The sequence below is a fragment of the Streptomyces sp. NPDC016845 genome (assembly GCF_044332585.1).
Taxonomy (GTDB): Bacteria; Actinomycetota; Actinomycetes; order Streptomycetales; family Streptomycetaceae; genus Streptomyces.
This window is the reverse complement of record NZ_JBIRPI010000005.1, coordinates 1-56,693: the sequence shown is the minus strand read 5'-3', so window position 1 is coordinate 56,693 and position 56,693 is coordinate 1. Positions and strand designations below refer to the sequence as shown.

50 protein-coding genes and 1 rRNA gene (1 of these 51 running past the window's edge) are annotated in these 56,693 nt (G+C 71.9%); 33 read left to right on the top strand and 18 right to left on the bottom strand.

Translation table 11 applies throughout. The annotated features are described in order from the left end of the window. Positions 1-330, top strand: the 3' end of a protein-coding gene (locus ACH4RC_RS16130) for a hypothetical protein (RefSeq protein ID WP_398200673.1). The gene continues 681 nt to the left of window position 1, outside the view; the window shows 330 of its 1,011 coding nt (coding positions 682-1,011); the start codon falls outside the window, past its left edge; its stop codon occupies positions 328-330. Between the two features lie 87 nt (positions 331-417). Here the strand turns inward: ACH4RC_RS16130 and ACH4RC_RS16125 are convergent, their stop codons facing one another. Next, complete coding sequence (locus ACH4RC_RS16125) at positions 418-1,749, bottom strand: PH domain-containing protein (protein WP_398200670.1); 1,332 nt, start codon at positions 1,747-1,749, stop codon at positions 418-420. Further along, positions 1,746-2,288 carry a PH domain-containing protein gene (locus tag ACH4RC_RS16120; protein WP_398200668.1) on the bottom strand — a complete coding sequence of 181 codons (543 nt, stop codon included), beginning with the start codon at positions 2,286-2,288 and terminating at the stop codon, positions 1,746-1,748. The genes ACH4RC_RS16125 and ACH4RC_RS16120 overlap by 4 nt, the downstream gene beginning before the upstream one ends. 31 nt (positions 2,289-2,319) lie before the next feature. Here ACH4RC_RS16120 and ACH4RC_RS16115 point away from each other — a divergent pair, with 31 nt between their 5' ends. Beyond that, complete coding sequence (locus ACH4RC_RS16115; RefSeq protein ID WP_398200665.1) at positions 2,320-3,471, top strand: NADH-quinone oxidoreductase subunit D; 1,152 nt, start codon at positions 2,320-2,322, stop codon at positions 3,469-3,471. On the opposite strand, the gene ACH4RC_RS16110 is transcribed toward ACH4RC_RS16115, so the two are convergent. Next, positions 3,436-4,422 (bottom strand): SAM-dependent methyltransferase, encoded by a 987-nt coding sequence (locus ACH4RC_RS16110; protein WP_398201559.1) that lies wholly within the window; start codon positions 4,420-4,422, stop codon positions 3,436-3,438. The genes ACH4RC_RS16115 and ACH4RC_RS16110 overlap by 36 nt on opposite strands. Before the next feature lie 163 nt (positions 4,423-4,585). Here ACH4RC_RS16110 and ACH4RC_RS16105 point away from each other — a divergent pair, with 163 nt between their 5' ends. After that, entirely contained in the window at positions 4,586-5,788 is a 1,203-nt protein-coding gene (locus ACH4RC_RS16105; RefSeq protein WP_398200662.1) for a sensor histidine kinase, read from the top strand. 55 nt (positions 5,789-5,843) lie between these two features. After that, positions 5,844-6,512, top strand: coding sequence for a response regulator (locus ACH4RC_RS16100; protein WP_398200659.1), 669 nt, complete (start codon positions 5,844-5,846; stop codon positions 6,510-6,512). Positions 6,513-6,524: 12 nt separating this feature from the next. On the opposite strand, the gene ACH4RC_RS16095 is transcribed toward ACH4RC_RS16100, so the two are convergent. Next, a complete protein-coding gene (locus ACH4RC_RS16095; protein ID WP_398200656.1) occupies positions 6,525-7,631 on the bottom strand; it encodes a DUF5937 family protein in 1,107 nt (368 codons plus the stop codon). Between the two features lie 221 nt (positions 7,632-7,852). Here ACH4RC_RS16095 and ACH4RC_RS16090 point away from each other — a divergent pair, with 221 nt between their 5' ends. Next, positions 7,853-8,074, top strand: a complete 222-nt coding sequence (locus ACH4RC_RS16090) for a hypothetical protein (RefSeq protein WP_398200653.1) — start codon at positions 7,853-7,855, stop codon at positions 8,072-8,074. A gap of 7 nt (positions 8,075-8,081) precedes the next feature. Here ACH4RC_RS16090 and ACH4RC_RS16085 read toward each other — a convergent pair whose 3' ends face one another. Then, positions 8,082-9,263: a threonine aldolase family protein gene (locus ACH4RC_RS16085; RefSeq protein ID WP_398200651.1), complete on the bottom strand. Its 1,182-nt coding sequence runs from the start codon at positions 9,261-9,263 to the stop codon at positions 8,082-8,084. A 134-nt stretch (positions 9,264-9,397) separates the two neighbouring features. Between ACH4RC_RS16085 and ACH4RC_RS16080 the strand changes: the two genes are divergently transcribed. The 10 genes from ACH4RC_RS16080 to ACH4RC_RS16035 all read left to right on the top strand — a co-directional run bounded on the left by ACH4RC_RS16080 (position 9,398) and on the right by ACH4RC_RS16035 (position 17,556). Next, a complete protein-coding gene (locus ACH4RC_RS16080; RefSeq protein ID WP_398200648.1) occupies positions 9,398-10,333 on the top strand; it encodes a Rossmann-like and DUF2520 domain-containing protein in 936 nt (311 codons plus the stop codon). After that, positions 10,330-11,316 carry a pantoate--beta-alanine ligase gene (panC, locus tag ACH4RC_RS16075; protein WP_398200645.1) on the top strand — a complete coding sequence of 329 codons (987 nt, stop codon included), beginning with the start codon at positions 10,330-10,332 and terminating at the stop codon, positions 11,314-11,316. Before ACH4RC_RS16080 ends, panC begins: the two co-directional genes overlap by 4 nt. Continuing rightward, entirely contained in the window at positions 11,313-13,031 is a 1,719-nt protein-coding gene (locus ACH4RC_RS16070) for an L-aspartate oxidase (protein ID WP_398200643.1), read from the top strand. The genes panC and ACH4RC_RS16070 overlap by 4 nt, the downstream gene beginning before the upstream one ends. Then, on the top strand, positions 13,028-14,035 hold the full coding sequence (nadC, locus tag ACH4RC_RS16065) for a carboxylating nicotinate-nucleotide diphosphorylase (protein ID WP_398200641.1): 1,008 nt from the start codon (positions 13,028-13,030) through the stop codon (positions 14,033-14,035). Before ACH4RC_RS16070 ends, nadC begins: the two co-directional genes overlap by 4 nt. Further along, positions 14,035-14,832 carry a type III pantothenate kinase gene (locus ACH4RC_RS16060; protein ID WP_398200638.1) on the top strand — a complete coding sequence of 266 codons (798 nt, stop codon included), beginning with the start codon at positions 14,035-14,037 and terminating at the stop codon, positions 14,830-14,832. The genes nadC and ACH4RC_RS16060 overlap by 1 nt, the downstream gene beginning before the upstream one ends. Before the next feature lie 135 nt (positions 14,833-14,967). Beyond that, positions 14,968-15,561 (top strand): hypothetical protein, encoded by a 594-nt coding sequence (locus tag ACH4RC_RS16055; RefSeq protein ID WP_398200635.1) that lies wholly within the window; start codon positions 14,968-14,970, stop codon positions 15,559-15,561. Positions 15,562-15,587: 26 nt separating this feature from the next. After that, complete coding sequence (locus ACH4RC_RS16050; RefSeq protein ID WP_361068483.1) at positions 15,588-15,773, top strand: hypothetical protein; 186 nt, start codon at positions 15,588-15,590, stop codon at positions 15,771-15,773. 128 nt (positions 15,774-15,901) lie between these two features. Then, complete coding sequence (locus ACH4RC_RS16045; RefSeq protein ID WP_398201556.1) at positions 15,902-16,402, top strand: BlaI/MecI/CopY family transcriptional regulator; 501 nt, start codon at positions 15,902-15,904, stop codon at positions 16,400-16,402. A 9-nt stretch (positions 16,403-16,411) separates the two neighbouring features. Beyond that, entirely contained in the window at positions 16,412-16,972 is a 561-nt protein-coding gene (locus ACH4RC_RS16040) for an amino-acid N-acetyltransferase (protein WP_398200631.1), read from the top strand. A 248-nt stretch (positions 16,973-17,220) separates the two neighbouring features. Further along, a complete protein-coding gene (locus ACH4RC_RS16035) occupies positions 17,221-17,556 on the top strand; it encodes an Lsr2 family protein (protein ID WP_394431834.1) in 336 nt (111 codons plus the stop codon). Here the strand turns inward: ACH4RC_RS16035 and ACH4RC_RS16030 are convergent. Next, positions 17,535-18,197, bottom strand: a complete 663-nt coding sequence (locus ACH4RC_RS16030) for an SCO3374 family protein (protein WP_398200628.1) — start codon at positions 18,195-18,197, stop codon at positions 17,535-17,537. The genes ACH4RC_RS16035 and ACH4RC_RS16030 overlap by 22 nt on opposite strands. 441 nt (positions 18,198-18,638) lie before the next feature. Here ACH4RC_RS16030 and ACH4RC_RS16025 point away from each other — a divergent pair, with 441 nt between their 5' ends. Further along, the gene (locus ACH4RC_RS16025) at positions 18,639-21,170 is read left to right on the top strand and encodes an ATP-dependent Clp protease ATP-binding subunit (RefSeq protein WP_398200625.1); all 2,532 of its coding nucleotides are present in this window, start codon (positions 18,639-18,641) and stop codon (positions 21,168-21,170) included. Between the two features lie 85 nt (positions 21,171-21,255). On the opposite strand, the gene ACH4RC_RS16020 is transcribed toward ACH4RC_RS16025, so the two are convergent. Next, a complete protein-coding gene (locus ACH4RC_RS16020; protein WP_398200623.1) occupies positions 21,256-24,264 on the bottom strand; it encodes an NACHT domain-containing protein in 3,009 nt (1,002 codons plus the stop codon). A 484-nt stretch (positions 24,265-24,748) separates the two neighbouring features. On the opposite strand from ACH4RC_RS16020, the gene ACH4RC_RS16015 reads away from it, so the two are divergent. Continuing rightward, positions 24,749-25,423: a M23 family metallopeptidase gene (locus ACH4RC_RS16015; RefSeq protein ID WP_398200621.1), complete on the top strand. Its 675-nt coding sequence runs from the start codon at positions 24,749-24,751 to the stop codon at positions 25,421-25,423. A 16-nt stretch (positions 25,424-25,439) separates the two neighbouring features. Here the strand turns inward: ACH4RC_RS16015 and ACH4RC_RS16010 are convergent, their stop codons facing one another. Next, entirely contained in the window at positions 25,440-26,024 is a 585-nt protein-coding gene (locus tag ACH4RC_RS16010) for a TetR/AcrR family transcriptional regulator (protein WP_398200618.1), read from the bottom strand. 147 nt (positions 26,025-26,171) lie between these two features. Here ACH4RC_RS16010 and ACH4RC_RS16005 point away from each other — a divergent pair, with 147 nt between their 5' ends. Then, positions 26,172-27,875, top strand: coding sequence for an MDR family MFS transporter (locus ACH4RC_RS16005; RefSeq protein WP_398200615.1), 1,704 nt, complete (start codon positions 26,172-26,174; stop codon positions 27,873-27,875). A 416-nt stretch (positions 27,876-28,291) separates the two neighbouring features. On the opposite strand, the gene cseC is transcribed toward ACH4RC_RS16005, so the two are convergent. The 5 genes from cseC to ACH4RC_RS15980 form a co-directional block, all read right to left on the bottom strand. Beyond that, complete coding sequence (gene cseC, locus ACH4RC_RS16000) at positions 28,292-29,674, bottom strand: two-component system sensor histidine kinase CseC (RefSeq protein ID WP_398200613.1); 1,383 nt, start codon at positions 29,672-29,674, stop codon at positions 28,292-28,294. 118 nt (positions 29,675-29,792) lie between these two features. Continuing rightward, positions 29,793-30,521, bottom strand: coding sequence for a two-component system response regulator CseB (cseB, locus tag ACH4RC_RS15995; protein WP_398201553.1), 729 nt, complete (start codon positions 30,519-30,521; stop codon positions 29,793-29,795). Between the two features lie 58 nt (positions 30,522-30,579). Beyond that, positions 30,580-31,308, bottom strand: coding sequence for a hypothetical protein (locus ACH4RC_RS15990; protein WP_398200610.1), 729 nt, complete (start codon positions 31,306-31,308; stop codon positions 30,580-30,582). Further along, positions 31,296-31,838 carry a SigE family RNA polymerase sigma factor gene (locus ACH4RC_RS15985; RefSeq protein WP_361068452.1) on the bottom strand — a complete coding sequence of 181 codons (543 nt, stop codon included), beginning with the start codon at positions 31,836-31,838 and terminating at the stop codon, positions 31,296-31,298. The genes ACH4RC_RS15990 and ACH4RC_RS15985 overlap by 13 nt, the downstream gene beginning before the upstream one ends. Before the next feature lie 212 nt (positions 31,839-32,050). After that, entirely contained in the window at positions 32,051-32,962 is a 912-nt protein-coding gene (locus ACH4RC_RS15980; RefSeq protein ID WP_398200607.1) for an A/G-specific adenine glycosylase, read from the bottom strand. A gap of 866 nt (positions 32,963-33,828) precedes the next feature. Between ACH4RC_RS15980 and ACH4RC_RS15975 the strand changes: the two genes are divergently transcribed. Continuing rightward, positions 33,829-35,451, top strand: coding sequence for a sensor histidine kinase (locus ACH4RC_RS15975; RefSeq protein ID WP_398200604.1), 1,623 nt, complete (start codon positions 33,829-33,831; stop codon positions 35,449-35,451). After that, positions 35,439-36,125, top strand: coding sequence for a response regulator (locus ACH4RC_RS15970; protein WP_398200601.1), 687 nt, complete (start codon positions 35,439-35,441; stop codon positions 36,123-36,125). The genes ACH4RC_RS15975 and ACH4RC_RS15970 overlap by 13 nt, the downstream gene beginning before the upstream one ends. Positions 36,126-36,212: 87 nt before the next feature. On the opposite strand, the gene ACH4RC_RS15965 is transcribed toward ACH4RC_RS15970, so the two are convergent. Next, positions 36,213-36,884, bottom strand: a complete 672-nt coding sequence (locus ACH4RC_RS15965) for a phosphatase PAP2 family protein (protein ID WP_398200598.1) — start codon at positions 36,882-36,884, stop codon at positions 36,213-36,215. Between the two features lie 185 nt (positions 36,885-37,069). Between ACH4RC_RS15965 and ACH4RC_RS15960 the strand changes: the two genes are divergently transcribed. Next, positions 37,070-37,936 carry a hypothetical protein gene (locus tag ACH4RC_RS15960; protein ID WP_398200595.1) on the top strand — a complete coding sequence of 289 codons (867 nt, stop codon included), beginning with the start codon at positions 37,070-37,072 and terminating at the stop codon, positions 37,934-37,936. Positions 37,937-38,081: 145 nt separating this feature from the next. On the opposite strand, the gene disA is transcribed toward ACH4RC_RS15960, so the two are convergent. Together disA and radA are read right to left on the bottom strand one after the other, a co-directional pair. Further along, positions 38,082-39,206 carry a DNA integrity scanning diadenylate cyclase DisA gene (gene disA / locus ACH4RC_RS15955; RefSeq protein ID WP_398200592.1) on the bottom strand — a complete coding sequence of 375 codons (1,125 nt, stop codon included), beginning with the start codon at positions 39,204-39,206 and terminating at the stop codon, positions 38,082-38,084. Between the two features lie 99 nt (positions 39,207-39,305). Continuing rightward, positions 39,306-40,715 (bottom strand): DNA repair protein RadA, encoded by a 1,410-nt coding sequence (gene radA / locus ACH4RC_RS15950; protein WP_398200589.1) that lies wholly within the window; start codon positions 40,713-40,715, stop codon positions 39,306-39,308. 211 nt (positions 40,716-40,926) lie between these two features. Here radA and ACH4RC_RS15945 point away from each other — a divergent pair, with 211 nt between their 5' ends. Beyond that, entirely contained in the window at positions 40,927-42,801 is a 1,875-nt protein-coding gene (locus tag ACH4RC_RS15945) for a hypothetical protein (protein ID WP_398200586.1), read from the top strand. A gap of 26 nt (positions 42,802-42,827) precedes the next feature. Here ACH4RC_RS15945 and ACH4RC_RS15940 read toward each other — a convergent pair whose 3' ends face one another. Continuing rightward, positions 42,828-43,658, bottom strand: a complete 831-nt coding sequence (locus ACH4RC_RS15940; protein WP_398201550.1) for a hypothetical protein — start codon at positions 43,656-43,658, stop codon at positions 42,828-42,830. A gap of 185 nt (positions 43,659-43,843) precedes the next feature. On the opposite strand from ACH4RC_RS15940, the gene ACH4RC_RS15935 reads away from it, so the two are divergent. The 4 genes from ACH4RC_RS15935 to ilvD all read left to right on the top strand — a co-directional run bounded on the left by ACH4RC_RS15935 (position 43,844) and on the right by ilvD (position 48,596). Then, complete coding sequence (locus ACH4RC_RS15935) at positions 43,844-44,773, top strand: Ppx/GppA family phosphatase (RefSeq protein WP_398200584.1); 930 nt, start codon at positions 43,844-43,846, stop codon at positions 44,771-44,773. Positions 44,774-45,150: 377 nt separating this feature from the next. Further along, positions 45,151-45,975, top strand: a complete 825-nt coding sequence (locus tag ACH4RC_RS15930) for a sugar phosphate isomerase/epimerase family protein (protein ID WP_398200581.1) — start codon at positions 45,151-45,153, stop codon at positions 45,973-45,975. Continuing rightward, the gene (locus tag ACH4RC_RS15925; RefSeq protein ID WP_398200578.1) at positions 45,972-46,589 is read left to right on the top strand and encodes a TetR family transcriptional regulator; all 618 of its coding nucleotides are present in this window, start codon (positions 45,972-45,974) and stop codon (positions 46,587-46,589) included. Before ACH4RC_RS15930 ends, ACH4RC_RS15925 begins: the two co-directional genes overlap by 4 nt. 153 nt (positions 46,590-46,742) lie before the next feature. Further along, the gene (ilvD, locus tag ACH4RC_RS15920) at positions 46,743-48,596 is read left to right on the top strand and encodes a dihydroxy-acid dehydratase (RefSeq protein WP_398200575.1); all 1,854 of its coding nucleotides are present in this window, start codon (positions 46,743-46,745) and stop codon (positions 48,594-48,596) included. A gap of 43 nt (positions 48,597-48,639) precedes the next feature. Here ilvD and ACH4RC_RS15915 read toward each other — a convergent pair whose 3' ends face one another. After that, entirely contained in the window at positions 48,640-50,826 is a 2,187-nt protein-coding gene (locus ACH4RC_RS15915; RefSeq protein ID WP_398201547.1) for a PQQ-binding-like beta-propeller repeat protein, read from the bottom strand. 236 nt (positions 50,827-51,062) lie between these two features. Between ACH4RC_RS15915 and ACH4RC_RS15910 the strand changes: the two genes are divergently transcribed. From ACH4RC_RS15910 to ACH4RC_RS15880, 7 genes are all read left to right on the top strand, one after another. Next, positions 51,063-51,398, top strand: a complete 336-nt coding sequence (locus tag ACH4RC_RS15910) for an SH3 domain-containing protein (RefSeq protein WP_398200572.1) — start codon at positions 51,063-51,065, stop codon at positions 51,396-51,398. A gap of 30 nt (positions 51,399-51,428) precedes the next feature. Next, positions 51,429-51,992, top strand: coding sequence for an EamA/RhaT family transporter (locus ACH4RC_RS15905; RefSeq protein WP_398200570.1), 564 nt, complete (start codon positions 51,429-51,431; stop codon positions 51,990-51,992). Positions 51,993-52,463: 471 nt separating this feature from the next. Further along, positions 52,464-53,327 (top strand): class I SAM-dependent methyltransferase, encoded by an 864-nt coding sequence (locus ACH4RC_RS15900; protein ID WP_398200567.1) that lies wholly within the window; start codon positions 52,464-52,466, stop codon positions 53,325-53,327. A gap of 33 nt (positions 53,328-53,360) precedes the next feature. Next, positions 53,361-54,215: an ABC transporter ATP-binding protein gene (locus ACH4RC_RS15895; protein ID WP_398200564.1), complete on the top strand. Its 855-nt coding sequence runs from the start codon at positions 53,361-53,363 to the stop codon at positions 54,213-54,215. Continuing rightward, positions 54,212-54,949, top strand: coding sequence for an ABC transporter permease (locus tag ACH4RC_RS15890; RefSeq protein ID WP_398200557.1), 738 nt, complete (start codon positions 54,212-54,214; stop codon positions 54,947-54,949). Before ACH4RC_RS15895 ends, ACH4RC_RS15890 begins: the two co-directional genes overlap by 4 nt. Before the next feature lie 128 nt (positions 54,950-55,077). Then, positions 55,078-55,920 carry a pyrroline-5-carboxylate reductase gene (proC, locus tag ACH4RC_RS15885; protein WP_398200554.1) on the top strand — a complete coding sequence of 281 codons (843 nt, stop codon included), beginning with the start codon at positions 55,078-55,080 and terminating at the stop codon, positions 55,918-55,920. A 689-nt stretch (positions 55,921-56,609) separates the two neighbouring features. Beyond that, positions 56,610-56,693: ribosomal RNA gene (locus tag ACH4RC_RS15880) — 16S ribosomal RNA — on the top strand; the annotation flags it as partial.

Sequence of the window (56,693 nt, the reverse complement as noted above, 5' to 3'; positions counted from 1 at the left end):
GGCGGCTTCGACTTCTTCGGCACGAGCGGCTCCGCCGGGGAGCGGGACGAGGACCTGGCCGACGTCATCGGTGACGAGGCGCTGGCGGAGCACGAGGCCCTCGCCGAGCAGGAGCAGGAGCAGGAGCAGGAGCAGGAGACGGCGCGGGAGCAGGAGACGGCGCAGGCCCAGCCGCACGAGGCCGCCGAGCACCGGGCCGCGGACAAGGACGGTGCCGACACGGACCGCGTCGGCCAGGACCTCGCCGAGCAGGAGGTCATCGACCTGACCGCTCATGACGAGACCGAGCAGATCGACGTCGGCGACCTGAGGTCAGCGCTGCGGGCGTGAGCCGCGTACTGACCCCAGTACTCGCGATCCCCGTACTCGTGATCCCGCTACGTGTGCACAGGGCGCCCTACTCCTCGTAGGGCGCCCTCACTTCTGGCTCATCCACCGGTCGGGACGCGCCTCCCGGCGCCCCGTACGGGACCGGTCCGCCTGGGCGCGCAACAACTCCGACGCCTCCCGGACGTCCCGCAGGCGGGCCGTCACCGTCTTGTTGGCGCCGGTGTCGAGGTGCAGGTCGGCGACGCGCAGGCACCGTTCCCACGGCCCCTGGGAGAGGCGCACGCTCTGCACCTTGGCGTGCGGGACCAGGGAGACGTGGCGCCGGAGCAGCCCGTGCCGCGCCGCGAACGCCGTCTCCGTGACGGCGACCCCGTACGCCCGCCACCACAGCGGCACGCACCAGCGCCCGCGCCGGGGCGCGGGCGTGAAGTCGCCCGGCTTGGGCACGGCGACGCCCGGCAGGACCCGCGCGATGACGTCCTCGGCGTGCTCGCGCGGGGCGACGGGCACGAGGACGGAGTTGGCGGACCCGGCGACGTGCAGTTCGACGCGGACCCAGCCGCGCCGCCGCCACAGCAGCGGTTCGACGAGGCGGAGGGTCTGCACGCGGCCCGGCGGCACCGTCTCGTGCGCCCGGTCGAGCAGCCCGTGGTCGATGCGGAGCCCGTCCTGGGACTCGCCGACCGTCCAGTCGTACTCCGTGATGAAGCGGCCCGCGCTGTGCGTGAACGCGGCGCCGGCCAGCGGCACCCCGGCCGCGATCACCGTCCACAGGTTGTGGGTCAGGAACCACAGGAAGGTCGGTACGACGATCGCGGCGAGCAGCATCGCCCAGGGCGCGCCCGTCAGGAGCAGCGACACCGCGAGCGTGCGCGGGGGCGTGTGCAGGAGCTGGCGCGCCGGCGCCTCGCCCACTCCGTGCGCCGACTCGGGGGCGAAACCGGCCGCCCTTGCGAGCAGTTCGGCCCGCAGGTCGCGCGCCTCCTTCTCGCCCAGGAAGGAGAGTTCGTCCTTCTTGTCGGCGCCCACCACGTCGAGCTTCAGCTTGGCGACGCCGAGGAGGCGGGCCATGAGCGGCTGGGTGATGTCGACGGCCTGGAGACGGTCGAGCCGGATGTGCGCGGTGCGGCGGAACAGCAGGCCCGTACGGATGCGCAGCTCGGTGTCGGTGACCGCGAAGTGCGTGAACCACCAGGTGAGGAAGCCGTACAGGGCGGCCGCGGGCACCAGTACGGCCAGCCCGATGGTCAGGGTGGCCCCGGTCAGGTGAGCAAGCTGGCGCTGCGCCTGGTCCATGTCGTGCACGGCCCAGCCGAGCAGCACCGCTATCGGCGCCCAGGCCCGCCGGAACGGGGTGACGGGGTGCAGCCGCCGCTCGCTCAGCGGCCGCTCCCCCGAGGGAGCGGTCCCGGTCGTCACAGCCCCGCCGATCGGGCCTCGCCCAGCTCGGTGAGGCGGTCGCGGAGGCGTTCCGCCTCGGCCGGGCTCAGGCCGGGGATGGTCGCGTCGGAGGCGGCGGCCGCGGTGTGCAGCTGCAGGCTGGCCAGGCCGAACTTCCGCTCGAGGGGGCCCGAGGTCACTTCGACGAGCTGCATGCGCCCGTACGGCACGATCGTTTCCTCACGCCACAGGACACCACGGCTGATGAGCAGGTCGTCGGCGCGCTCGGCATAGCGCCACGAGCGCCAGTTGCGGCCGAGCATCGTCCAGCCCCAGGCGAGGACGGCGAGCGGCAGCAACGCGAAGGCCGCCCAGGCCGGGCCCGCGAAGAGCGCGAGCAGCACCCCGAGCGCGATCGTGGGCGGCAGCAGCCACAGCACGAGCAGTAGTCTGCGCAGCTTCAGCAGCCCTGGCGGAAGGCCCCTCCACACCGGCTCGTCGCCGGGCGCCCCGGACCGTGCGGGCCCACCGCCCGAAGGGCCTATGGCGCCCGTGGTCCCCGTAATCCCCGTTTCCATACGTCCACCCTACGTAGGAGAGACTGTCCGCATGACGCCCACGACTCAGGCCACGGTCGGCATCGGTGGTGCCGCGGAGAGCACCGACATGGTGCTCAACATCGGTCCGCAGCACCCCTCCACCCACGGCGTGCTGCGCCTGCGTCTCGTGCTCGACGGCGAGCGCATCCAGCACGCGGAGCCGGTCATCGGCTATATGCACCGCGGTGCGGAGAAACTCTTCGAGGCGCGCGACTACCGGCAGATCGTGATGCTCGCCAACCGCCACGACTGGCTGTCCGCGTTCTCCAACGAGCTGGGCGTCGTGCTCGCCGTCGAGCGGATGCTGGGCATGGAGGTCCCCGAGCGGGCCGTCTGGCTGCGGACCCTGCTCGCCGAGCTGAACCGGGTCCTGAACCATCTGATGTTCCTGGGTTCGTACCCGCTCGAACTGGGCGGAATCACTCCGGTCTTCCACGCCTTCCGGGAGCGCGAGGAGCTCCAGAACGTCATGGAGGAGGTCTCCGGCGGCCGCATGCACTACATGTTCAACCGCGTCGGCGGCCTCAAGGAGGACCTGCCGCTCGGCTGGACGACACGCGCGCGTGCAGCCGTCGCCGACGTGCGCTCCAGGATGGACGTCTACGACCGTCTCGTCCTCGGCAACGAGATCTTCCGGGGCCGCACGCGCGGTGTCGGCGTCCTGTCCGCCGAGGCCGCGCACTCCTACGGGGTCAGCGGCCCGATCGCCCGCGCCTCCGGGGTCGACTTCGACCTGCGCCGCGACGAGCCGTACCTCGCCTACGGGGAGCTCCAGGACACCCTGAAGGTCGTGACGCGGCAGGAGGGCGACTGCCTGGCCCGCTTCGAGTGCCTCCTGGAGCAGTCGCACGTCGCCCTCGACCTCGCCGACGCCTGCCTCGACCGGCTCGCCGAACTGCCGCCGGGCCCGGTCAACCAGCGCCTCCCGAAGGTCCTCAAGGCGCCGGAGGGCCACACGTACGCCTGGACGGAGAACCCGCTCGGCATCAACGGCTACTACCTCGTCAGCAAGGGCGAGAAGACGCCGTACCGGCTCAAGCTGCGCTCGGCCTCGTACAACAACATCCAGGCGCTGGCCGAACTGCTGCCCGGGACACTCGTCGCCGACATGGTGGCGATCCTCGGGTCACTGTTCTTCGTCGTCGGCGACATCGACAAGTAGCTCCGTCACCAGCACCGGGACGTTCACGGGTTCGAGCAGCCAGCCGAAGTCGCCGAGCCCGCCGCGGGCCGTCAGCTCCGCTGCCTCTCCCGCCCGCGTGAGCGCCCGTACGTACGCCGCCGGGTCCTGGGACGCCAGAGCCAGCGGCGGGCGTCCTGAGGCGACGCCGAGGGCGCGCAGGGCGGCACGCTGCGACACGACGCGGGCTCCCGGTGTCACGGCGCACGCGTCGAGGGCCACATGGGCCGTGATGTCGCAGGAGCCGTCCGGAACGGGAGCGGTCTCGCGCCCGTTCCGGAAGCCCGTGAGCGTGCCGAACGGCGGACGTGCCCCGCGCGCGTGGGCGTAGTCCACGGCGACCGCGAGGCCGCGCTCCAGGCTGCGCACGGCCGCCGCCCACGCCTCGTCGCGCGCCTGCCCGACCTCGGCGCGCAGCCCCGGCTCGGCCGGCAGCGGCCACCAGGCGTCCAGCCAGCGCCGCGTGGCGTCGTCCAGGGGCGCGGTGTCGAGGCGCTCCTCGCCGTCCGCCGTTACGCGCACGAGCCGGGCCGTGCCGTCCTCGTCCGTCTCGACGACGTCCAGGGGCACATTGTCGAGCCACTCGTTCGCGAAGAGGAGGCCGGTGATCCCGGCGGGCGGTTCGGGGCGCCACTCGATCCGCTGGTCGAGGTCCGCGGGGCGGCCCGCCTTCTCCACCGCGCAGGCACGCACGCGTGCGGCCACTTTCTCCGGAAGCGCGGCAAGGACGCCGGAAACGAGTTCGCCGCGCCCGGCCGCCATGTCGACGAAGGTGAGGCAGTCCGGTTCGCCGAGCGCCGCGTCGACCCGGCACAGCAGCTCGGCCACCGCGCCCGCGAACAAGGGCGACGCGTGGACCGACGTACGGAAGTGCCCGGCGGGCCCCTCGGGCCTGCGGTAGAAGCCGGTCGGGCCGTACAGCGCCTCGTCCATGGCGGCGCGCCAGCCGCGTCCCGCGCCCTCTTGTGCGTTGCTCACGCCCGAAGGCTATGCGCAGGGGGCGCATGCGCCTCCACCTTGCGGAGTACGCGCGCCCGCTCCGGATCGGCCCTCCGGTTGACCCCGGCACCCCGCGGGCCTGCCTACTCTGGGTTACGTGCAGCGCCTCTACGACTTCCTCCGCGAACACCCGACCTGGGTCGACGGCTTCTGGGCCGTGATCCTGCTCGGGATCTCGGTGGCGAGCGGCACCGCCGCGAACGGCTCACCGCCGCGCGGGAACGAGGCGGTGTCGATCGGCTGCGCCGTCGTCCTCTCCCTGGTCGTGGCGTTGCGCCGGCGCATGCCCGAGAAGATGCTCGTCCTCGCGATCCTCGCGGGGCTCGCCCAGTTGGTGTTCGACGCGCGGACCAACCCGTCCGACTTCGCCATGCTGGTGATCATCTACACGGTCGCCGTGAGCGGCGCCCGCTGGGCGTCCCGGCTCGCCCTGATCGGCGGCCTGTGCGCGGCCCCGCTCGCCGAGCTGCGCTGGCCCACGATGTCCTCCAGCGGCGCCGGGCACATCGCGGTGACCGTCTTCCAGATGGTGCCCTTCGCCCTCGCCTGGGTCCTCGGCGACTCGCTGCGCACCCGCCGCGCCTACCTGGAGCAGCTGGAGGAGCGCGCGGCCCGCCTGGAGAAGGAGCGCGAGGCACAGTCGAAGGTCGCGGTCGCCGCCGAACGGGCCCGGATCGCCCGCGAGTTGCACGACGTCGTCGCGCACAACGTGTCGGTGATGGTGGTGCAGGCCGACGGCGCCGCCTACGTCCTCGACCAGGCGCCCGACCAGGCGAAGAAGGCCCTGGAGACCATCTCGGGCACGGGCCGGCAGGCGCTCGCCGAGATGCGCCGGCTGCTCGGCGTGCTGCGCACCGGCGAGCACGAGGAGGGCGGCGAGTACGTGCCCCAGCCCGACGTCGAACAGATCGAGGACCTCGTCGAGCAGGTGCGCACCTCGGGTCTCCCGGTCGACTTCAAGGTGGAGGGCACGCCGCGCTCGCTGCCCAGCGGTGTCGAGCTGACCGCGTACCGCATCGTGCAGGAAGCGCTCACCAACACCCGCAAGCACGGCGGACCGAACGCGGGCGCGAGCGTCCGCCTCGTCTACTTCGACGACGGCCTCGGCCTGCTCGTGGAGGACGACGGCAAGGGCGCCCCGCACGAGCTGTACGAGGACGGCGGCGCCGACGGCCGCGGCCACGGCCTCATCGGCATGCGCGAGCGCATCGGTATGGTCGGCGGCACGCTGGACGCGGGCCCGCGCCCGGGCGGTGGCTTCCGTATCAGCGCCCTGCTGCCTCTGAAGTCCGCTCATTGACACGTACCAGCAACCCGAACCGCACAAGTCGCCACGAGATGTGAGGACCCGCCCGATGTCGATCAAGGTCATGCTCGTCGACGACCAGGTGCTGCTGCGCACCGGCTTCCGGATGGTGCTCGCCGCGCAGCCGGACATGGAGGTCGTCGCCGAGGCGGGCGACGGCGTCGAGGCTCTGGAGGTGCTGCGCGCCACAGCGGTGGACGTGGTCCTCATGGACGTCCGCATGCCGAAGCTCGACGGCGTGGAGACGACGCGGCGGGTCTGCGCGGACCCGAACCCGCCGAAGGTGCTGATCCTGACCACGTTCGACCTCGACGAGTACGCGTTCTCCGGCCTCAAGGCGGGCGCCTCCGGATTCATGCTCAAGGACGTGCCGCCGGGCGAACTGCTGACCGCGATCCGCTCCGTGCACAGCGGTGACGCGGTCGTCGCCCCGTCGACGACGCGCCGCCTGCTCGACCGGTTCGCGCCGATGCTGCCCAGCGCCACCAAGGAGCCGCAGGCCGCCGAGCTGGAGCGGCTCACCGAGCGCGAGCGCGAGGTCATGATCCTGGTCGCCCAGGGCCTGTCGAACGGCGAGATCGCGGCGCACCTGGTGCTCTCCGAGGCCACGGTGAAGACACACGTCGGCCGCATCCTCACCAAGCTGGGCCTGCGCGACCGCGTCCAGGTCGTCGTCCTCGCGTACGAGACGGGGCTCGTCCGCGCGGGCGGCCGCTGACCTCTCGGAGCCTCAGCGCAGGACGCCCTCGATGAAGTCGCCGCCGAGGCGCGAGACCACGCCCAGATCCAACTGGTGCTGCACGTAGCGCCCCTGACGGCGCGTCGTTATGAGGCCCGCCTTCTTGAGCACCGTCAGGTGCCGGGATATCTCCGGCGCCGACATCCCGTGCGCGTCGGCCAGTTCGCTCGTCGTGTACGAGCCGCGCGCGAGGTGGCGGCACAGGCGCATCCGCACCGGGTGGGCGAGGGCGGACATGCGCAGCGTCAGCTGCTCGACGGAGGGCGGCGCCGTGAGCCCCGGTGACGAGACCGGGTAGGTGATCACCGGCTGCCAGCCCGCGCGGTGCAGCACCCACAGGTGCGGCCAGCCCAGGCTCGTCGGTATCAGGACGAGGTCGCCGTCCCCGACCGTCGCGACCCCGACGCTGATCTTGTCCACGACGAGGTTGCGGCCCGTCCGGTCGAGCGCGACCGCGGACGAGGTGGCCTTCAGCGCCTCCCCGAGCCCCTTGCGGCGGATCAGCTCCGTCTTGTGCCGGGCGTCGGCCGCGAGCTGGTGCTGCACCCGCGCCCACACATCCGCGAAGAACGCCTCCTCGCAGTCGCGCAGCAGCTCGCGGAACCAGGTCCTGACCGCGGGCGGATCGTCCAGCAGGCGCTGTGTGAAACGGACCTGGTGCGCTCCGCGCGCGGCGGCGAGGTCGAGCGCGCGCTCGCGGGTGCGAGGGTCGTCGAGCCGGCTGACGGACCGGCTCGCGTAACTGGACTGGCAGGTGAACTCCAGGGCGGCGTCCACGAACTGCTCGTCGGACAGCTTGTCCAGGAGATCCAGCTCCTCGGCGAGCGTGGCCCCGGGGCGGGTGCGCCGCCCGGCGATCCCGGCCGACGGCGTGAACACGTCCGAGAACGTCGTCCGCCACAGGAAGTCCGCCTCGCACATCCGGTCGGCGAGGCACGGGTCCAGGCGCGTGGCCACGCTCGTCGTCCACCCCTGCAGCCCCGGGTGGTGCGCGGGCTCGGCCAGCGCGTGCAGCGCCATGCCGAGCTCGGCCAGGGGCGAGGGCACGACGCCGATGCGCTCGGGCGTCAGGCCCGTGATGTCGATGCTCACGCTCATGGCCCCATGGTGCCCGCCGCCACTGACAACCGGGACGTCGATTGACGGCTCCCGTCAATCCGCGTGACCGGGGTGCGCGGCCCGGCGCAGCCTCGTGGTCATCGGCCGGTCATCGGCCCCGAAACATGACAGACCGGTCCTGGCCGGGGCGAGTCGCGGGAAAAGCCGCCATCGGACCTGCCCATTCCGACCGGTCATCCTGACTGAGCGAGGTGTTCGCCATGACCGTCAACCACCAGTACGCGCTCGACGTCTACCGGGCCGCCCAGCGCGGCGAACCCGCCGGGCCCGCCCCCGGCCCGCACGACCGCGCCGCCCTGCGGGAGCTCCGCGACCACCGCCGCTTCGAGGCGGTCCTGGCGGGCCGCCCGGCCCGCGGCCGCATCCGCGCGGCGCTGACCCGCCGCTTCCTCGCCCGCCGCGGGCCCGCCGCCGGCTGCTGAGCCGCCGCTACGCCCGGCCCGGCAGGCGCCGCACGAAGTCCGCGACGGCCGCGCGGACGTCGTCGGCGCTCCACTCCAGACCCGGTTCCGCGACCGTCACCTCGCTGACGGACAGGCCCGGCACCTTGTCCGTCGCCCACCAGCGCCCGAACAGGGACACCTTCGTCTCCTCCGCCTGCGCCACCCCGGCCAGCGTCAGCGCCTCGGCGTCGTAGGGCAGCCACACCCGGAACTCGTGCGTGTGCGGGACCTCCGGGTGGACCCCCGCCCAGGCCACGCCCGCCTCCGCGAAACCGTCCCGCAGCGCCTGCGCGACCACGCGCGCGTGGCGCACGTACGACGGCAGCTTCGGCAGCTCCCGCTCCAGACCCGCAAGGGCCGCGATCACCTGCGGGAACTGCTGGTAGATCTGCCCGCCGTAACGGTGCCGCCAGGCCCTGGCCTCGTCGATGAACGTCTGCGGGCCCGCGAGCGCCGCGCCGCTGAGCCCGCCGAGCGTCTTGTAGAACGACACGTAGACGCTGTCCGCGAGCGCCGCGATCTCGTCCAGCGGGCGGCCGAAGTGCTCCGTGCACTCCCACAGGCGCGCCCCGTCGAAGTGCACGACGGCGTCACGCGCGCGGGCCGCCTCGCACACCTCCTCCAGCTCCTCCCAGTCCAGGAGCACGAAACCGGCGTCCCTGAGCGGCAGTTCGAGCATCAGCGCCCCGAACGGCTCGTCGAGGGCCGCCACCTCGTCGGCGGTGGGCTGGCGCGGCTCACGCGTGGGGTGCACCGTGCGCAGGCCGGTCAGCGCGGAGAAGGCGCCGCGCTCGTGGACCTCCGGGTGGGCCAGCGGGTGCAGCGCCACGGCGGGGTTCCCGGTGCGCCCGGCCCAGGTGCGCAGCGCGACCTGCTGTGCCATCGTGCCGCTGGGGAAGAACGCGGCGGCGTCCTTGCCGAGCAGCCGCGCGACCTTCTCCTCCAAGGCGGCGACGACCCCGTCACCGTAGAAGTCGAGATCGCCCGCGAGGTCGGTCACCGCGGACGCGTCCCGCGTCAGCCGCGCGAGCCGCTCGCCGAGCGTCGCCTCGTTCGGCCGCCGCGCCAGCCTCCGCTCGGCGCCGCGCCAGGCCGCGAGGCGCCGCGTGGCCTGCTCGTCCTCCTCGGTCCCGGAGCCGCTGTCACCGCTGTCACCGCTGTCGTTCATCCACGGATCATGACGCACGCGCGTGCGCTTGCCCACAGCCTGTGGACAGCCGAGGCCCGCCCGACCAGATAGCGTTAACATGACGAGAAATCGTCCGGTACCCCGAGCGGACTGGAACGGAAGGCCATCGACCCGTGTCACTTCCCCCGCCGAACGCCCACTCCGAGCCCACCGATCCCCGGGACCGGCCGGCCCGCCTCACCGTGGGCGTCGTCGGCGCCGGACGCGTGGGCCCCGCGCTCGCCGCGTCGCTCCAGCTCGCGGGCCATCGCCCCGTCGCCGTCTCCGGAGTCTCCGACGCCTCCCGGCGCCGCGCCGCGGCCCTGCTGCCCGACGTGCCCATGGTCGAGCCCGCCGAGGTCCTCGCCCGCGCCGACCTGGTGCTGCTCACCGTCCCCGACGACGCCCTGGCAGGCCTGGTCGAGGGGTTCGTCGAGACGGGCTCGATCCGCCCGGGCCAGCTCCTCGTGCACACCTCGGGCCGGTACGGCGCCAAGGTCCTCGACCCGGCCCTGCGCGCGGGCGCCCTGCCGCTCGCGCTGCACCCCGCCATGACGTTCACCGGCACCGCCGTCGACGTCCAGCGCCTGGCCGGCTGCTCGTTCGGCGTGACCGCGCCCGAGGAGCTGCGCCTGGCCGCCGAGGCCCTCGTCATCGAGATGGGCGGCGAGCCCGAGTGGATCGCCGAGGAGAAGCGCCCGCTCTACCACGCGGCCCTCGCGCTCGGCGCGAACCACCTGGTCACCCTGGTCGCCGAAGCCATGGAACTGCTCCGCGACGCGGGCGTCGGCGCCCCCGACCGAATGCTCGGCCCGCTGCTCGGCGCCGCCCTCGACAACTCGCTCAGGTCCGGCGACGCGGCCCTCACGGGCCCGGTCGCGCGCGGGGACGCGGGCACGGTCGCCGCGCACGTCGCCGAGTTGCGCAAACACGCCCCCGGAACCGTCGCCGGATACCTCGCGATGGCCCGCGCCACCGCCGACCGCGCCCTCGCGCACGGCCTGCTGAAGCCGGAGCTAGCCGAGGACCTGCTCGGCGTCCTCGCGACCGGAGCGGAGGACCCCCGATGAGCACGGCCCTGCTGCACAAGGGCGAGGAACTGCGCGCACGCCCGCGTGGCGGGCAGCGTGTCGTCGTCATGACGATGGGCGCTCTCCACGACGGCCACGCCACCTTGATCCGCACGGCGCGCGAGCGCGCGGGCGCCGACGGCGAAGTGGTCGTCACCGTCTTCGTGAACCCGCTGCAGTTCGGCGCGGGCGAGGACCTCGACCGCTACCCGCGCACCCTCGACGCCGACCTCGAGATCGCCGAGCAGGCGGGCGCGGACACCGTGTTCGCGCCCTCCGCCGACGAGGTCTACCCCGGCGGACAGCCGCAGGTCCGCATCGCGGCGGGCCCCATGGGCGAGCGCTTCGAAGGCGCCTCCCGGCCCGGCCACTTCGACGGCATGCTGACCGTCGTCGCCAAGCTGCTGCACCTCACGCGCGCGGACGTCGCCCTCTTCGGCCAGAAGGACGCGCAGCAGCTCGCCCTGATCCGCCGCATGGTGCGCGACCTGAACTTCGACGTGGAGATCGTCGCCGTCCCCACGGTCCGCGAGGCCGACGGCCTGGCGCTCTCCTCCCGCAACCGGTACCTGTCACCGGAGGAGCGCCGCAGCGCCCTCAACCTGTCCCGCGCCCTGTCGGCGGGCCGTGACCGGCACGCCGCACAAGAAGCCCTGCGCGCGCGTGGCGCCGAAAACCCCTCCACGCTCGCGCGCGCCCAAGGGCTCGACGCCCTCGGCGAGGCCCGCGCCGCCGCCGACGCGCACGCCGTCGCCGCCCCGGGCGGCCCCGCGGGCGTGCTCGCCGCGACCCGCCTGGTCCTGGACGAGGCCGCCCGCCTCAAGCCGCCGGTCGAACTGGACTACGTGGCCCTCATCGACCCGGCCGACTTCAGCGACGTACGGGACGGCTTCGAGGGCGACGCCGTCCTCGCCGTCGCCGCGCGCGTGGGGACGACCCGGCTGATCGACAACCTGCCTCTCACGTTCGGAGCACGCCCATGAGCGCCTCTGCAGGAACCGGCATACGACTGCACGCCCCCGCCCCGGGCTGGTCCATCGAGGCCGACGTCGTGGTCGTCGGCTCGGGCGTCGCGGGCCTGACCGCCGCCCTGCGCTGCGAGGCCGCGGGCCTGACCACCGTCGTCGTCACCAAGGCACGCCTCGACGACGGCTCCACCCGCTGGGCCCAGGGCGGCATCGCCGCCGCCCTCGGCGATGGCGACACCCCCGAGCAGCACCTCGACGACACCCTGGTGGCGGGCGTGGGCCTGTGCGACGAGGAGGCGGTCCGCACTCTCGTCACCGAGGGCCCCGGCGCCGTACGCCGCCTCATCGAGACCGGCGCCCGCTTCGACGAGACCCCGGACGGCGCGCTCGACCTGACCCGCGAGGGCGGCCACCACCGCCGCCGCATCGCGCACGCGGGCGGCGACGCGTCGGGCGCGGAGGTCTCCCGCGCCCTCGTCGAGGCCGTACGCGCGCGTGGGCTCCACACCATCGAGAACGCCCTCGTCCTCGACCTCCTCACGGACGCCGGCGGCCGCACGGCCGGTGTCACCCTGCACGTCATGGGCGAGGGCCAGCACGACGGCGTCGGCGCCGTCCTGGCGCCCGCCGTGGTCCTCGCGACCGGCGGCATGGGCCAGGTCTTCTCCGCGACGACCAACCCGCACGTCTCCACCGGCGACGGCGTCGCCCTCGCCCTGCGCGCGGGCGCCGAGGTCAGCGACCTCGAATTCGTCCAGTTCCACCCCACCGTGCTCTTCCTGGGCGCCGACGCCGAGGGCCAGCAGCCGCTCGTCTCCGAAGCCGTACGCGGCGAAGGCGCCCACCTCGTGGACGCGGACGGCGTGCGCTTCATGGTGGGCCAGCACGAACTCGCCGAACTGGCGCCGCGCGACATCGTCGCCAAGGGCATCACGCGCCGCATGCAGGAGCGCGGCACCGACCACATGTACCTCGACGGGCGGCACTTCGGCGCCACCATGTGGGAGCAGCGCTTCCCCACGATCCTGGCCGCCTGCCGCGCCCACGGCATCGACCCCGTCACCGAGCCCGTCCCGATCGCCCCGGCCGCGCACTACGCCTCCGGCGGCGTCCGCACCGACCTGCACGGCCGCACCACCGTGCCCGGCCTGTACGCGTGCGGAGAGGTCGCCTGCACGGGCGTCCACGGCGCGAACCGCCTCGCCTCCAACTCCCTCCTGGAGGGCCTGGTCTACGCGGAGCGCATCGCGGACGACATCCAGCGCGGCCACGCCGGACAGCAGCTCCACGCGCGCGTACCGGCGCCCGTCCCGCACCCGAGCACCCCGACCCACCCCCTCCTGCCGCCCGAGGCCCGCTTCGCCATCCAGCGGGTGATGACCGAGGGCGCCGGTGTACTGCGCTCCGCCGACTCCCTCGCCGAGGCCGCGGCCCGCCTCGGCCGCATCCACGCCGAGGCCGTCAACTCCCTGGCCGAGGACGGCAAGACGGCCGAGCCCGGCGTCGACACCTGGGAGGCCACCAACCTCCTGTGCGTCGCCCGCGTCCTGGTCGCCGCCGCCCGCCGCCGCGAGGAGACCCGCGGCTGCCACTGGCGCGAGGACTTCGCCGACCGCGACGACACCGACTGGCGCCGCCACATCGTCGTGGGCCTCAATGCCGACCGCACCCTGGCCACGCGCACCACACCGACCGCAGACTTCCCGGCAACGACCCCTCAGGAGCAGTGACCGACGTGAGCGCCACCCCCGACCTCCCCCTGGCAGCCGCCGACAGCGGCGGCTGCGGCGACAACTGCGGCTGCGCGCAGGCCACCTCCGACGACGCCACGGACGCCATGGAGTGCGGCCTCGACCCGTCGCTCGCGCAGCTCCTGCTCGACGCGGGCCTGCACCCCGCCGAGGTCGAGGACATCGCCCACATGGCGATCGCCGAGGACCTCGACGGCGGCGTCGACGTGACGACCGTCGCGACGATCCCCGAGGAGGCCGTCGCCACCGCCGACTTCACCGCCCGCGAGAGCGGGGTCGTGGCCGGGCTGCGCGTCGCCGAGGCGATCATCTCCGTGGTCGCCACCGACGAGTTCGAGGTCGAGCGGCACGCCGAGGACGGCGACCTCGTGAGCGCGGGCCAGAAGCTTCTGTCCGTCACCACCCGCACCCGCGACCTGCTCACCGCCGAGCGCAGCGCGCTCAACCTCCTGTGCCGCCTCTCCGGCATCGCCACGGCCACGCGCGCGTGGGCGGACGCCCTGGACGGCACCAAGGCCAAGGTCCGCGACACCCGTAAGACCACCCCCGGCCTGCGCTCCCTGGAGAAGTACGCGGTCCGCGCGGGCGGCGGCGTCAACCACCGCATGTCGCTCTCCGACGCCGCCCTCGTCAAGGACAACCACGTGGTCGCCGCGGGCGGCATCGCCCAGGCCTTCCAGGCGGTCCGCGACCGCTTCCCCGGCCTGCCCGTCGAGGTCGAGGTCGACACGCTGCACCAGCTGCGCGAAGTCCTGGACGCGGGCGCCGACCTGATCCTCCTGGACAACTTCACGCCCAGTGAGACCGAGGAGGCCGTGGCGCTCACCGACGGCCGCGCGCTCCTGGAGTCCTCCGGTCGCCTGACCCTGGAGAACGCGGCGACGTACGCCAGGACCGGCGTCGACTTCCTCGCCGTCGGTGCCCTCACCCACTCCTCGCCGATCCTGGACATCGGCCTCGACCTCCGAGAGGCCGATGCCTGATGCTGCTCACCATCGACGTGGGCAACACCCACACCGTCCTCGGCCTGTTCGACGGCGAGGAGATCATCGAGCACTGGCGCATCTCCACGGACGCGCGCCGCACCGCCGACGAGCTCGCCGTCCTGCTCCAGGGCCTCATGGGCATGCACCCGCTGCTCGGCGACGAACTCGGCGACGGCATCGACGGCATCGCCATCTGCTCGACCGTCCCCTCGGTCCTGCACGAACTGCGCGAGGTCACCCGCCGCTACTACGGCGACGTGCCCGCCGTCCTGGTCGAGCCCGGCATCAAGACCGGCGTCCCGATCCTCATGGACAACCCCAAGGAGGTCGGCGCCGACCGCATCATCAACGCGGTCGCGGCCGTCGAGCTGTACGGCGGCCCGGCGATCGTTGTGGACTTCGGCACGGCGACGACGTTCGACGCGGTCTCCGCGCGCGGGGAGTACACCGGCGGCGTCATCGCCCCCGGCATCGAGATCTCCGTGGAGGCGCTCGGCGTACGCGGCGCGCAGCTCCGCAAGATCGAACTGGCCCGGCCGCGCAGCGTCATCGGCAAGAACACCGTCGAGGCCATGCAGTCGGGCATCGTCTACGGCTTCGCGGGCCAGGTCGACGGCGTCGTGCACCGCATGGCGAAGGAGCTGGCCTCCGACCCGGACGACGTCACCGTCATCGCCACCGGCGGGCTCGCGCCCATCATCCTCGGCGAGGCGTCGGTCATCGACGAGCACGAACCGTGGCTGACGCTGATCGGGTTGCGACTGGTGTACGAGCGCAATATCTCGCGGCTCTAGAGGCGGCATCTCGCGGCTCTACAGGCGGCATTGCACGACTCTGGAGGCGGCCCGCACACGACCATTCCGTGGACAGCCACGCCGTGAATTGCCGGTTAAGCCGATTTTGTCGGTAATGGAACGTATCGTCTTTTCATGCCCACGCCTTACGGAAACCGCGGCGGCCTGGCGTTCGGTGCAGAAGAGCTGCGTGTGCTCCGACGCGCCCTCGCCCTCGCCCTCCATCCAAGTCCGGCCTCGGAAACGGACGTCCGGGACTGTCTCCGACTCGCGGAATCGGTCGACGCGGCCGCGCGGGAGAGCGCCCGTATGCGGGCCTTCCTCCTCGCCGACCTCGACCGCTACCGGGCCGCCCTGCCCGGCTCCGCCAGCGGCTACCTGAGCCTCCTCGCGGACGCCCTGGCCGCGGGGTACCGGCCCGGCGTCGACGACCTCGCCGGGCTGCGCGCCCTGCGCGGCAACCCGGGCGCCGCCGCCCTCCTCGGCCACTGCCGCGCCCTGGCCGAGGAGAGCCTGCGCGAGCGCCTGGCGGCCCGCCACCGCCCGCGCGTCCCGGCCTCCCGGTCGCACCTGCTCGCGCTGCCCGGCGGCCTCACGGCGGGCGACCAGCAGCCCGCGAAGCCCCGGCCCGCGCCGCCGAAGCCGATGCCGACCCCGGCCGAGGTCTTCCCGCCCAAGCGGCGACCCGCGCGGCCGGCGGCCCCGTCGCAGCGCCTGGTGGCGGGCTGAGCGGACCGCTTCGCTACTCTGGAGCCATGGAATACGTCTCCGCGCTCGTGCCCCCCGTAGTGATGGCCGTGTTCTTCATCGGCCTGATCGTGACGATCGTGAAGTCGCAGGGTGGCGACAAGAAGGCCAAGGAGGACGCGGCCGTCGACGCCGCCCTCGCCCGCGCCGAGGCCGCCCGGCAGAGCGGCGGCGCGCACGAGGCCGGGGCCTGACAGCACCGCTGCCACGCACGGCCGTGGCAGGCGGAGGGGCGCCCACCGGGCGCCCCTTTTGCTGTTGATCGCAGTTGTCAGCCACGTTTCGCGTTGAATTACCGTCTTCTCCCACTATTGTGCTGTTCGTGCCCCGCCCCTTGGGAGAACTCGAAGACGCTGTGATGACACGGGTGTGGAAGTGGAACCGCCCCGTGACGGTGAGGGAAGTCCTGGAGGATCTCCAGCAGGAACGCTCCATCGCGTACACGACGGTCATGACCGTATTGGACAATCTCCATCAGAAGGGCTGGGTGCGCCGCGAGGCGGAAGGCCGGGCCTATCGATATGAGGCCGTCTCCACCCGCGCCGCGTACTCGGCGGCGCTGATGAACGAGGCATGGGGACGCAGCGACAACCCCGCCGCCGCGCTCGTCGCCTTCTTCGGCATGATGTCGTCCCAGCAGCGCGAAGCGCTCCGCGACGCCATGCGCATCGTTCAGCCCGAAGTACCGGCCGAAGTACCGGTCGATGTACCGGCTGAAGTACCGGCCGAAGTGCCCGCCGAAGTGCCTGCCGAAGAAGCGCCCGAAGTACCGGCCGAAGTGGAGCCAGGACCCGGGCAAGCGAAGCGGGGCCCCGGGCGATAGCGTCCGCTCATGCCAGCAGAGCCCCCCGAAGTCTTCCCCCGCTCCGATTCAAGCGCTAAAGCGGTCAGCGTCCGCCGGGCCAGGACCGCCGATGTGCCGGCGGTGCGCAGACTGCTCGACGCGTACAGCCGGCAGGGGATCCTGCTCGACAAAGCGACCGTGACGCTTTACGAGGACATCCAGGAGTTCTGGGTCGCGGAACGGGACGACAACGCGGAGGTCGTCGGCTGCGGCGCCCTGCACGTCATGTGGGAAGACCTGGCGGAAGTCCGCACGCTGGCGGTGAACCCTCTGGTCAAGGGCGGCGGCGTGGGTCATCAGGTTCTGGACAAGCTGCTGCGGACGGCGCGCTGGCTCGGCGTTCGCAGGGTTTTCTGTCTGACCTTCGAAGTCGAGTTCTTCGCCAAGCACGGCTTCGTGGAGATCGGCGAGACGCCCGTCGATACGGTCGACACCGATGTCTACAGCGAGCTACTGCGTTCCTATGACGAGGGCGTCGCGGAGTTCCTCGGTCTCGAACGAGTGAAACCGAACACCTTGGGCAACAGCCGGATGCTTCTGCATCTGTGATCGTCCCGCCCCGTATTCCGGCAACGGACGGGCCCGGGTGCCCTATGTCCGAAACGCGCATGTTTCCTGTCCCGACGGGCAGCGTACAACTCCGGGGATCTCTCCCGATCTCAGCCAGGGGTTTGTGTTTTTCCCGGAAAAGCGGTTTGCTTTCCGACGTACTGCAGTAGTGCATATAACAAGGGGACGGCGAATCGGCGGCCGTGGTCGCGTGGTCGGCCCTTCGGATATCGATGAAAGGAAATCCGGTGGCACAGAAGGTTCAGGTCCTTCTTGTCGATGACCTCGACGGTGGCGAGGCGGACGAGACCGTGACGTTCGCCCTTGACGGCAAGACCTACGAGATCGACCTCACCACCGCCAATGCGGACAAGCTGCGTGGTCTTCTCGACGCGTACGTGAAGAGCGGCCGGCGCACCGGTGGCCGCGCCGCGAGCGGCCGGGGCAAGGCGCGCGCCGCGTCCGGTGGCAACCAGGACACCGCGCAGATCCGCGCGTGGGCGAAGGAGAACGGCCACGACGTGAACGACCGCGGCCGGGTCCCCGCCGCGATCCGGGAGGCCTACGAGAAGGCCAACGGCTGAGCGCTCGGCGCGGCCGATGCGCGGCGCAGCCGGGCCCGGTGGCAGCACGTCGCCGCCGTGTCCACGAGGCGTACGAGATCGGGGGCGCCCCCACCGCCCCCCACGACCGGCAAGGTCGACACGGCCGTCAAGGTCGTCAGGGCCGGCAGGACCGGTCCCCCCTCGCGTCCGGGCTCGGGGGGCCGCACCCACACCGCGGCCTCCTGCGAGCCGGTCCACCCCGGAGGCGTCGGCGCGTCGATGAACCCGCCCGCCCCGATCGCGACGAGGTCGAGGGGCAGCGCCCCCCACTCCAGCCAGTCGAGCAGGCCCGGCACTTCGTCGGCGCTGCCCGCCGCGAGCAGCAGCCGCATCGTTTCCCCCCGCACGGCCACCGGCGAGCGGGGATCCAGCCTGCGCAGCATCGCGAACCCGGCGTCGGCCGGTACTTCGAGGACGTCGAACCGCAGCCCCGTACGCAGCCGGGCGCCCTCGGGGCCGCACGTCGCGGCCCAGCCGAGCTCGTCCTCGTACCACTGACGGACGCGCTCGGGTCCGGCCGGATCGGCTGATGCTCCCGCGTCGAGCGGGCGCCGCGGCTTCGGGAGCGCGGCGTCGGAGCTGCGGAGGGGCGGTGCCGGGGTGGGCGAAGGAACGACCATGCCAGGAGCAACCCGCAGAAACGTTCCGGAGTTACGCGCTGTGGCGCGGTAAACGCGCATCGTGTCCGAAATAGGGGCGTACGGGAGCGTTGAGCGGCGCAATGGTGTTCGCCCATAGCGGAGGGAACCGGCGTGCGCCGCATGGAGTGTCAGTCCTTGCGGGTAAGACATCCCTAGTGGGAGGGGCGACACGGAAGGGCCGGGCCGCCCGCGTTCGCCATCGGCGTAGCGATGGTGGTCGTATCTGCCTGGCCTGCGGGAACATCGTCTCGCACCATCGGGTTGGAGCAGGTGTCGGCGTTCGGGGACGGGAGACTGTCCAGGGAAGGGTCCGGGTGTCGGCAGATGGAATGAGCGGTCCCCGCTTACGGGACTAAGCTGCGGAAGGACAGGGAGGGGACAGCCCCCTTACTGCCTGACCGCTCTGAGGAGCGATTAACGATGTTCGAGAGGTTCACCGACCGCGCGCGGCGGGTTGTCGTCCTGGCTCAGGAAGAAGCCCGGATGCTCAACCACAACTACATCGGCACCGAGCACATCCTCCTGGGCTTGATCCACGAGGGCGAGGGTGTCGCCGCTAAGGCCCTGGAGAGCCTCGGGATTTCGCTCGAGGCGGTCCGCCAGCAGGTGGAGGAGATCATCGGGCAGGGGCAGCAGGCCCCGTCCGGGCACATCCCCTTCACCCCCCGTGCCAAGAAGGTCCTGGAGCTCTCGCTCCGCGAGGCCCTTCAGCTGGGCCACAACTACATCGGCACGGAGCACATCCTGCTCGGCCTGATCCGCGAGGGCGAGGGCGTCGCCGCCCAGGTCCTCGTCAAGCTGGGCGCAGACCTCAACCGGGTGCGGCAGCAGGTCATCCAGCTGCTCTCCGGTTACCAGGGCAAGGAGACCGCCACCGCCGGCGGTCCTGCCGAGGGCACGCCCTCCACGTCCCTGGTGCTCGACCAGTTCGGCCGCAACCTGACGCAGGCCGCTCGTGAGTCCAAGCTCGACCCGGTCATCGGGCGCGAGAAGGAGATCGAGCGCGTCATGCAGGTCCTGTCGCGCCGTACCAAGAACAACCCGGTCCTGATCGGTGAGCCCGGCGTCGGCAAGACCGCCGTCGTCGAGGGCCTCGCCCAGGCCATCGTCAAGGGCGAGGTGCCCGAGACCCTCAAGGACAAGCACCTCTACACCCTCGACCTCGGTGCCCTGGTCGCCGGTTCCCGCTACCGCGGTGACTTCGAGGAGCGCCTGAAGAAGGTCCTCAAGGAGATCCGCACCCGCGGCGACATCATCCTGTTCATCGACGAGCTGCACACGCTCGTCGGCGCGGGTGCCGCCGAGGGCGCCATCGACGCCGCTTCGATCCTGAAGCCGATGCTGGCCCGCGGTGAGCTCCAGACCATCGGTGCCACCACGCTCGACGAGTACCGCAAGCACCTGGAGAAGGACGCCGCTCTCGAGCGCCGCTTCCAGCCCATCCAGGTCGCGGAGCCGTCGCTGCCGCACACCATCGAGATCCTCAAGGGCCTGCGCGACCGCTACGAGGCCCACCACCGTGTCTCGATCACGGACGAGGCCCTCGTGCAGGCGGCCACGCTCGCCGACCGGTACATCTCGGACCGCTTCCTGCCGGACAAGGCGATCGACCTGATCGACGAGGCCGGATCGAGGATGCGCATCCGCCGGATGACCGCGCCGCCGGACCTCCGCGAGTTCGACGAGAAGATCGCGGGCGTCCGTCGCGACAAGGAGTCGGCGATCGACTCCCAGGACTTCGAGAAGGCGGCCTCTCTCCGCGACAAGGAGAAGCAGCTGCTCGCCGCGAAGGCCAAGCGCGAGAAGGAGTGGAAGGCCGGCGACATGGACGTCGTCGCCGAGGTCGACGGCGAGCTGATCGCCGAGGTCCTCGCGACCGCGACCGGCATTCCAGTCTTCAAGCTGACCGAGGAGGAGTCCTCGCGTCTGCTGCGCATGGAGGACGAGCTCCACAAGCGGGTCATCGGCCAGAAGGACGCCGTCAAGGCGCTCTCGAAGGCGATCCGTCGTACGCGCGCCGGTCTGAAGGACCCGAAGCGTCCGGGTGGTTCGTTCATCTTCGCCGGTCCGTCCGGTGTCGGTAAGACCGAGCTGTCCAAGGCGCTCGCCGAGTTCCTCTTCGGCGACGAGGACGCGCTGATCTCCCTCGACATGTCGGAGTTCAGCGAGAAGCACACGGTCTCGCGTCTCTTCGGTTCGCCCCCTGGCTACGTGGGCTACGAAGAGGGCGGCCAGCTGACCGAGAAGGTCCGCCGCAAGCCGTTCTCCGTCGTCCTCTTCGACGAGGTGGAGAAGGCCCACCCGGACATCTTCAACTCGCTGCTCCAGATCCTGGAGGACGGTCGCCTGACCGACTCGCAGGGCCGCGTCGTGGACTTCAAGAACACGGTCATCATCATGACGACCAACCTTGGAACCCGTGACATCAGCAAGGGCTTCAACCTGGGCTTCGCCGCCACGGGTGACACGAAGTCCAACTACGAGCGCATGAAGAACAAGGTCTCGGACGAGCTCAAGCAGCACTTCCGCCCCGAGTTCCTCAACCGTGTGGACGACGTCGTCGTCTTCCCGCAGCTCACGCAGGACGACATCCTGAAGATCGTCGACCTGATGGTCGGCAAGGTGGACGAGCGCCTCAAGGACCGCGACATGGGCATCGAGCTCTCGCAGTCCGCGAAGGAGCTCCTCTCCAAGAAGGGCTACGACCCGGTGCTCGGCGCGCGTCCGCTGCGTCGCACGATCCAGCGCGAGGTCGAGGACACCCTCTCCGAGAAGATCCTCTTCGGCGAGCTGCGTCCGGGCCACATCGTGGTCGTCGACACGGAGGGCGAGGGCGAGAACAAGACCTTCACCTTCCGCGGCGAGGAGAAGTCGGCGCTGCCCGACGTTCCCCCGATCGAGGACGCGGCGGCGGGTGGCTCCGCGGGGCCGAACCTGTCCAAGGAGGCGTAGCCCCTCCGGGGTGAGCCTGTGAAGGGTGGGCCCGAACCGTTCCTTCTGGACGGTTCGGGCCCACCCTTCTGTCGTCTCCGGCCGCTCAGCGGGGGCGGACCGTCACCTCCGCGGTGGGGAAGAGAGCGGCGTACGGGGCGGGGTCCTGGGCCGTCGTCGGGCCCGGGAAGATCTCCACTGCCTGGACCGACGGGAAGAGGGGCGTGTACGGGGCGATCTGGGTGGGGCCGTCGGGCAGGCGCAGGGCGAGGCGGGTGATGTGCGGGAGCTCCGGCAGCGGTGGCGGGGGAAGGGTTTCGCCTTCCAGGTACAGGCCCCTGAGCCCCGTATGGTCGGCCAGCTCCGCCCAGTCGGCGGCCCGAAGAGGGTTGGCGCTCACGCTGAGAAAGGTGAGGCCGGACAGGATGGGCAGGGCGCGCAGGCCGGTGTGGGCCGCCGCGCCCCGCGCCAGGTAGAGGGAGCGCAACCGGTCCGAGAACGGCAGCTCGTCCATGAGCACCTCCCCGGGCAGGGCGTAACCGATGAACAGGGACGACAGCCGCTTCAACGTGGACAGGCCGCGCGTGCCCGGTACCTCGATGATGCCCAAGTGCTCCAGAGCGGTGCCGGCGAGCGGCGTGAGGTCGATGGTGTGGGGAGAGCGCCGCAGCGTCAGACTCCGCAGCGCGGGCAGATCCCGTAGCGGGCCCAGATCGTCCACGGCGGCGTTGTCCACCAGCGCGAGGGCTTCCAACCGCGCCGGGTCCGTCGCCGCGAAGATCTCCTCCCACGAGTACGTACCCGTGAGGTCCAGGCGCCGCCACGGCGCCATGGTCCGCGCCGCCCGCCACTGCTCGCGGTCGCGCACCGTCAGGTCCAGCTTGTCGCGGTCCACGTGGGCCAGGACGTCGTCCGCGTACTCCTGGGCGGGGAACCGGTGCCACGTGCCGACCAGTTGGCGGCGTACCTCCAGGGACGGGTGCTCGCGGTACTTCTTCAGAACCGGGAGGGAGCCCTCCTCGCCCAGGAGAGAGGCCGTCACGGTCACCGCGTGCGCCTCGTCGTCCGACAGGCCCTGCGGCCCCGGCAGGAGTTCGAGGACGAGACGGCCCGCCTGGGCCAGGCTCTCCGCCTCGGACTTGGAGCGCGGTGGGATCAGGGCCGCGGCCCGCCCCCGTACCTCCTGCGCGACCTCCTGGTCCACCGACGTCGCGTCCTGGAGGCAGGCCAGGGCGAGCAGGGTCATACGGGGGGTGTCCGCGGCGAGCAAGCCGCTCAGCAGGCGGCCGCGTTCGCGGGTGCGGGCGTGGGCGACGGCCATCCGGAGGACGTCCTCCCACTGGGTGTCGTCGGCGCGGCCGAGCAGGACGTCGAAGTGGCCCTCCTCGACCGCGTACCGGGCGGCGAGGTGGTCGAGGAACGTGCGGTGCGCGAAGTCGACGACGCCGGCGGCCGGGGAGCGCAGGACGCCGCTGCGGAGGAGGAGGTGGCGCAGGATCGCGCCGGCGTCGCCCTGAGAGGCGGCCGCGGGGACGGAGGGCAGGGCGCGTTCGAGGAGGGAGAGGGCGGTGCCCTCGTCCATCTCGCTGCGGCCCGCGAGGACGAGGGCGTAGGCGAGGCGCTGGAGGAGTTCGATCTGGTCCTCGGTCTCCAGGTCGATGCCGTCGAGGTTGCCCATTCCGCGCTGGCGGTCGCGCTCGGTGAGGATCATCTGGAGCGCGGCGTCGTAGAGGGCCTTGCGGCGGGGCGGGAGGTAGCCGCGCCGGGCCCGGTGCAGGGCGCAGATCAGGCCGCACATCAGCGGGTTCGCCGCCAGGCGGGCGAGGTCGGGTTTGGTGCGCAGGGCGTCGAGGAGAGGTTCCTCGTGCTCGGGGGCGCGGGCGGCGGTGTGCCAGCGGCGGACGAAGGCGGAGACGCGGGGTCCGTCCATGGGAGCGAGCGCCAGTTCGGCGAAGCCGCCGTCGGCCAGCCACTCCGGGCGGACGGCGGTGGGCCGTGCGGTGAGCAGCCAGCGGTTGCCGGGGTAGCCGCGGACGAGGGCGAGCAGCCAGTCGCGGACGCGGAGGCGGTCGGCGGCGGGCACCTCGTCGAGTCCGTCGACCATGACGAGGGCACGGCCGTCGGCCAGGACGCGCTCGGCCCAGCCCTCGGGCGGGGTGTGCGGGCAGTCCGTACCGGCGAGGAAGTCGGCGGGGGAGGGCAGCCGGGGCGCGCGGGCGAGGGTGCGCAGCGGCAGGACGTAGGGGACACGGTCCTCGGTGGTGGTGGCCAGCCACTGGATCAGGGTGGTCTTGCCGGAGCCGGCGCCCCCGCGCAGCAGGACGCGGTCGTGGGCGGCGATGGCGTCCGCGACCGCGAGGCGGACGGTGACCGGGGTGGGTTCGGGAGAGCCGGGTCCTGGCGGGCCCTCGTCGGTGGTGGTCGCTTCGAGGCTGAGGTAGGCGAGGTCGAGCGGCCAGGTGTCGCCACCGTCGAGGGCGTCGAGGCCGAAGATCGTCAGGCGGTTGTGGCGCAGGGCCAGGTAGTCCCGGTAGCGCTGTTCGAAGGCGCGGTCCGCGGCGCTGCCCGGGGCCCGCGCGAGCAGGGCGTCCAGCTTGGCGATGGTCTCGGCCTGCCCTCTGCTCTGTTCGACCAGCGTGCGGGCGACGAAGGTGGACCGCTGGGTGAAGAAGTGCAGGATGTGCAGGCACGCCCACTCGGTGAGGGAATCGAGGAAGTAGGCGGCGTCCGTGGACAGGCCGGGGGCGGGTGCGGCGGCGCGCAGGGTGCGGGCCAGTTCGCGGTGGCCGAGCCGGACGGCCTGGACGTCGTCCATGCCCAGGTCACCGAGGGAGCGCAGGGTGCGGGCGAGCGCGAGGACGACCGCTTCGCCCTCGTCGTACGGGAACGGAGCCTCGCCGGGGCCCTCGAGCGCGGCCGTGACGAGTTTCCTGGCCAGGCGTTCGACGTCCTGTTCGGTGAGTGTGCGCTTCTCGCCCTTGAAGGAGACGAGGCCGGAAATGCGCACCGGGCGGTCGGTGAGGCCCGCGCCGGGGCCCTCCTGGACGAGCAGTTTGCGGAGCGCGGGGACGATCAGACTCGATGCCAGCCGGGTGCCGAGGACAGCGGGATCCATGGCTCGGGAGCGTAGCCCCGATCACACTCCACAGGGGTTGGATCTTGAGCGCCGGTGACAAGCCGCACAGGCGATTTGTCTGGTACTACCTGAAATAGTGGGACGTTGGTCTCGCGGGGCGGCTGTTGCGCGACCGATGGCGGCCGTTGTTTTGTCCGTTTCGAGAACAAAGAGGCGTGCTGGGCGTGTGGGGCCGGGGGGCTGGGCGCGCCATGTGGGGCTAAACCATCGATTGGCGGATAAATCCGGCACTTCGCCTGAGGTTTGCAGGGGGTGTCAAGAGACCGCCGTCACCCCGCCTACGTACGACCTGTCGTAGTAATTCGGGACATTGAGTCCGGGGCGGGGTGGGGGTTACCAAGGGATGGCCGACCCGGCGACACGAGGACGTGAGCCGGGTCCCTTCCCGCCCACCGGAGACCGCTTCAGGTTCCAGGAGGGCGACCGGACCCGAATGTCCCCGAAGCTCGAAGAGGTCTCCCGCATGTCGAAGCGCACCATGTCCCACCGTTCCAGCACGTCGGTCTTCCGTAAGCGCGCCACCGTCGTGGCCGCCGGTTTCGGACTGTCCGCCGCACTGGGCGCCGGGGCCGCGTTCGCCGCCGACTCCGCCCAGGGCCCGCTGCCCGCCGTGTCCGCCGCGTCCGTGCAGGCGCAGGCCGACGCCCAGGCCAAGGCCGCCACCTCCGCCAAGCAGGCCGCCGCGAAGGCCAAGGAGGCCGCCGCGAAGAAGGCCGCCTCCTGGATCGACCCGGTCAAGGACTACAAGCTCTCCGCCGGCTACAACCAGGGCGGCGGCATGTGGGCCACCGGCAAGCACTCCGGCCAGGACTACGCCGTGCCGATCGGCACCAACGTGATGGCCGTGCACGGCGGCACCGTCGTCAAGACCGGCGGCAACGGCGCCGGTGACGGCCCCGCCTACGGCAACGCCGTCGTCATCAAGCACGGCAACGGCACGTACTCGCAGTACGCGCACCTCTCCCGCGTCGACGTCCACGTCGGCCAGAGCGTGTCCACGGGCCAGCACATCGCCCGGTCCGGCAACACCGGCAACTCCAGCGGCCCGCACCTGCACTTCGAGATCCGTACGACCCCGAACTACGGCTCCGCGGTGAACCCGGTCGCGTTCATGCACTCCAAGGGCGTGAAGGTCTGACCCGTCGAGGGCTGCTTCAGCCCTCGTGGGCCTGAACGATCAGGTCCGTGGCGACCTCGAGGATGGCCTTGCGCTTCTCCTCGGGGTCGCCTTCGACGTCCTTGAGGACGAACATCCCCGCGTGCATCGAGAACACGGCGCTGAAGCAGCGCACGCGGTTGGTCATGGTGGCGTCCTCGGGCAGCAGGTGGTCGAGGAGGGTCGTCATCCGCTCCTTGACGTTCTCGCCGATGCTCAGCTCGCGCATCGTCGCCTGGTTCTCCTGCATGAAGCGGAAGAGCGGGGACGCGTTGGTGAGCGCGATGCCGTAGCGGGTGAGGATCTCGCGCTTGGTGTCCAGGGTCGGCGGCTGCCCGTTCGCCCAGACGATCAGCTCGTCGATCGGGGTGATCAGGTCGTCGAAGAGGCTGACGACGATGTCTTCCTTCGTCTTGAAGTGGTAGTAGAGCGCTGCCTTGGTGACGCCGAGCCGCTCGGCGATCTCGCGGAGCGAGGTCTTCTCGTAGCCCTGCTCCGCGATGAGTTCGAGGGCCACGTCCCGGATGCGCTGGCGGGTGTCCCCGCGCCGCTGCTGCGGCTTGTTGCTGCTGTCCGTGACCATCGCGTGCCCCTCGTGCTCCTTGAAGTTCTCTTGGGAGAAACTTACTTGACGCCCGGCTAGTTGGCGCTCTACCTTCCCCATTGTAGATAACTAGCCGGGCGGCAAGTAAGCCCCGGCGGCACTCGACTTCTGGGGGAGCTGGGGATCATGGCGACAGCAGCGATACAGGAAAAAGAGCAGGGGAAACAGCCACGCAGCGTGCGCGTCGTGCTGCTGGCGCTGATGATCGCCATGCTGCTCGCCATGCTCGACAACATGATCGTGGGCACCGCGATGCCGACGATCGTGGGCGAACTCGGCGGACTCGACCACCTCTCCTGGGTCGTCACCGCCTACACGCTCGCCACCGCCGCCTCCACCCCCATCTGGGGCAAGATCGGTGACATGTACGGCAGGAAGGGCGCCTTCCTGACCTCCATCGTCATCTTCCTGATCGGCTCCGCGCTCAGCGGCATGGCCCAGGACATGGGCCAGCTCATCGGCTTCCGAGCGGTCCAGGGTCTCGGCGCCGGCGGTCTGATGGTCGGCGTCATGGCGATCATCGGTGACCTCATCCCGCCCCGGGAGCGCGGCAAGTACCAGGGCATGATGGCCGGCGTCATGGCGCTCGCCATGATCGGCGGACCGCTCGTCGGCGGCACCATCACCGACCACCTCGGCTGGCGCTGGGCCTTCTACATCAACCTGCCGATCGGCGCCGTCGCGCTCGCCATGATCACCGTGGTGCTCCACCTGCCGAAGAAGCGCTCCTCGGGGAAGATCGACTACCTCGGCGCGGTGCTGCTCACCGTCGGCATCACCGCGATCGTCCTGGTCACCACCTGGGGCGGGTCCGAGTACGCCTGGAGCTCCGCCGTCATCATGGAGCTCATCGGGATCGGCGTCGCCGCCCTCGTCGGCTTCGTCTTCTCGCAGACCAAGGCCGCAGAACCGATTGTGCCGCTGCACATCTTCCGCAGCCGCAACTTCACGCTGATGTCCCTGATCGGCTTCGTCACCGGCTTCGTGATGTTCGGCGCGGTGCTCTTCCTGCCGCTGTACCAGCAGGCCGTGCAGGGCGCGTCCGCGACCAACTCCGGTCTCCTGCTGCTGCCCATGCTGCTCTCGATGATGGTCGTCTCGCTGGTCGCGGGGCGGGTCACCACGAACACCGGCAAGTACAAGGTCTTCCCGATCGTCGGCAGCGTGCTGATGGTGGGCGGCCTCTTCCTGCTCGCCCAGATGGACACCGGCACCTCCCGCTTCACCTCCGGCGTCTACATGGCCGTGCTCGGCGCCGGGATGGGCTGCCTGATGCAGATCACGATGCTGGTCGCGCAGAACAGCGTCGAGATGAAGGACATGGGCGTCGCGTCCTCGTCCACCACGCTCTTCCGCACCCTGGGCTCGTCGTTCGGTGTCGCCATCATGGGCGCGCTGTTCAACAACAAGGTGCAGGACGTCATGGCGCAGAAGGCGGGCGCGCTCGGCGGCAAGATGACCGAGCAGTCGGCGCAGCTGGACGCGGCGAGCCTGGCGAAGCTTCCGGCGCAGGCCCGCGAGGCCTACCAGGACGCGGTCTCCTCCGGTACGCACTCCGCGTTCCTGCTGGGTGCGATCGTGGCCGTCGTCGCGCTGGTCGCGGCCTGGTTCGTGAAGGAGGTCGCGCTGCGCGGGGCGGGCCCGCAGAAGCCGGCCGAGGGCGACACGACGAAGGACGCCCTGGCAGACGGCGCTGCGTCCGACTACCCGGCAGACGGCGCTGCGTCCGACGACCCGTCGGCCGGTCAGCCGTCCGACGACAGGCAGGCCGAGGGCGGTGCGGCTGGGGACGCCGCGCGGGGCGGAAAGACGGTCGCGGAGTCCGTCTGAGCGGACCGCTCCTTCATCCACCCTCGGTTGTGGACGGCCCCGGCGCTGCGATGGCGCCGGGGTCGTCGGCCGGTTTGAGGCGCATTGAGGTGTATTGAGGGAGGTGTGCGGGGAGCCGCGTGCGGTGACGAGGTGGTGGCGGAGTCGGTTGATCGGGCCGCTTACTCATCCGCCGTTGGCTGTGGACGGCTCCAGCGCTGCGATGGCGCCGGGGCCGTCGGCCGGTTTGAGGCGCAGTGTGGGTGGTGCGATGGGGGCGCCGGGTGGGACGGCAAGGTGGTGGCGGAGTCGGTTCGGGCGGGCCGCTTCGTCATTCGTCCTCGGGCGTGAACAGCTTCGGTGCTGCCGCGATGGCGCCGGGGCCGTCGGCCGTATTGAGGCGGTGGTCAGGCGCTGGTCAGGCGCTGGTCACATGGTCAGCGGCTGTCCGGCAGGCGCAGCATCGGGAAGCTGCCGGTGTTGGTCGGAGCGTGCTCGGGCAGCCAGAGCACGGCGACCGCGCCCTCGGCGGGGGTGTCGGGCCCGGCCCCCGGCGGGCGTACGTTGCGGAAGGTGAGCCGGGCGCCGAGCACCTGCGCCTGACCCGCCGCGATCGTCAGACCGAGCCCGTGCCCGTGCCCCGCGCGGTCGGCGGCGCCGGTGCGGAACCGGCTCGGGCCTTCCTCCAGCAGCTCCTCGGGAAAGCCGGGCCCATGATCGCGGACACGGATGACGCGGCCCTCGACGCTGACCTCTATGGGCGGCCGGGCATGCTTCGAGGCGTTCGCCAGCAAGTTGATGAGGATGCGCTCCAGGCGGCGCGGGTCGGTCGTCACCTCGGACTCGTGGATGATCCGTACGGAGACGCCGTCGGCGGCGCGGGCCGCGATCCGGCGCTCGACGAACTCGCCGAGCATGATGTCCTGCAGCTCGGCCCGCTCGGCCGCGCTGTCGAGCCGGGCCACTTCCAGGACGTCCTCGACGAGGGTGCGCATCGCCTGCGCCCGGTCCTTCACCAGCTCACTCGGCCGCCCCTCGGGCAGCAGCTCGGCCGCCGTCAGCAGACCGGTGACCGGCGTGCGCAGCTCGTGCGCGATGTCCGCGGTGACCCGGCGCTCGGCCTCCAGACGCTGCTGGAGCGCGTCCGCCATCGCGTCGACGGCCCGGGCGAGATCGTCGGTCTCGTCCCGCACGACACCGCCGATCGCCTCCCGTACGCGGACGTCGGTGCTGCCCTGCGCGACCTCGCGAGCCGCACCGGCCGCCTTGCGCAGACGGCGCGAGAGCTGGCCGCCGATGAGCACGCCGAGCGCGCTGCCGCCGAGAACCACCGAGATGGAGCCGATGAGCAGCGCCTGGTCGAGGTCCTTCATGACGGTCGCGCTGCGGTCGGTGAAGCGGGTGTGCACCGAGAGCAGGTCGCCGGTGCCGAGCGGGACGGCGGCCCAGATGTCGGGCACACCGTTGGACGGCTCGGAGATGTAGGTGGCGCGGCGCCCGGACAGCGCCTTCTGTCGCAGGTCACGCGGCATGTCGGGGTCGTTGACCTTGAACCCGACCGGGAGGTTGCCGCCGCGCGCCTCGTACTGCCGCTGCACGAACTGGATCCGCTCGTCCTGCACGTCGCGGGCGTTGTCCAGCATCGAGACCCGCGCCGCGTTGTGCACGACGAGACTCAGCGCGACGGCGACCAGCGCCCCGACCGCGGCGATGGCCACACTGATCTTCCACCGCACCCCGGACCGCAGGCTGCGCCGCAGCCGGCGGGGGAGGAGGGTGCGCAGGGCCACCCGGGCACGTGGCGACTCGGGCCGCGTCATATCCCCATCCCCCACAAGAAGAATCCAGCCACCGGCACCGGCACCGGCACCGGCACCCACACCGGCAGCGCCACTGGCAGCGGCATTGGCATCGACATGAACATCAACTTCGGCCCGCTCAGGCCTTGAGCTTGTAGCCGAAGCCGCGGACCGTCTCGATGCGGTCCTGCCCGATCTTCGTACGCAGCCGCTGGACGTGGACGTCGACGACGCGGGTGTCCCCGCCCCAGCCGTAGTCCCAGACACGCTCCAGGAGCTTGTCGCGGGACAGTACGGTGCCGGGGGCCGCGGAGAACTCCAGGAGGAGCCGCATCTCGGTCGGCGTCAGGGCGACCGGTACGCCGTCCTTCCTGACCACCATGCCCTCCGTGTCGATCTCCAGGTCGCCGAAGTGCAGAACGCCTCCGTCGGCCCCCGACGACCCCTCCGCGGCACCGAACCCCGCAGCCGACGGCCTGCCGGCGTGCCCGAAGCGACGCAGCACCGCGCGGATCCGGGCCACGAGCACGGCCCCGTCGAACGGCTTCGTCACGTAGTCGTCGGCCCCCGCCTCCAGGCCCAGTACGACGTCGATGGAGTCCGCGCGCGCGGACAGCATGATCACGGGAACCGTCGACTCGTCGCGGATACGGCGGCACAGGGAGACCCCGTCGAGCCCCGGCAGCATCACATCGAGGAGGGCGATGTCCGGCTGGTCCGTGCGGAACGCCTCGAGACCGGCGAGCCCGTCGGGCATGGCGGTGACCGCGAAACCGTCCCGCTCCAGAGCTAGCTGCGTCGCCTCGCGGATGACGTCGTCGTCCTCGACGAACAGCACGTGGGTCTGCTCACCCTTGCGCTCACCCATGGCGCTCACTGCCCTCTCCATCCGATGCACTGCCCGTACGTGTCCATGTATGTGTGCCTCAGCCGTCGTCCGTGGGGGCGGGCGACGCCCCGTCCACGGCATGGCTGTAGGCGTTGTGCGTGCGACTCTCCTGCGCGAAGCCGTCCCCGCTCCAGCGATAGGTGAGGATCTCCTCGCCCGACGGAGAGGAGACCGAGTCGCCCTTCTCGTACACCTGCTTGGTGACCACGAGATCACCCCGGTCGATCTCCGCGTAGACCGGGGGCTCCTCGGCCTGGAAAACGTTCCGGTACGAGCCCGCGTCGTCCTGGTACACATACGTCCCGATACCGACGGCGTCACCGCAGGTCATGACATTGACCAGGACGTCATTGGAGGCGCCGCCGGTCAGATTCCCGTAGCTGACGTCGACCGGGTACTCATCGGCGACACACGGCTTGAGATCGCGCTTGATGTCCGAGCTGACCTTGGGATCGTGCTTGAGCAGCCGTACGGCGTCGACGGTGTCCGGAGCCTGGGCCGACGACGACGACGATGACGACGGCGACGGCGCCTTCGCGGTGGCGGTGGCGGTGGCCGCCGACTCGGCCGACCCGACCGGATCCGTCCGGGCGGGGCCCTCGTCCCGGGCGCCTGTGCCACCGGCGGAACACGCCGCGAGGAACCCGACGAAAAGCCCGACGGCGGCGAGCCCGGCGATCGCCGAACTCCCCGCCCTCAGAACCCGCAGGGCCCTACGGATCCGATCCCTGCGGATCCGAGAGGCACGTGTGCCTAGGCCGCGCAACGCTCCCGCTCCTCACGCTCGAGCGCGCGTGCATCGAGGTCCCGGCTCTCCAGCTCCTCACGGAGGCGGGCGAGGGCCCGGTGCAGCGTGCTCTTCACGGTTCCGGCCGACATTCCGAGCGCGGCGGCCGTCTCCTCGGTGGACATCTGCTCCCAGTGTCGCAGCACGACGACGCTGCGCTGCTTCGGAGCCAGCACCTTCATGATGTCCATCAGGAGCGCGCGGTCGGCGTGCTGCTCCGTGGAGTCGTCCATCACGGACTCGGGGAGCTGCTCGGTCGGCACCTCTTCCAGCTTCCGGGCGCGCCACCACTCGGTCCGCGTGTTGATCATGACGCGCCGCAGGTAGGCGTCGGCCAGGCGCTTGTCGGCTATGCCGTCCCATCGTCCGTACGTCCGTACGAGCGCGGTCTGCAGCAGGTCCTGGGCGTCCACCGGGTCCGGCACCAGGCGCCGGGCGCTGCGCAACAGGGCGTCCTGTCGCGTCCTGACGTACTCCTCGAACTCGAGCACCTCGCCGCCGTGCGCCATGATCAACCGCCTCCCGCTTCCCGCAAGCCCCGTGTGTGTCGTCCGCACCGGTCACGTGCGGTCACGAGGAAGAAGTTACGGAGGGGTTGTCACGGCGTTGTCCGTTCCAGACGTCGGAGAACGCACGGCTGTCCGTCGGTTGTGTAACGAACGCAAGAGCGAACTCTCAACTCACACGGCACGCTCCGGGTCGGCCGGCTCCCAGTCGGCACTCAACTCGCCGGGAGGCGGTAGAACCCGCCCCCGAGCGGCTCCACCAGACCGTCGTCGACCAGGCCGTCCAGAGCGCGCGCACGCTGCACTGGCTCGTGCCACACCCGGTCGAGCGCCGCCTGCGGTACGGGGGCGACGGCGTCCCGCAACACGGCCAGCAACTTGCCCCGCACCTGCCGGTCGGTCCCCGCGTACGTCTGCCCGCGCCGTGGCGGTCCGTCATGCGCGGGCTTGCCGGCGAGGCGCCACGCGCACATCGCCGCGATCGGACACCGGTGGCACTCCTCGTTCTTCGCCGTGCACACCAGCGCGCCCAACTCCATCGACGCGGCCGCCCACTTCGCGGCCGTATCGTCCCGCTCGGGCAGGAGGGCGCGGGCGAGCTTGCGCTCGGCGGCGGTGGTGGCGTTCGGCGGGTACTGAACGCCGGCGACGGCCCGCGCGAGGACGCGCCGCACATTCGTGTCGAGGACGGCATGGCGCTGCCCGTACGCGAACGACGCGACCGCCGCCGCGGTGTACTCCCCGATGCCCGGCAGCGCGAGCAACTGCGCGTGCCCGGTCGGTACGTCGCCGCCGTGCCGTTCCGTTATGGCCACGGCCGCGCCGTGCAGCCGCAGGGCGCGGCGGGGGTAGCCCAGGCGGCCCCACGCGCGTACGGCTTCGCCCGGGGCGTCCTTCGCGAGGTCCGCGGGGCGGGGCCAGCGGGCGATCCACTGCTCGTACACGGGCAGGACCCGGCTCACCGGCGTCTGCTGCAGCATGAACTCGCTGACCATCACGGCCCACGGGCCCGCGTCGGGGCGGCGCCAGGGCAGGTCTCGGGCGTGTTCGCCGAACCAGTCGATGACGGGTTCGTGCAGATCGGAGCGGCCGGGGACGTTCTCGGGGGTCTTAATGAGCGCAGTCATGGCCCCTCGATGGTGCCACGCCCCCCGCCCTGCCAGGCCCCGACCCGCCTGCCCGGGTACTGAGCGTGGCGTTTGCGCTGACGCGCGCGGGGGCGTGTACGTATACGGGCCGATCTGCACGGTGTCCCGGGGGAGGGCGGCCCCCTCTGTGCGTGCCTGTTCACACGGAGCCCCGCCGCTGGGATGCCGCCTTGCCCACCAGGCGAGGCGGCGCCCGCCCGGCGACAGGATCGGCCACCAAGGTGCACCCCGGCGACAGGATCGGCCACCAAGGTGCACCCCGGCGACAGGATCGGCCACCGGGGTGCACCCGGTGACGGGATTGGGCCACCGGGGTGCACCCGCGTCTCGACCGGAGGGGCCGTGTCGGGGTGCCCCCGCAGGACTCCGCTGGAACGCAGGGCCGGGCGACTCGCCTCTGGCGGACGGCGGGGAATGAGGCCTATCCGGCCGAGGAGGCACCCCGGCACGGCCCCGCCCCACCGTCGGCGTTGGGCGAGCCGAGGGGGGCCCGGGCACGGCCGGCTGGGGCCTGCCCGGCCGAGGAGGTACCCCGGGCACGGCCCCCGCCCCACCGTCGGCGTTGGGCGAGCCGAGGGGTGCCCCGGGCACGGCCGGATTGGGCCTGCCCGGCCGAGGAGGTACCCCGGCACGGCCCCGCCCCACCGTCGGCGTTGGGCGAGCCGAGGGGGCCCGGATACGGCCGGATTGGGCCTGCCCGGCCGAGGAGGTACGCCGGGCACGGCCGGAGGGACCTGTCCGCACGGCACGGCCCCGCCCCAGCGTCGGCGCTGAGCGGGCTGGTGTGCCCCGGCGCGGCCCGCCCCCATCGTCGGCGCTGGGCGCCAGGCCGTACCGTCGACCGGGTGAAGCGCAGAGCATGTCGTACCGCCTCGCCGGACCTGGCGCTCTGGGTGGCGCTGGCCCTGCCGGTGCTCCTCGTGGACCACCTCCACCTGCACGAACCCAGCGCCGTCTGGCAACAACTGGCCGGCCTCACCGCTCTCGCCGCCGCAGCGGCCACGCACCGCCGTCTCCCCGCCACCGCCTTCCTCCTCGCAGCCGCCCCGGGCCTGGCCACCGCCCCTTCCCTCTTCACCCTTTCCTACGGCCCCGCCCTGGCCGCCTTCGCCTACGTGATGGGCCTGCGCTCCATACCCGTACGCCCGTCCTTGCTCGCGTTCGCCGCCCTCGCTCTCACCGGCACCGTGAGAATCGCCTCGCGCCAGGTCGACCCCGCCGCGGAGTGGCTCGTCCTCATGGGCACGCTCCTGTTCGGCGCGGTCTTCCCGTGGCTCATCGGCCGCTACTGGCGGCAGAGCCGCGAGCTGACCGCCGCCGGCTGGGCCAGAGCCGAGCAACTCGAGCGCGAGCACCGCATCGTCGCCGACCGCGCCCGCCTCCTCGAACGCGCCCGCATCGCCCAGGACATGCACGACTCCCTGGGCCACGAGCTGAGCCTGATCGCGGTACGGGCGGGCGCGCTCCAGGTCGCCCCCGACCTGGCCGAGCCACACCGCAGGGCCGCCGCCGAACTGCGCGGGGCAGCGTCCGACGCCACCGACCGGCTGCACGAGATCATCGGCCTGCTCCGGGAGGAGGACGACGAACCGGCCCCGCTGGCGCCGCCCGGCGAGAGCGTCGCGGAGCTGGTGGAGCGGGCAGCGGAATCGGGCATGCCCGTACGACTCCTCGGACCGCGGACCCCGGACGACAGGACCGCGTACCGCGTGGTGCAGGAGGCGCTGACGAACGCGGCGAAACACGCGCCGGGCGCCCCGGTCACCGTAGAGATGACGGAGGCGGCGGAGGCGGCGGAGGCGGCGGCGCACCGGAACGCCCCACCCGCACTGAAGATCACTGTCACCAACGGCCGCCCCCCGCACCCACCCCCCGACCCCCTCTCGCCCCGCAGCAGCGGCACAGGCCTCCTCAACCTGAGCACCCGAGTCAGCGCCCTGGGCGGCACGTTCGAGGCGACCCCGCACGAGGACGGCTTCCGAGTAACGGCGTGCCTGCCCGCACCAGGAGCACCAGCAGGACTGCCGCCCCGCAGCACCCCGGAGGGCTTCGCGTACGCGCGTCGCAGCGCACGCCGCCGCGTGGCGCTGGCGTTCACGGCCGCGGCGGTCGCGGGAACCGTTCTGATCGGCGCGGCGTTCACCTGGTACGCGTACACGAAGACGCACGCCGTCCTCTCCCCGCAGGCGTACGCCCAGTTGCGCACCGGCACCCCCTTCGCCGAGGCGGCTTCCCGGCTGCCCGACCGCACGATCAGCGACCCGCCGGTGGAGCGGGCGCCCACGCCGCCGCCCGCGCACGCGGACTGCCGCTACTACCGGGCGAGCGGCGAACTGTTCGTGCCGGTCGAGCACTTCAGGCTCTGCTTCGGCGACGACGCGGCGCACACCCTCATCGACAAGGCAGTGATCCCCAAGGCGGGCACGGCCGAGCAGGTACAGGAAGAGGAAGAGGAATGGGCCCGCTGAACGACGATCCGGAGAAGCAGCGCATCAGGGTCCTCCTGGCCGACGACGAGGCGATGATCCGCGCCGGTGTGGGGGCGATCCTCGCGGCGGGCGGCGATTTCGAGGTAGTGGCGGAGGCGGCGGACGGCCGTGAGGCGATCGCGCTGGCCCGGGCGCACCGCCCGGACGTGGCGCTGCTCGACATCCGGATGCCCCGCCTGGACGGCCTGGCGGCGGCCGAGGAGATCACGGCGACGGTGCCGGGCACGGCGGTGGCGATGCTGACGACGTTCTCCGAGGACGCGTACGTGGCGCGGGCGCTCGGCGGCGGGGCGACGGGTTTCCTGCTCAAGTCGGGCGACCCGCACGAACTGATGGCGGGCGTACGGGCGGTGGCGGACGGCGCGGCGTTCTTGTCGCCGAAGGTGGCGCGCCATGTGATCGACGGTATGGGCGGCGCCGGAAGGCTCGCGCGCGAGGCGTCGGCGCGCGAGCGGGTGGCGCGGCTCACGCCGCGGGAGCGGGAGGTGCTGAGCCTGGTCGGCGGGGGTCTGTCGAACCCGGAGATCGCCGGCCGCCTGCACCTGGTGGAAGGCACGGTGAAGGCCTACGTCAGCGCGGTCCTGGACCGCTTGGAGGTCAAGAACCGCGTGCAGGCGGCGATCGTGGCGTACGAGGCGGGGCTACTGGCGTGAGGCGCGCGGGGAGACGGAGTCACCGGCGTGGGACGAAGGGGATAGCCACAAAGCGACCCCGCCCCGCCCCGCCCCGTCCCGCCTCACCTACCGCCGATGCGCCCCACCCCGCGCCCGTCGCCCGCCGGACGCCACGACGTAGCCGCCGCCACCCGCGGGACCCGGCCCCGCGAACCACCGGGCGAGCCCGTTCCCTGAGCCCCGCATCGCCTCGGTGACCCGCGCCCCCGGACGCGTGAGAAGGCGTACGACGAGCAGCGTGACCAGGGTGCCGAGGACCAGCCCCGTAGCGACGTCGTGCGGATAGTGCACGCCGACGAAGACGCGGGAGAAGGCCATGAGTATCGCCATCGGCACGGTGAGGAAGCCGAGTCTGCGCCAGGCGAGGGCCAGCCCCACGGCGGCCGCCGCGGCGATGGTGGCGTGGTTGCTGGGGAAGGACCAGTCCCCGTAGACGGGGCAGTCCACGAGCGGCGGCAACGCACCCGACACGGCCCGGCACGGCCGTTCCTCATCGATCCCCGATTTGGCCAACTCGCTGCACACGTACGCCACCGCCGTGGCCAGCGGCGCGAGTACCGCGACGGCGAAGGCCCGCGGATCGCCGCGCCGCGCCCGCCCCCAGGCGGCGACGAACAGCACGGCGAAGAGCAGCAGCCCCAGTTCGGTCCACACCTCCATCAAGTGCTGAAACCAGGAAGGAGTGTCGTGCGCGAACCGGAGTATGGAGCGATAGAGATCGGAGTCGATGGTTCCCATGGTGACGGACAGTACGCAATGCCGGGGCCCCGTCACATCTCGCGATGGTCGCGGACCGCACCTGACGAAAGACAGGGGTGCGCGCAGGCCCGCGCGACGCCTGCGTGATGATGATCCGGAAAACTTGACGCGTGGGGCGGCGGGTGAGCGCGGGACAGGGCCCGTTCTCTCGTAAGGTTTGGGGCGTGGGATCTCTGCGCAATCCGATCGGGCCGCTTCCCTCCTCCATCTACTGGCGTAGGAGGGTTGTTCTGGCGTCCATTGTCGTGCTCCTCGCGCTGCTCGTCGTATGGATCGTCAACCTGGGCGGCGGGGGCGGGAACAACGGCGCCGACGGCTCCAACGGCAAGCACCCGACGGACGCCATCACGCCGGGCCCGTCCGGCACGGGCCCCGCGATCACCGAACACCCGGGCGGCCGCGACGAGTCGGGCGGCTCGTCCTCGGGCGGCGGCTCCGCCGGCAGTGGATCGGGTGGCGGCTCGGGCGACGACGCGGGCTCGGGCGACGGTGCGAGCGGCGGCGCGGGCGGCTCATCCGGCGGCAGTGGCGGCAGTGGCGGCAGCGCGGCGGGTGCCGGCGGCGGCAACGGCTATGGCGGTGGCTCCACTTCGACCTCCGGCGACCAGGTCCCGGCCGGATCGACCCTGCCCGACTGCACGACAGGCGGTGTGACCCTCGCCGTGCGCAGCGTCCACAACTCGTACGCCCCGGGCGACAAGCCGAAGCTCGAACTGGTCGTCAAGAACACGTCCGACAAGGACTGCAAGGTCGATCTCGGCCCGAAGACGGCGGTCGTCACGATCACGAAGGCGGACGGCGACGAGAAGTACTGGACGTCCGAGGACTGCCCGACGGGCACGGGCGGCATCCTGCTCCGGGTCCCGGCGGGCGGCAAGGTCACGCAGACGCTGACGTGGGACCGCAAGCCGAGTGCTCCGCGGTGTGCGACTCCCGCGGCGGGGTCGGCGGGGCCGGGCACTTACCTGGTCGAGGTCAAGGGTGCGCAACTGGCGGCGGCCCGCGCGTCGTTCGTCCTGAAATCGGACTGAACGGAGTCCTGAACCGGGGGCTCGGCCCACCACCACGGCCCACCACCACGGCCCACCAGGCCCCCCACCACGGGGCTCCGCCCCGGACCCCGCTCCTCAAGCGCCGGACGGTCTGGAACTGGCGTGGCCGGGGTCGGGATCCGGATCAGACGTACCGCTCCAGGATCGACGACTCCGCCAGCCTCGACAACCCCTCCCGGACGCTCCGCGCCCGCGCCTCCCCGACCCCGTCCACCGTCTGCAGATCGTCCACGCTCGCGGCCAGCAGCTTCTGCAGGCCGCCGAAGTGCTCGACGAGGCGGTCGATGATGGCGCCGGGCAGCCGCGGCACCTTCGCGAGGAGGCGGAAGCCGCGCGGCGACACCGCGGAGTCGAGCGCCTCGGGCGATCCGGTGTACCCCAACGCGCGCGCCACTGTGGGCAGTTCGAGGAGTTCCCCGTGGTGCAGGGCGTTCAGTTCGACAAGTGCCTCGTCGACCGTGCGGGACCGCTTGGCCGTCGGCTCGGGCACGTAGTCCCGTACGACGAGTTCGCGCTCGGGCTCGACGCCCGCGATCAGCTCGTCGAGCTGGAGCGCCAGGAGGCGTCCGTCGGTGCCGAGCTCGACCACGTACTCGGCGATCTCGGTGGCGATGCGGCGCACCATCTCCAGGCGCTGGGCGACGGCCGTGACGTCCCGGACGGTGACGAGGTCCTCGATCTCGAGCGCGGAGAGCGTACCCGCGACCTCGTCGAGGCGGAGCTTGTAGCGCTCGAGGGTGGCGAGCGCCTGGTTGGCCCGCGAAAGGATCGCGGCCGAGTCCTCGAGCACGCGGCGCTGCCCGTCCACGTACAAAGCGATGAGCCGCATCGACTGGGAGACCGAGACGACCGGGAAGTTGACCTGCTTGCTCACGCGGTCCGCGGTGCGGTGCCGGGTGCCGGTCTCCTCGGTGGGGATCATCGGGTCCGGGACCAGCTGGACGCCGGCCCGCAGGATCTTGTCGAGGTTGGAGGAGACCACGATGCCGCCGTCGAGCTTGCACAGCTCGCGCAGGCGCGTGGCCGAGAACTCCACGTCGAGGACGAAACCGCCGGTGCACATCGACTCGACCGTCTTGTCGGAGCCGAGGACGATGAGCCCGCCGGTGTTGCCGCGGAGGATCCGCTCCAGACCGTCCCGCAGGCCCGTCCCGGGCGCCACGGCGCTCAGCGCGGCGCGCATCGAGGCGTCCGCACCGGAGCTCCCTCCGGACTTGCCGGGAGCTGCCGCCCGGTCGTTGGCTGCCACTGCACTCCTCCGGATCGCAGACTCTGGGGCGCCGCCCTTACGTTTGTCGCGTTCGTACGGTTGTCGCGTTCGCACGCACAGGCGAGACCTGGGCAAAGTCTACCGGCGCTCCTCCGTCTCCCGTGGGGCCTCTCGCCGACGGCTCTTGGGCAGTACCCGCAGCGCGTCCCCTATATCGGCGACTTCCAGGACCTTCATACCGGCCGGGATCTTGCCCGGATCGCCCGGAACCAGCGCGTGTGTGAAGCCGAGACGGTGCGCCTCGGCGAGCCTGCGCTGCACGCCGGTGACCCGTCTGACCTCGCCCGCCAGGCCTACTTCTCCGATCGCCACGAGGTTCTTCGGCAGCGGGGTGTCGCTCGCCGCGGAGGCGAGCGCGAGGGCGATGGCCAGGTCGGCGGCGGGTTCCGTCAGCTTCACGCCGCCGACCGTCGCGGAGTAGATGTCCCGTTTGCCCAAGGCGCTGATCCGGCCCCGCTGTTCGAGGACCGCGAGCATCATGGACACACGGGACGTCTCCAGACCGGATGTCGTCCGGCGTGGCGAGGGGATCTGCGAGTCCACCGTGAGCGCCTGGACCTCGGCCACGAGCGGGCGGCGGCCTTCGAGCGTGACGGTCAGGCAGGTGCCGGGGACGGGCTCGTCGCGGCGCGTCAGGAACAGGCCGGACGGGTCGGCGAGCCCGGTGATGCCCTCGTCGTGCAGTTCGAAGCAGCCCACCTCGTCCGTCGTCCCGTACCGGTTCTTCACGCCGCGCACCAGGCGCAGGCGCGCGTGCCGGTCGCCCTCGAAGCTCAGGACCACGTCCACCAGGTGTTCGAGCAGGCGCGGGCCCGCGATCGCGCCGTCCTTCGTGACGTGTCCCACGAGCAGCGTGGACATGCCGCGGTCCTTCGAGGCCCGGATCAGCGCGCCCGCGACCTCGCGGACCTGCGCCATGCCGCCGGGCGCGCCGTCGATCTCCGGCGAGGCCACCGTCTGCACGGAGTCCATGATCAGCAGGGACGGCTTCACCGCGTCCAAGTGGCCGAGCACCGCGGACAGGTCCGTCTCCGCTGCCAGGTAGAGGTGGTCGTCGATCGCCTTGATGCGGTCGGCCCGCATCCGGACCTGCGACGCCGACTCCTCGCCCGTCACATAGAGCGTCCTGTGCTCCGCGTCGGCCGCCTTCGCCGCCACGTCCAGGAGCAGCGTGGACTTGCCGACACCCGGCTCGCCCGCAAGGAGGACCACCGCGCCCGGTACGAGACCGCCGCCGAGCACCCGGTCCAGCTCGGGCACGCCCGTGCCGCGGGCCGTCGCCTGCTTGCCGTCGACCTGGCCGATGGGCAGCGCGGACGTCGTGACGCGGCCGGGCGCGGTCGTGCGCACCGCGGGGGCGCCGTACTCCTCGATCGTTCCCCACGCCTGGCACTCGGCGCAGCGGCCCAGCCACTTGGCCGTCTGCCAGCCGCATTCGGTGCAGCGGTAGGACGGGCGGTCCTTCGTGGATTTCGTACGGGCAGCCATGGAGGGAACCGTAGCGGGCGCCACTGACAGCGCCGCCGCCGGCGAGGGGTATCCACCGTGACCTTGCCCCTGGCCGTTGCCCCGCGTAGCCGCGCTGGCCACGGAATATGGGTTTCCTGTCCCCTTTTGAGGGATCGTTTCACCCGTAAGGATTAAAAGTGTGCAAGGGGGCGTAAGAGGTCCGCGCCCGCCGCCTACGGTCGCACGGGTGATGAGCAGCAGGCCGGAAACCCCCACCCAGACCACCGGCGCACACCGGGCCCAGCGCACCGGGACGCGGCGGCCGGTGCCGCGCGCCGTCCCGCAGCGCCCGCCCGCTCGCTACGAGCCCTGTCTCGACGGGCTGTTCACGTACTGCCTCTCCGTCCTCTGCGACCACGACGAGGCGATCACCGCCCTCGGGGACGCCCTCGCCCTCGCCGAGCGCCGTGGCTCCCGCGCCCCCGCCGCCGACTCCGAGACCGACCGCAGAGCCTGGCTGTACGCGCTCGCCCGCTGGTCCTGCCTGCGCCGGCTCGCCGAGGCCAAGCGGCAGCGGCAGGCCACGCACGGTGCGGGCAAGAGCCGTCCGGCCGGGCCCGCGCCCACGGCCGCCGCCCCCGGCACCTCGTCGGGCACCGGCGCTGAGGATGCGCTCCTCCAGGAAGAGCGGCGGCGCCAGCTCGCCCTCCTCGCCTGGCCCGAAGCCGCCGGTACCACCCCCGAGCAGCGCGAGGCCCTCGAACTCGCCGTCCGCCACCAGCTCTCGCCCCGCGAGGTCGCCGCCGTCCTCGGCTCCGACCCCGGCGCCACCCGCGAGCTCCTCGCGGCCGCCGCCTGCGAGGTCGAGCGGACCCGCGCCGCCCTCGCCGTCGTCCAGACCGGCACCTGCCCCAGCGTCGCCCGCCTCACCGGCGACAACCAGCTCCTGCTCTCCGCCACCCTGCGCCGCGAACTCGTCCGGCACGTCGACGACTGCCCCCGCTGCCGCCGCACCGCCGAGCGCGCCGCCCCCGGCACCTGGCCCGGCACCTCCGTCACCCCCGCCGCCCTGCCCCTCGTCGACGCCCCGCGCGCCGCCCTCCACCACGCCATGCACGCCCCGCGCCGCCAGGGCGCCGCGCCCCGCTTCGACCGGCTCGGGTTCCCGATGGACCCCAAGGACCGCGCCGCACGCCGCGACCGGCTCCGCGCGCGCGCCGTCACCACGACCGTCGTCGCCACCGTCGTCGCCGCCCCCGTCATCGCCCTCTGGGCCGCCTACCGGGGCGCGCCGCTCACCGGTGAAGGCACCGACGGGCGCTCCATCAGCGCAGGTGAGACCGGTGACGCGGGCGGTCCGGCCGGTGAGCGCAGCGGTGACACGTACGAGAACGCGGGCAACGCCAGGACCACCCCCGACCCCCGCTTCAGCCGCGACGGCAGCCACTCGCCCGACGACGTCTCCGTCGAAGTGATCTCGCCCCCCACGCGCGCGGGCAGCACCGGGCCCGGGCGGCTCACCGTCGAGGCGCAGCCCAGCGGTGACACCACCCTCATCACGCTCACCGCGTCCGGCAGCTCCGCCGTCCACTGGGCCGCGCACACGCCCGCGTCCTGGCTCCGCCTCAGCCAGACCTCGGGGACGCTCCAGCCGGGGGCGTCCGTCACCCTCCGGGTCTACGTCGACCAGGACCGGGAGCCGTACGGGCACTGGAGCGCGCGCGTCGGCATCGACCCGTCCGGGGCCGTCATCTCCATCGAGGGGTACGGGCGGTGGGGGAGCTCCCGTCCGGGGCGCGGCGCCGGGCACGGGCACAGTCATGGGCCTCGGCCCGGTCCTGGGTCCGGGCACGGCCACGGGCATGGGCCCGGGTCCGGTCATGGGCCTGGTTCCGGGCCCGGGAGCGGGGAGCCCGCGCCGTCCGATCCGTCCACCGGGCCCGGTGATCCGTCGCCCACCGATCCGACGCCGACCGACCCCTCACCGTCCGACCCGTCACCGTCCGACCCGTCGCCGTCCGATCCCTCGCCGTCCGATCCCGGTGATCCGTCGTCGTCCGATCCCGGTCCGGGTGCGCCCGCGCCGTCCGATCCTGGGGGTTCGTCCGGGGGTGCCACTCCGTAGGTCTCGGGTGGCGGCTTCCTGTGGACCTACGCCCGCGGTCCCGGCGCCTGCGCCGGGTCCGTCGGGTCCGCCGGGTGCGCCGCCGGCAGCGGGCGGCCCTTCGGTACCGCCGCCAGGCGCTCCTCGCAGAGCTCCACCAGCTTGTCGTAGCCGTCCTTGCCCATCAGCTCGATCAGCTCCGGACGGTACGAGACGTACACCGGGTCGCCCGCGCCGTGCGCAGACGTCGCCGACGTGCACCACCAGTGCAGGTCATGGCCGCCCGGGCCCCAGCCCCTGCGGTCGTACTCGCCGATCGAGACCTGCAGCACCCGCGTGTCGTCCGGGCGGTCGATCCACTCGTACGTCCTGCGGACCGGCAGCTGCCAGCACACGTCCGGCTTCGTCTCCAGCGGCTCCCGGCCCTCCCGCATCGCCAGGATGTGCAGGGAGCAGCCCATGCCGCCCTCGAACCCGGGGCGGTTCTGGAAGATGCACGAGCCCTTGTACGGGCGGGTCTGCCGCTCGCCGTCCTCGTCCTCCGACACCCAGCCCGTCTCCGTGCCCACCGCGTGGTGCTGCCAGATGTCGGGCGTCAGCCGTGCCACGTGTTCCGCCACGCGCTTCTCGTCGTCCTCGTCCGAGAAGTGCGCGCCGAGCGTGCAGCAGCCGTCGTCGGCGCGGCCCGCCTGGATGCCCTGGCAGCCACTGCCGAAGATGCAGCTCCAACGAGAGGTCAGCCATGTCAGATCACAGCGGAAGACCTGCTCGTCGTCTGCCGGGTCCGGGAACTCGACCCACGCGCGCGGGAAGTCGATCCCCTTCTCGTCCGGCTCCGCCTTCAGCGCTCCTGCCGCCGCCGGGGGGCCCGGCTGGATCTGGAGGAGCTGCTCAGGCTTTTTCTTCTGCTTTGCCGACTTGGGTTCGTTCTTGCTGCTCTTGTCGCTCTTGTCAGCCTTGGCCTTTTTCGTCTTTGGCACCGTTCCAGAGTAAGCGCGTCGAGGGGGACGAGAAGACCTCTGCGGCCGATGAGCGGCCACATGCGCGCAGTAGCGTTCCTTATATGAGACTCGGTGTCCTCGACGTGGGTTCGAATACGGTCCATCTGCTCGTGGTGGACGCGCACGGGGGAGCCCGGCCGCTGCCCGCGCACTCGCACAAGGCCGACTTGCGCCTCGCTCAACTGCTCGACGAGCACGGGGCGATAGGGGCGGAAGGCGTCGAGCGGCTCGTCCGTACGGTTCTCGGGGCCTTGGAGGCCGCCGAGGACAAAGGGGTCGAGGATCTGCTGCCCTTCGCCACCTCTGCCGTGCGTGAGGCCAGCAACGCGGATGAGGTGCTTGCCCGGGTGAAGGACGAGACCGGGGTCGAGCTGCGGGTGCTGAGCGGGGAGGAAGAGGCCCGGCTCACGTTTCTCGCCGTGCGGCGGTGGTTCGGGTGGTCCGCCGGGACCCTGCTCGTCCTCGACATCGGGGGCGGGTCCCTGGAGATCGCCTACGGGATGGACGAGGAGCCCGACGCGGCGGTGTCGCTGCCGCTCGGGGCCGGGCGGCTGACCGCCGGGTGGCTGCCCGGGGATCCGCCGGACCCCGCCGATGTGAAGGCGTTGCGGCGGCATGTGCGGGCGGAGATCGCGCGGACCGTGGGGGAGTTCAGCCGGTTCGGGGCGCCGGATCATGTGGTGGCCACGTCGAAGACGTTCAAGCAGCTGGCCCGGTTGGCCGGGGCGGCTCGGTCCGCCGAGGGCGTGTACGTGCAGCGGGAGTTGAAGCGGAAGTCGTTGGAGGACTGGATGCCTCGGCTCGGGGCGATGACTGTCGCGGAGCGGGCGGAGCTGCCCGGGGTCTCCGAGGGGCGGTCCGGGCAGTTGCTCGCCGGGGCCTTGGTGGCCGAGGGGGCGATGGATCTGTTCGGGGTGGAGACGCTTGAGGTATGTCCCTGGGCGCTGCGTGAAGGGGTCATCCTGCGGCGGCTTGATCATCTGCCTGGTTGATCCTGCGCGTGTGCCTGGTTGATCCTGCGCGCGTGAAGGGAGGGTGGCCGTCCGGGGCCGTTCAGCGGCTGACCGTCTCGATCCGACAGGTGTGTCCGTGGGTACGGGGCCGCCCGGGGTATGTCCGTGCTCGCCATCTTGATGGCCTCGCCGGTTGCTTCGGTGCCGCCACCGCGTGCAGGGCTGCTGCGCGCGGACATACCCCGACCGGCCCCTCCCGTCGAGTCGCGTCTGACCGTCGGTGTTCCCTCCGGCCGAAGAAACCAGCCCCGCCAACCAAGCCCCGCCAGATCAAGCCCCGTAAGACCAAGCCCCTCGAGCCGGGCCGGGGCCGCACCGCTTCCCCCCGCCCGGCAAGGGCCCCGTACTCTGTCTGCGTGGCAGAACCAGTGGTGCGCATCCCGGATGCGAAGGTCGCCCTGTCGACCGCCTCGGTGTATCCGGAGTCGACGGCGACGGCCTTCGAGATCGCCGCGCGCCTGGGCTACGACGGCGTCGAGGTCATGGTGTGGACCGATCCCGTCAGCCAGGACATCGAGGCGCTGCGGCGGCTGAGCGACTACCACCGCATCCCGATCCTGGCCGTGCACGCGCCATGTCTGCTGATCACGCAGCGGGTGTGGTCGACCGATCCGTGGGTGAAGCTGCAGCGCGCCAAGGCCGCGGCGGAGAAGCTCGGGGCCTCGACGGTCGTGGTGCACCCGCCCTTCCGGTGGCAGCGCAACTACGCCCGGGACTTTGTCAGCGGTATCTGGCGGATGGCCGACGAGACGGATGTGCGGTTCGCCGTCGAGAACATGTATCCGTGGCGGTACCGGGATCGCGAGATGCTCGCTTACGCGCCCGACTGGGATGTCACGAAGGACGACTACCGGCATTTCACCGTCGATCTGAGCCACACCGCCACCGCTCGTACGGACGCCATGCAGATGATCGACCGCATGGGGGACCGGCTCGGTCATGTGCATCTGGCCGACGGGAACGGGTCCAACAAGGACGAGCATCTGGTGCCGGGGCGGGGCACGCAGCCCTGTGCCGAGTTGTTGGAGCGGCTGGCGGTCAGCGGGTTCGACGGGCACGTGGTGATCGAGGTCAATACCCGGCGGGCCATGTCCAGCGCCGAGCGCGAGGCCGATCTCGCGGAGGCGCTGGCCTTCACGCGGCTGCAGCTGGCTTCCGCGGTGCGAGTGCCGCGTTCATGAGTGAGCCCGTACGGCGGCGCGGGCGGCCCCCGCGGAGCGAGGGTGCGGGCGGGCCCGGTACCCGGGAGCGGATTCTCGGCGCCGCTCGGGAGGAGTTCGCCGAGCGGGGGTACGAGAAGGCGTCCGTGCGGGGGATCGCGAAGGCCGCCGGGGTCGACTCGGCGCTCGTTCATCACTACTTCGGGACCAAGGAGCAGGTCTTCGCCGCCTCGGTCGAGACCGTCCTCGCGCCGGCCTTCGAGGCGCCCGACGCGGTGGCGGAGGGGCCGCTCGACACCATCGGTGAGCAGTTGACCCGGTTCATCTTCGGTGTCTGGGAGAACCCTGTGACCAGGGCGCCCGTGCTCGCCGTCGTGCGGTCCGCTGTCAACAACGAAGTCGCCGCCGGGGTCTTCCGGCGGCTCGTCGCCGCCCAGTTGCTGGCGCGTATCGGGCGGCGTCTGGACGTGCCCGAGCAGGAGGCCGAGCTGCGGGCCTCCCTGGCCGCCGCGCAGTTGGTGGGGACCGCGATGCTCCGGTACGTGATCAAGGTCGAGCCGCTGGCGTCGGCCGATGTCGAGGTGCTCGTGGCACGGCTCGCCCCCGTCGTGCAAGGACACCTGACCGGCCTCTGACAATCCTCCGCGGGCCTCCGGAAAGTGTCCGCGGTGAGACGGGCATCCCGGCATGCGGACGGGCTGTCCGGATCCTGGAGGGGCGGCGTAGGGTCGGACGCAGTCTTTTCTGTCTGAAGACGCAGACCTTTCTGCCAGAAGGAGCGAGCGACGATGCCCGAGCTGAGGTCCCGCACAGTCACTCACGGCCGCAACATGGCGGGCGCACGCGCCCTTATGCGCGCCTCCGGTGTACCCGGTGCGGACATCGGCCGGAAGCCGATCATCGCCGTGGCCAACTCGTTCACCGAGTTCGTGCCCGGGCACACGCACCTGGCCCCCGTGGGCCGCATCGTCAGCGACGCCGTGCGCGCCGCGGGCGGAATTCCCCGCGAGTTCAACACCATCGCCGTCGACGACGGCATCGCCATGGGCCACGGCGGCATGCTCTACAGCCTGCCCTCGCGCGACCTCATCGCCGACTCCGTCGAGTACATGGTCGAGGCGCACTGCGCGGACGCCCTGGTCTGCATCTCCAACTGCGACAAGATCACCCCGGGCATGCTCAACGCCGCCCTGCGGCTGAACATCCCGACCGTGTTCGTCTCCGGCGGGCCCATGGAGGCCGGCAAGGCGACCCTCGTGGACGGCACCGTCCGGAAGCTGGATCTCGTCAACGCCATCAGCGATGCCGTCGACGAGAGCGTCTCCGACGAGGACATCCTCCGTATCGAGGAGAACGCCTGTCCGACCTGCGGCTCCTGCTCCGGCATGTTCACCGCCAACTCCATGAACTGCCTGACCGAGGCCATCGGTCTCTCCCTGCCGGGCAACGGCTCCGTCCTCGCCACGCACACCGCCCGCAAGGCGCTGTACGAGAAGGCGGGCGCGACGGTCGTCGAGATCGCCAAGCGGTACTACGACGGTGACGACTCCTCGGTCCTGCCGCGCTCCATCGCCACCCGCGCCGCCTTCGACAACGCCATGGCCCTCGACATCTCCATGGGTGGCTCCACCAACACGATTCTTCACCTGCTGGCCGCCGCGCAGGAGGCCGAGCTCGACTACACGCTCGCCGACATGGACGCCGTCTCGCGCCGCGTTCCCTGCCTGTCGAAGGTCGCCCCGAACGTGGCGCCCGGCGGCACGTACTACATGGAGGACGTCCACCGCGCCGGTGGCATCCCCGCGATCCTCGGCGAGCTGTACCGCGGCGGGCTGCTCCACGAGGACGTGCACACCGTCCACTCCGCCTCCATCAAGGAGTGGCTCGGCACGTGGGACGTGCGCGGCGGTTCGCCGTCCGAGGAGGCCGTCGAGCTGTGGCACGCCGCCCCCGGCTGCAAGCGCTCCGCCGAGGCCTTCTCGCAGTCCGAACGCTGGGACACCCTCGACACCGACGCCGCGGGTGGCTGCATCCGTGACATCGCCCACGCCTACTCCGAGGACGGCGGCCTCGCCGTTCTGAAGGGCAACATCGCCGAGGACGGCTGCGTCGTGAAGACCGCCGGCGTCGACGAGTCCATCTGGACCTTCGAGGGCCCGGCCGTCGTCTGCGAGTCGCAGGAGGAGGCCGTCGAGAAGATCCTGCTCAAGCAGGTCAAGGAGGGCGACGTCGTCGTCATCCGCTACGAGGGCCCCAAGGGCGGGCCCGGCATGCAGGAGATGCTCTATCCGACCTCGTACCTGAAGGGCCGCGGTCTGGGGAAGGCGTGCGCGCTCGTCACCGACGGCCGGTTCTCCGGCGGTACGTCGGGTCTCTCCATCGGCCACGCCTCGCCCGAGGCCGCCGCCGGTGGCACCATCGCCCTCGTCGAGGACGGCGACCGCATCCGCATCGACATCCCGGGCCGCTCCATCGAGCTCCTCGTCTCCGATGAGGAGCTGGCGAGCCGCCGCGAGGCCCTGGGCGGCGTCTACGCCCCCAAGTCGCGCGAGCGCAAGGTCTCCGCGGCCCTCCGCGCCTACGCCGCCATGGCCACCAGCGCGGACCGCGGCGCCGTCCGCGACGTCTCCAAGCTCGGCTGACCACGCCGAGCGCGGAGAAGAAGCACGTACGCGGCCGCCCGCCTCACCAGTCCTGCGGGCGGCCGCCGTCCGCTGCGAACACCGTCCCGTCCGGCGCGCTCGCGTAGACCCGGCCACCGGCCACGACCGGCGACGGCAGATCCGCCACCACCCGGTCGGCATGGGTTCCCGGGCGGGGGCGCGTCTGGCCCAGAGGGCGGCCCGTGTCCGGGGCGAGGGCCAGGAGGCGGCCGTCCGGGGCGCTCGCGTAGACGTGCCCTCGGCTGTCGGCACTCGGCGCCGAACCCCTGCTCACCGACGTCTCCGAGCGCCACAGCTGCTTGCCGGAGGCCAGGTCCTGGGCGACCAGCGACCCGCCCGCGGCGAGCAGATACGCCCTGCCGTCGTGGACCGACGCCGTCGCCTGGGGCAGCGGCAAGGCCAGGCGGACGCGCCGGGTGACCGTCCCGTCGGAGAGGCGGTGCCCGATCAGGCCCACCGTCGCCCCGTCCGCCCTGCGCTGCGCGCACCACACCACGTCCGCGCTCACGCCCACCACAGTGGCCGAACCCGGGGACCCGCGCTTCCAGCGCACCGCCCCCGTCGCCGGATCCACCGCGCTGACCTGCGTGTTCACCCCGTCCGCCGCCATGGTGGTGGCGTAGACCAGGGGACCGCCGACGTACGAGAGCAACGGTTGCGGCGTCGGCAGCCGATGCTGCCAGCGCTGCTCACCGGTCCGGGCGTCGAGCGCGGTCAGCGTGCCGTCGGGGGCCGCCAGCAGGACCCTGTCGCCCACCGGTTGGACCTGGCCCTGATAGGCCGCGATCCCCTTCGACCAGCGGGTCCTGCCGGTCGCCGGGTCCAGCGCGAGCAGGCGTGCGCCGTCCGCCGAGACGACCTGGAGCAGGCCGCCGGCGAGCACGGGCGCGGGCGCGTTGCCGTCAGCGGTGCCGGACGCCTTGCGCAGCCACAGCACCGTGCCGTCGCGCGGGTCGAGAGACGCGGCCAGCACGCCGGGCGCGGCGCAGCGCAGGGCACCCGCCCCGTACGAGCACGCGGTCCCGGGCCCCGAACCGACCTGCCGGTTCCAGGCGTGCGACGCCACCTCGGCCGTACGGGGCGCAGGCGCGTCGTCGGCGGCGTGCGGCACCAGGGCCAGAACCGCCGCCGCGAGCGCGCCGCAGAGCGCCAGGCCCCCCAGGACGGCCGCGCGGACCCGCGTCCGCAGACGGCGGGCGGGCGGCTCCGCCTCTGGTCCGGACTCCGGGCCGGCCGTCGGCACCGGCTCCGACGGCCCCCGCTGCGCCGGTATCAGCGGCCGGCCCACCGAGGAGTCCGTGAACGCCCCTGTCGTGATCGCCCCTGTCGTGATCGCCTCTGTCGCGAACGCCCCCGTCGTGAACGACTGCGTGTCGTACCGCGCGGACAGGGCGCGCATCTCCGCCATCAACTCGTCCGGCGTCGGCCGGTCCTCCGGCTCCTTCGCCAGGCAGCGCAGCACCAGCGGCGCCAGCTCCTCGGGCACCCCGGTCACATCCGGCTCGTCGTGCACGACCTGGTACGCGACGAGGTACGGGCTGTCCGAGTCGAACGGCCCGCGCCCGGTCGCCGCGTGCACCAGGACCGAGCCGAGCGCGAACACGTCCGCCGCCGGGCCGACCTCGCGCGGCCGGCGGAACTGTTCCGGCGCCATGAACGGCGGCGTGCCGATCAGCTTGCCGGTCTCGGTGCGCAGCTCACTGTCCTTGGGCCGCGAGATACCGAAGTCGATGACCTTGGGGCTGTCCTCGGCGAGCAGCACATTGCTCGGCTTCAGATCGCGGTGCACCACACCGACCCGGTGGATGTCGCGCAACGCCTCCGCCAGACCCGCGGTAACGTGCCGCAGCTGGGCGGCGGTCAGCGGACCCTTCCGCTTCACGTGGTCGGCGAGGGTCGGGCCGGGGATGTACAGGGTCGCCATCCAGGGCCGCTCGGCGTCCGGGTCGGCGTCCACCACGGACGCCGTGAACGCCCCGCTGACCCGCCGCGCCGCCGCCACCTCCTGCCGGAAGCGGCCCCTGAACTCCGGGTCCTTGGCGAACTCCGCGTGCACCACCTTCACCGCGAGCGGCAGCCCCGTCGCGGACCGCGCCAGATGCACCACGCCCATGCCGCCCGCGCCGAGGCGCTCCTCCAGGCGGTAGTGCCCGGCATACTCCGGAACTTCCGCTTCCGCGTCGGGCCCGATGCTCGGCCGTGACGGCATGTCCACCCCCGTGGATGTCGTCGTGATCGTCGTGCCCGATCCCGTACCGACGTCGTACGTGATCTCCGTGTGCGCGCGACGCACGGAGCCTAGTCGAAGGTTCGTCCGGGACCGGCGAGGCTTGCTAGCCTCCGCCCACACACCATCGCAACGGGGCCTCAACGAACGCTGAACGAGTCCTGTTCGATGATCGGGACTCCGGCATTCGCAATTTCATGATCTACGGGGGAGACGGCATGGCGATCGAGAACGTACCGGCGGCAGAGGACACAGCAGAGGACACAGCAGAGGACGCAGCGGTGGCGGAGGGCCTCGCGGCGGCCACCGCCTCCTACCCGGTGGCCCCGGGCTACAACGTGAACGTCCGCAGCGGCCCCGGCACCCAGTACCGCGTCGTCCGCCGCCTGCCGCTGGGCGCGCGCGTCACGGTCAACTGCCAGAAGCCCGGCCAGTGGGTCGCCGGCCCGTACGGCACCACCAACATCTGGGACAGCATCGGCGTCGGCGAGTACATCTCCGACTCCTACGTACGCACCGGCAGCGACGGCTACGTGGCCCCCCGCTGCGACTGACCCGCACCGCCGCCCGGCGATAATCGACCCGTGAGCGACGAAACCGGCACCGGCACAGACACGACCGGCACAGACACGACCGGCACAGACACGACCGGCACAGACAAGACCGACACGGCTACAGGCGGCCCCCGTCCCGAAGAGATCCGTTTCTTCGGGACGGCCTGGGTGGACCACAGCGGCGGCTACGCGCTGCGCCGTGCCGCCGTCGGCGTGGGAGCGCTCATCGCCGCGGCGGCCGGCTGCCTCGTGCTGCGCCTCGCCTACCAGGGGCTGGCCATCGCGGACGTCGGCTCCTTCGTGAACGTCCTGGTCGTCGTCATGTTCGCGGTCTGCAGCGCCTTCGCCTTCACCCGCACCTGGAGCGGCTTCACCCAGCGCCCCGACCCGGAGCGCCAGGCGTCCTTGCGCGGCTTCATGACCATCGGCTTCGTCGGCGTACTCGTCGCCCACGCCCTGCGCTGCCTGACCGAGGCCCCGGGCGAGAAGCTCCGCAGGCAGGAGTACGAGACCGCCCGCGACCAGTACCAGCGCCGCACCGCCCGCCGCGCCGGCAACCCGGCCAGGAAGCCCCGGAACAACAAGAAGCGCTGAGCCACCCGCTAGCTGGCGCAGGGGCTCCGGCGCGACCATGCTTCCATGACGAACCAGCCACCGGACGCCTCTGACTCGCCGAACGCCGCAGACAGCCTGAGCGCACCGGATGCCGGTGGTTCCCGGGGTGCAGTGCCGGGTGCCGCGGGCGGTCTGGGTGCGCCGGGTGCTGGTGGTTCCCGGGGTGCAGTGCCGGATGCCGCGGACGGTCAGGGCGCGCCGGGTGCTGGTGGTTCCCGGGGTGCAGTGCCGGATGCCGCGGACGGTCAGGGCGCGCCGGGTGCCGCGGACGGTCTGGGTGCGCCGGGTGCCGCGTACGGTCTGGGTGCGCCGGGTGCCGGTGGTACCTGGGGTGCAGTGCCGGGTGCCGCGGGCGGTCTGGGTGCGCCGGGTGCCGGTGGTACCTGGGGTGCAGTGCCGGGTGCCGCGGGCGGTCTGGGTGCGCCGGGTGCCGGTGGTTCCCAGGGTGCAGTGCCGGATGCCGCAGACAGTCTGGGCGCGCCGGATGCCGGTGGCTTCCGAGGTGCCGCACCGGGCTCCGCTGACGCCCCGGTCGCCTCGAACACGGCCTCGCCCGACCTCGCCCTCGCCCTCTCCTTCGACACCGTCGCCGCCCAGTACGCCGCGGCCCGCCCCAGCTATCCCCCCGAGCTCTTCGACGCGGTCCAGGAGCTGGCGGGGCTGAGCCTGAGCGACGCCCGCGTCCTCGACATCGGCGCGGGCACCGGCATCGCCACCCGTCTTCTGCGCGACCGCGGCGCCCGCGTCGTCGCCGTCGAGCCGGGCCCCGGCATGGGCGCCGAACTCCGCCGGGCCCTGCCCGACGTGCCCCTGGTCCGCGCCGTCGGCGACGCGCTGCCGTTCACGGACGCCTCCGCCGACCTGGTCACGTACGCCCAGTCCTGGCACTGGACCGACCCGGCCCGCTCGGTCCCGGAGGCGTTGCGCGTGCTGCGACCGGGCGGCGCGCTGGCCGTGTGGTGGAACGTGCCGGACCCGGACGCCGAGTGGACCGTCGCCCAGGAGACCCGCCTCCAGGAGGCGCTCCCCGGCTACCACCGCCACGGCGTCGCCACCGACGCCCCCGCCCTCATCACCGCGCTCGGCCTGCCCGCCACCCCGGTCTTCCGCCGCCTGCACTGGTCGCGCCGCGTCCCCATAGACCTGCACCTGAAGCACCTCAGCAGCCGCTCCTACTTCGCGGTCCTGGGCCCCGAACGCTCCGCCCCGATCCTGGCGGCCGAACGCGCCCACCTCCTCGCCCGCTTCCCCGACGGCATCGTCGACGACGCCTACGCCCTGGAGCTGACGGTCCTCCGCCACCGCACCCCTTGACCGGGTCGTGCCGCCGGGAGCAATATTCATCACGTGATGAATAAAAGCTCGGGCTCACCCGGATCCGGCACCGGTACTGGCACCCGGGAAGCCGTCACCCCCGCCGTCCGAGCCACGGGCCTCACCGTCGTCCGTGGCCCCCGCACCGTCCTGCACGGCCTCGACTTCACGGTCCCGCGCGGCCAGATCACCGGCCTCCTCGGCCCCTCCGGCTGCGGCAAGTCGACCCTGATGCGTGCCCTGGTCGGCACCCAGGCCAAGGTCACGGGTGCGCTCGAGGTCCTCGGCAGGCCCGCGGGCCACCCGTCCCTGCGCGCCCGCGTCGGCTACGTCACCCAGGCCCCGTCCGTCTACCTCGACCTGACGGTGCGGCAGAACCTGGACTACTTCGCCGCGGTCCTCGAACCCGGCCGCGCCGCGGCCGAACGCCGCCGCACGGACATCGACCGCGTCCTCGACGACGTAGACCTCACCACCCACGCGGACGCCCTCGCAGGCAACCTCTCCGGCGGCCAGCTCGGCCGCGTCTCCCTCACCGTCGCCCTCCTCGGCGCCCCCGAACTCCTCGTCCTCGACGAGCCGACGGTCGGCCTCGACCCCGTCCTGCGCCGCGACCTCTGGAACCTCTTCCACGCCCTCGCCACCACCCGCGGCACGACGATCCTGGTCTCCTCCCACGTCATGGACGAGGCCGAACGCTGCCACCGCCTCCTGCTCATGCGCGACGGCGAACTCCTGGCCGACGACGCCCCCGAAGCCCTGCGTACGAGCACGGCCTCGCCCACGGTCGAAGAGGCGTTCCTGCGCCTGGTCGACGCGGCGAACGCCCCGCGACGACCCCCGGACCCGCCTGCTCCCCCGCTCATATCCGGGACGGACCCGTCATGAACACGTACCGCACCGCCGCCACCGCCGCCCGCGTCCTGCGCCAGCTCCGCCACGACCCGCGCTCCATCGCGCTGATGCTCCTGGTCCCGTGCGTGATGCTCTTCCTTCTCCGCTACGTGTTCGACGGCAGCCCCCGCACCTTCAACTCCATCGGCGCCTCGCTCCTCGGCATCTTCCCGCTCATCACGATGTTCCTGGTGACCTCCATCGCCACGCTCCGCGAACGCACCAGCGGCACCCTCGAACGCCTCCTCGCCATGCCCCTCGGCAAGGCTGACCTGATCGCCGGGTACGCCCTCGCGTTCGGCGCCCTCGCCATCGTCCAGTCGGCACTGGCCACCGGCCTCGCACTCTGGGCCCTCGACCTGCACGTCACAGGCTCGGCCTGGCTCCTGCTCCTCGTGGCGCTCCTGGACGCCCTGCTCGGCACGGCCCTGGGCTTGTTCGTCTCGGCGTTCGCCGCATCGGAGTTCCAGGCCGTCCAGTTCATGCCGGCGGTGATCTTTCCCCAGCTCCTCCTCTGCGGCCTCTTCATCGCCCGCGACCGCATGCAGCCGGTCCTGGAAGCGATCTCGAACATCCTCCCGATGTCCTACGCGGTCGACGGCATGAACGAGGTCCTGCGCCACACCGACCTCACCGCCCTCTACGTCCGCGACGCCCTGATCGTCGCGGGCTGCGCCGTCCTCGTCCTCGCCCTCGGCGCGGCAACCCTCCGCCGACGCACGGCCTGACCCACCACGTACGCCGTCCGGGCGGACCGTCCGTCCACCGGACAGACCCCGACCACCGGGCCCGCCCGATGCGAGGATGCGACCGGACGACGCAGCCGCACACGCGCACACGGAAGGCCCGAGCCGACATGAGCCAGACGCCCCAGACGAGCCCGAACCCGCGCCACAAGCTCGCCGTGCTCGGCACCGGGAAGATCGGCGAAGCCCTGCTCAGCGGCATGATCCGCGGCGGCTGGGACCCCGCCGACCTCATGGTCACGGCCCGCCGCCCCGAACGCGCCGAGGAACTCCGCACCCGGTACGGCGTCACCCCGGTCACCAACCCGGAGGCCGCGAACCGGGCGGACACCTTGATCCTCACGGTCAAGCCCCAGGACATGGGCACCCTGCTCACGGAGCTCGCCCCGCAGCTGCCCGCCGACCGCCTGGTCATCAGCGGCGCGGCCGGCATCCCGACGACGTTCTTCGAGGAGCGCCTGGAGCCCGGCACCCCGGTCGTCCGCGTCATGACGAACACCCCGGCCCTCGTCGACGAGGCCATGTCCGTCATCTCCGCGGGCACGCACGCGACCGCGGCCCACCTCACCCACGCCGAGGAGATCTTCGGCTCGGTCGGCAAGACCCTCCGCGTCCCGGAAACCCAGCAGGACGCCTGCACCGCTCTCTCCGGCTCGGGCCCCGCCTACTTCTTCTACCTGGTGGAAGCGATGACGGACGCCGGCATCCTGCTCGGCCTGCCCCGCGACAAGGCCCACGACCTCATCGTCCAGTCCGCCATCGGCGCGGCCACGATGCTCCGCGACAGCGGCGAGCACCCGGTGAAGCTCCGCGAGAACGTGACCTCCCCGGCCGGTACGACCATCAACGCCATCCGCGAGCTCGAGAACCACGGTGTCCGCGCGGCCCTCATCGCCGCCCTCGAAGCGGCCCGCGACCGCAGCCGCGCCCTGGCCTCCGGCAACAACAGCTGACCGCCCGACGGGCCGGGGCGCCAGGTTGACACACCCCGGCCCGGTACGTAGTGTGCTCCGAGTTGTCCGACGTGAGCGCCGCCTCTGGTCGGCCCCGGACGACCATTCCGCAAGACCTACTCAAACACTCGACACACTTTTGTCGCGCCGTTTGCGTACGCCTTCGCGCAATGAGGAATCCGCGTTCGAAAGAGCGGGACCCCGATTAGGTCGGGGGCCGGGATTCCGCTAAAGTCTCACGGGTCGGAACGGCCGAAGGGCCGGAAAGACACTGCATTGAATATCCGGCTGACACCGGGTAGCGGTCGACAGAAAATCGGGCCCGAAAGGATCTGATAGAGTCGACACCGCAGGAAGGCCGAAAGGCCGGAAAGCGGAACAAGAAGTACCAGCAAGACCCCGAGAAAATTGGATCGGAAAGATCTGATAGAGTCGGAAACGCAAGACCGAAGGGAAGCGCCCGGAGGAAAGCCCGAGAGGGTGAGTACAAAGGAAGCGTCCGTTCCTTGAGAACTCAACAGCGTGCCAAAAGTCAACGCCAGATATGTTGATTACCCCGTCTCCGGCCGTCGCATGATGGTTGGGGCGAGGTTCCTTTGAAATAAACACAGCGAGGACGCTGTGACCGGACGGGATTATTCCTCCCGCCCGGTCCGCTCTCGTGGTGTCACCCCGATCACGGGGAAACATTCACGGAGAGTTTGATCCTGGCTCAGGACGAACGCTGGCGGCGTGCTTAACACATGCAAGTCGAACGATGAAGCCCTTCGGGG

Excerpts from the sequence above, each read along its gene's own strand:
- ACH4RC_RS16120 (WP_398200668.1), bottom strand. The coding sequence starts at position 2,288 with ATGGAAACGGGGATTACGGGGACCACGGGCGCCATAGGCCCTTCGGGC.
- ACH4RC_RS16115 (WP_398200665.1), top strand. The coding sequence starts at position 2,320 with ATGACGCCCACGACTCAGGCCACGGTCGGCATCGGTGGTGCCGCGGAG.
- ACH4RC_RS16110 (WP_398201559.1), bottom strand. The coding sequence starts at position 4,422 with ATGGACGAGGCGCTGTACGGCCCGACCGGCTTCTACCGCAGGCCCGAG.
- ACH4RC_RS16100 (WP_398200659.1), top strand. The coding sequence starts at position 5,844 with ATGTCGATCAAGGTCATGCTCGTCGACGACCAGGTGCTGCTGCGCACC.
- ACH4RC_RS16095 (WP_398200656.1), bottom strand. The coding sequence starts at position 7,631 with ATGAGCGTGAGCATCGACATCACGGGCCTGACGCCCGAGCGCATCGGC.
- ACH4RC_RS16090 (WP_398200653.1), top strand. The coding sequence starts at position 7,853 with ATGACCGTCAACCACCAGTACGCGCTCGACGTCTACCGGGCCGCCCAG.
- ACH4RC_RS16085 (WP_398200651.1), bottom strand. The coding sequence starts at position 9,263 with ATGAACGACAGCGGTGACAGCGGTGACAGCGGCTCCGGGACCGAGGAG.
- panC (WP_398200645.1), top strand. The coding sequence starts at position 10,330 with ATGAGCACGGCCCTGCTGCACAAGGGCGAGGAACTGCGCGCACGCCCG.
- ACH4RC_RS16070 (WP_398200643.1), top strand. The coding sequence starts at position 11,313 with ATGAGCGCCTCTGCAGGAACCGGCATACGACTGCACGCCCCCGCCCCG.
- ACH4RC_RS16060 (WP_398200638.1), top strand. The coding sequence starts at position 14,035 with ATGCTGCTCACCATCGACGTGGGCAACACCCACACCGTCCTCGGCCTG.
- ACH4RC_RS16055 (WP_398200635.1), top strand. The coding sequence starts at position 14,968 with ATGCCCACGCCTTACGGAAACCGCGGCGGCCTGGCGTTCGGTGCAGAA.
- ACH4RC_RS16050 (WP_361068483.1), top strand. The coding sequence starts at position 15,588 with ATGGAATACGTCTCCGCGCTCGTGCCCCCCGTAGTGATGGCCGTGTTC.
- ACH4RC_RS16040 (WP_398200631.1), top strand. The coding sequence starts at position 16,412 with ATGCCAGCAGAGCCCCCCGAAGTCTTCCCCCGCTCCGATTCAAGCGCT.
- ACH4RC_RS16030 (WP_398200628.1), bottom strand. The coding sequence starts at position 18,197 with ATGGTCGTTCCTTCGCCCACCCCGGCACCGCCCCTCCGCAGCTCCGAC.
- ACH4RC_RS16025 (WP_398200625.1), top strand. The coding sequence starts at position 18,639 with ATGTTCGAGAGGTTCACCGACCGCGCGCGGCGGGTTGTCGTCCTGGCT.
- ACH4RC_RS16020 (WP_398200623.1), bottom strand. The coding sequence starts at position 24,264 with ATGGATCCCGCTGTCCTCGGCACCCGGCTGGCATCGAGTCTGATCGTC.
- ACH4RC_RS16015 (WP_398200621.1), top strand. The coding sequence starts at position 24,749 with ATGTCGAAGCGCACCATGTCCCACCGTTCCAGCACGTCGGTCTTCCGT.
- ACH4RC_RS16010 (WP_398200618.1), bottom strand. The coding sequence starts at position 26,024 with ATGGTCACGGACAGCAGCAACAAGCCGCAGCAGCGGCGCGGGGACACC.
- ACH4RC_RS16005 (WP_398200615.1), top strand. The coding sequence starts at position 26,172 with ATGGCGACAGCAGCGATACAGGAAAAAGAGCAGGGGAAACAGCCACGC.
- cseC (WP_398200613.1), bottom strand. The coding sequence starts at position 29,674 with ATGACGCGGCCCGAGTCGCCACGTGCCCGGGTGGCCCTGCGCACCCTC.
- cseB (WP_398201553.1), bottom strand. The coding sequence starts at position 30,521 with ATGGGTGAGCGCAAGGGTGAGCAGACCCACGTGCTGTTCGTCGAGGAC.
- ACH4RC_RS15985 (WP_361068452.1), bottom strand. The coding sequence starts at position 31,838 with ATGGCGCACGGCGGCGAGGTGCTCGAGTTCGAGGAGTACGTCAGGACG.
- ACH4RC_RS15980 (WP_398200607.1), bottom strand. The coding sequence starts at position 32,962 with ATGACTGCGCTCATTAAGACCCCCGAGAACGTCCCCGGCCGCTCCGAT.
- ACH4RC_RS15970 (WP_398200601.1), top strand. The coding sequence starts at position 35,439 with ATGGGCCCGCTGAACGACGATCCGGAGAAGCAGCGCATCAGGGTCCTC.
- ACH4RC_RS15965 (WP_398200598.1), bottom strand. The coding sequence starts at position 36,884 with ATGGGAACCATCGACTCCGATCTCTATCGCTCCATACTCCGGTTCGCG.
- radA (WP_398200589.1), bottom strand. The coding sequence starts at position 40,715 with ATGGCTGCCCGTACGAAATCCACGAAGGACCGCCCGTCCTACCGCTGC.
- ACH4RC_RS15945 (WP_398200586.1), top strand. The coding sequence starts at position 40,927 with ATGAGCAGCAGGCCGGAAACCCCCACCCAGACCACCGGCGCACACCGG.
- ACH4RC_RS15935 (WP_398200584.1), top strand. The coding sequence starts at position 43,844 with ATGAGACTCGGTGTCCTCGACGTGGGTTCGAATACGGTCCATCTGCTC.
- ACH4RC_RS15925 (WP_398200578.1), top strand. The coding sequence starts at position 45,972 with ATGAGTGAGCCCGTACGGCGGCGCGGGCGGCCCCCGCGGAGCGAGGGT.
- ilvD (WP_398200575.1), top strand. The coding sequence starts at position 46,743 with ATGCCCGAGCTGAGGTCCCGCACAGTCACTCACGGCCGCAACATGGCG.
- ACH4RC_RS15915 (WP_398201547.1), bottom strand. The coding sequence starts at position 50,826 with ATGCCGTCACGGCCGAGCATCGGGCCCGACGCGGAAGCGGAAGTTCCG.
- ACH4RC_RS15910 (WP_398200572.1), top strand. The coding sequence starts at position 51,063 with ATGGCGATCGAGAACGTACCGGCGGCAGAGGACACAGCAGAGGACACA.
- ACH4RC_RS15890 (WP_398200557.1), top strand. The coding sequence starts at position 54,212 with ATGAACACGTACCGCACCGCCGCCACCGCCGCCCGCGTCCTGCGCCAG.
- proC (WP_398200554.1), top strand. The coding sequence starts at position 55,078 with ATGAGCCAGACGCCCCAGACGAGCCCGAACCCGCGCCACAAGCTCGCC.